Genomic DNA, 55,313 nt, shown 5'->3' with positions numbered 1-55,313 from the left:
GACGAGATCGGCAAGGACGAGCCGGGTCAGGACGCGGTCCTGGACCGGTTGCTGGACCTGCTGCTGATCGCGGTGCTGCGTACGTGGTTCGCCCGTGCCGAGGCGCCGGCCTGGTATCGCGCGCATGGCGACCCGGTGGTCGGGCGCGCGTTGCGTACGCTCCATCACGACCCGGCCGAGCCCTGGACGGTCGAGCGGCTCGCCGCCTCCGTCGGTGTCTCCCGCGCGGCGCTCGCCCGCCGCTTCACCGACCTGGTCGGTGAGCCCCCGATGGCGTATCTGACCGCCTGGCGGCTGGCGCTGGCCGCCGACCTGCTCCGCGAACCCGACGCCACCGTCGGCGCGGTCGCCCGCCAGGTGGGTTATGGCAGTTCGTTCGCGCTGAGCGCCGCTTTCAAGCGGGTCCGCGGGGTCAGCCCGCAGGAGTTCCGTACCGGCTCGCTCGCGCCGGCCTGACCTACCTCCGAAGTAATCGACAACTCCGCGGCCCGCTTGCTTGGCTGCGGTTTATGACAAATCAACAAGGTTGGTCGGTGCGGGGCTTCGAGGCATTCTGGTCGCGCCCGGACGCGACGCTGGTGGCGCCCATCCTGACGGACGACGTGGTGGGTCACTGGGCCGGAACAGCCGAGCCGGTACGCGGCAAAGTGGACTATGTCGGTTGCATCGCGGCATTGCTGGAGGCGCTGCCGGACGTACGGCTGACGGTCGCCGAGTCCGCGTCGAGCGGCGATTTTTCCTTCGTACGCTGGATTATGCAGGCCACCGGCCGCCGCGGACCCTTCGAAATCAGCGGCATTGACCGGATCCACACCGTCGAAGGCCTCGTCGACGAGAACCACGTCATCGTCGACACGGCCGCATTCCACGACCGCGCCGGCCTCCCCATCCCCTGGGCGAAATAACGTCGAGCTCGCGACCCCGACACACCGATGGGGCGCGAAATTGTCGTAGGTGTCTGTTTTTCTTTCCCCCTCCCTTTGAACGGGCGGGGGGTGGGTTGAGAGGTGGACCTTAATTTTTAGTTGGACATTGGTCCTCGAACCCGCCCCCCACCCGTCACTGGGTGGGGGCAAATCTGCCGGAGGGGTACGACAGTTTCGCGCCGCACCTGGTTACCCATGATCAACAACACTGGCCTCCGACGACGGCCGCTGAGGGGTGGTGGTCGTCAAAGGACTTTGCGGTGTACGTCACGCCGTCATATAGGGCATTTCGGTACGGGGTGCTCGCGGACGGGGGGTGACGTGGTGGTGTCGAGTCCGTAGCATCACGTGTTATGCGTTCGCTTCGGCTGGTGAGCCGCCGGCACATCGACATGTGCCGTGTCTTCAGCGCCGCATGTTGTCACTGACTCTGCCGTAGGACGACGACGTCCCGGCGCGCTCTCGTCAGCGCCCCTGAAATCCGCCTTTGTCGCGATAGGTCCGCGTAAATCCCTGGGAGAAATCTGTGTCAGCATCACCTCGCCGCCGCTGGCGGACCATCCTCACGGCAGCAGCCGCGGCAGCGGTCGTTGCCACCGGGCTGACCGCCTGCGGGTCCGGCTCCGGCGGGTCCGCGGATGCCGTACGGCTCGGCTATTTCCCCAACCTGACGCATGCGTCGGCCATCATCGGCGTCCAGGAAGGCCTTTTCCAGAAGGAACTCGGCGCGGCGAAACTCACCACCCAGAGTTTCAACGCGGGGCCCGCCGAGATCGAGGCGCTGTTCTCCGGCGCGATCGATATCGGCTACATCGGGCCGAGTCCGACGGTCAACGCGTACGTGAAATCCAAGGGCCAGGCGCTCAAGGTCATCTCCGGATCAGCGTCCGGTGGGGTTGAGCTGGTGGTCAAGCCGTCCATCACCAAGGCCGCTGACCTGCGCGGCAAGAAGATCGCTACGCCACAGCTGGGCAACACCCAGGACGTGGCGCTGCGCTACTGGCTGAAGCAGCAGGGTTTCACGACCACGAAGGACGGCGGCGGGGACGTACACATCACCCCGCAGGACAACGCGGTGACCGTGGACGCGTTTGGTACGGGCGCCATCGACGGCGCCTGGGTGCCGGAGCCGACCGCGTCCACGTTGGTCAAGGCCGGTGGCAAGGTGCTGGTCGACGAGCGGGACCTGTGGCCGGGCCGCAAGTTCGTGATCACCAACATCATCGTGCGCACCGACTTTTTGCAGAAGCACCCCGATCTGGTGAAGGCGGTGCTGGCCGGTCAGGTGGCCGCGAACCAGCTGATTGCCAGCAACCCGGCCAAAGCGCAGGCGGACGTGGTCACCGCGCTGGGCAAGCTGACCGGCAAGAAGCCGAACGCGGCGCTGATCGCGGAGGCGTGGAAGACCATCGACTTCACCAATGATCCGCTCGCCTCCACCCTGGTGACCGGTGCCAATCACGCTGTTGACGTCGGACTGTTGGAGAAGCCGAATCTGAAGGGTTTGTACGACCTGACGATCCTCAACCAGGTGCTCACCGCGGCGCACCAAACCACCATCCCGGAGCCGAGCACATGACCGTGACGAGTACCCAAGTCAGGCCGCGTGACGAAAAAGTCGCGTCGCCGGCCGTCCACATCGCTGGTGTGGGGAAGGCGTTCGGGAACCGTGCCGGACGGGTGGTGGCCCTGGACGGGATCAGCCTGACCGTCCAGCCCGGCGAGTTCGTCTGTTTGGTGGGCGCTTCGGGGTGTGGCAAAAGTACGCTGTTGTCCCTGGTGGCGGGTCTGGACAAGCCGACCAGCGGGACGATCGACACCGGCGGGGTGGCGGCCGCGCTGATGTTCCAGGAGCCCGGCCTGATGCCATGGCTGACGGTCAGCGCCAATGTCGAGCTGCCGATGCGGCTGCATGGAGTCGGCCGCGACGAGCGGCGAGCGCGCGCCCGTGAGCTGCTGGAGACCGTACATCTACTGGATTTCGCCGGAAAACGGCCGCATGAGCTGTCCGGCGGCATGCGCCAGCGGGTCGCGCTGGCTCGCGTCCTCGCGTCGAATTCACCCGTACTGCTGATGGACGAGCCGTTCGGCGCGTTGGACGCGATGACCCGGGACGTGCTGCACGACGAGATCGAACGCATCTGGTCCGAGCGCAACCTGACCGTTCTTTTCGTTACCCACAACGTCAGGGAGGCGGCTCGCCTCGGCGACCGGATCGTGCTGCTGTCCAGCCGGCCCGGCCGGGTGGTCGAGGAATTCGCGGTGGACTACTCGCGGCCGCGTCGGATCGACTCGCCGGAAGTGTCCCAGCTGGCCGCGAAGGTGACCGACCGGCTCCGCGAGGAGGTTCGCCGCCATGGCCGCTGATCTGGACAAAGCCGCCGTTGGCCGGGCCGAGCTCGCCGGCCTGGACGCGCTGGAGCTGAACATCGGGCGTACGGCCGGATTCTGGTCCCGGCTGTGGGCCGCGACCTGGCCAAAAGTGCTGGCCATTGTGCTGGTTTTGCTGGCGTGGCAGCTGGTTGTCTGGTCCGGCTGGAAACCGTCGTACGTGTTGCCCGCGCCGCCGGAGGTGTTTTCCTGGCTGTGGCAGAACATTTTCACCGCCGGCTTCTGGCAGGCCATCGGCATCACGATGACCCGGGCGGTCACCGGGTTCGCGGTGGCGACGGTGATCGGTGGTGTGGTCGGCATCGCTGTGGTACGGGTCAAGGCTTTGCGGGCGGCCATCGGATCGCTGATCACCGGCCTGCAGACGTTGCCGTCGATCGCCTGGTTCCCGCTGGCGATCCTGCTTTTTCAGCTGTCCGAGCAGGCGATTCTTTTCGTCATCGTGCTGGGCGCGGCCCCCTCGATCGCCAACGGCCTCATCAACGGCGTCGACTATGTCCCGCCGCTTTTAAAGCGGGTAGGCCAAAATTTGGGAGCGAAGGGCTTCAGCCTGTTCCGCTACGTCATTCTGCCGGCCGCGCTGCCGTCCTGCGTGGCCGGGTTGAAACAGGGCTGGGCCTTCGCGTGGCGCAGCCTGATGGCCGGCGAGTTACTGGTGATTGTCGAAGGCCGGCCGTCCATCGGGGCCGAGTTGCAGCATGCCCGCGACCAGATTCAGCCCGAGATCGTCATCGCGTTGCTGATCATCATCCTGATCATCGGCATCGCGGTGGACACCGGGTTTTCCTTTGCCGACCGGACGATCCGGGCCCGGTGGGGGATTTCGGAGGGACGCTAGTCTCGTACGGCCGCGAGGCGGCGGCTGATCTCCTCCAGGAGCGCGCCGTCGCTGATCCGGGAAAGGTCGGCGGCGTCCGGGTGCACATAGCGTTTGTGCGCCCGCAGTGCGTCTTCCCGGTGCTGCCACATCCTTTCGGCCTGAGCCGCCGTTCTGGTGGCTTCCTGCGCCGCGGCGGCCAGCTCGGTGGCCTGCGCGGCCAGCGCCTCATATGCCTGGTCGAATCCGTGCGCGTTCCCGTGCGCCGCCAACAGCTCTTCGTGGCTCTCCAGCGCTGTTCGGGCATCCTTCGCGAGCGCATCCTGCACGACGTACGACGCGTGGGCGGCTTTGGCGGCCTCGTGCAGCTCCCAAACCGCCGTGTCGAGCGAAACGCCGAGGACTTTTTCCAGCACCAGCACCCGGCCGCGCGGGATGTCGGCGCCGTTCTCCCACTTGCTGAGGGTCCGTAGGGACACCCCCACGAGGACGGCTAGCTGCTCTTGCGTCCAGTTATGGCTGACGCGCGCGGTGCGTACGTAGTCGCCGACTTCAGACATGCCGGTCATTGTGCAGGAAACTCCAGGAAACAACAAGACGTAGCTACGTGTCTCTGCTTGTTTCCCCGGTTTGGACTCCCTACACTCTGCAGCCATGGGAACCCGTATGGTGCTCGGACCTGCCGTAAGGGCACTCCGAGAAGCGCTGGGCATCCGTCACGGATCCTTCGCCGAATCCGTCGGAATCTCGCCCGGCTACCTGACCAAAATCGAGTCCGGCAGCCAGCAGCCGCGACCGGACATCGCGGTCGCGCTGGCTCGTCGCCTCAGGGTGCCACTGGACGCGATCACGTACGCGCCTATGGAAAAGGAAAAGGACCACTGAGGAGTCCAACGACGCCCGCGGTGATTTACGTCATCGACAAACTTTGGAGCTCCTGGGCGCTTCTCACAGTGACCGGTGGGCCCGCGTGAACTGATCGACACCCGAGATTTACCCCGCTGTGACGATCGGAACGATTCGGACGTCCAGCATTCCTCCCCAGCAGAGCAGCGTGAAAGCGCTCAGTTTGCAGTCACGGACGCCCGCCACTCATGCGTCGTTTCGATCCGGAGACGAGCCGCGCCGGCGGGTCTGGGGAGGACTACAGGGATGACGATTTTCGGCTTTCAGCTGGCCGACCGCCGGGATGAGGCGGTCGCCGCCGTGCTGGCCGGCGCGGTGGTGGTCATCCTCGGATTCGCTTCTGGGGCGGGCATTCGGCCCGGCAGTACGACCGAGCCGCTAGCCGTACCACCGGCCGCCGCGGCCCCCGCCGATCCCGGCAGCCAGGCGCCGCCGCAGGGGGCGTCCAGCGGTGCCGCGGCCGGCGGGGGTGGGGTCAGCGGGGGCGGGGTGAGTGGCGGATCTTCCGGGGTGAGCGGCGGGGTTTCCGGCGGCGGCCCGGTCACCGGTCAGCCCACGCCCAGCACACCGTCGCCGTCGTCGTCGCCGCAACCCACGCCGCAACCCACGTGCCCGCCTGGCCTGGTCGGCTCGTTGCCGGTAGTGGGGCCGTTGGTGGCTGGGGAGCCAGATGCGTCCGGCTCGCCCCGGCCGGCGCCGGTGCCGGCGTTGCTGGGGCCGGTGCCAGTGCTTGGGCCGCTGGTGGCGCCGGCCACGCCCGACCATCCTGCCGGTTTGCTCAGCTGTCCGGTGGGCTTCCTGGTTGGTCAGAGTTGTTGCGCGACCGCGACAACCGCCGGAAAAAGCCTGACCGCGGCCGGAGTCGGCCGATGAGTCGGGAGGATTTGCTGCATGCGGGTTCGGTGCTGATCCACGTCACCGACTACCTCGCGTTGGCGGTGCTGCTGGGCGGCCTGCTGTTCGTGTCGGCGCTCTGGCCGGCCGGCGCGCAGGACCGCCGGACCCGGATGATCCTCGTCGTTTCGGTGCTGGCGGGCGTTGTTGGCGCCATCGCGACCGTCCTGTTGTCCGCTCAGTACGCGGTCGCCGGCTCCGCTGTCGTCGACGTACTGGAGGCGCCTTTTGGTCGTACGGCCGCGGCCATGGCCTTGCTCTGGTTGCTTGCGGCGGTGGTTGTGGTCGCGGTGCTGCAGCGCGGCGAGCAGGCCGTACGGTCGATTCCGTGGCGGGTCGGTACGGCCGCGATCGCCGTCGGCCTGCTGCGGACCACCGGTCTGAACGGCCACTCCGCCGAAACCGCGGACGCCCCGCTGGGTATGGTCGCGGATTTCCTGCACCTGGGCGGAGTCAGCGCCTGGGTGGGTGGGCTCACAGTGCTGTCGATCGGTCTGCTGCCGCGCCGCAAGGCCGCTGAGTTGGCCGACGTGGTACCGAAATTCTCCAAGTTCGCGATGATTTCGGTGCTGGCCATCGTGTCCTCAGGGGTCATTCTCGGGTGGCAGATCATCGGCTCTGTCGGCGCGGTTTTCGAGACGTCGTACGGTCGCGTGCTGCTCATCAAGCTGTCGGTCTTCGCGCTGGTCTTGCTGGCCGCCATGAAAAGCAAGAACTGGGTGGAAAAACGCCTGCAGGTGGCGGTCCTGGAAAGCCGCCGCCCAGCGGTCCGGTCGTTCGCGCTGTCGGTTGGCGCCGAGACCGTTCTGGTTGTCGCCGTGCTCGTCGCGGCGAGTGTGCTCGTCACGGCCAATCCCGGCCACTGACGTTTGTGGGGAAGGAAAGATGCACATGGAATTCACCGAAACCGCCGGCCGGCGGCGCGGGCTGCTGTTGGTCGCGGCCGCGGCGGCCGCGGCCGCAGCTGTGTCGATGATCGCGTTGTCGCAGGACGCGTCGGCCACCGCGATGCCGCAAAATGCCGCCGCCGTCAACAATGTCGCGCCCGCGGTCGTACCAGCGGTGCCGGCCCTCCCAGCGGCGCCAGCCGCTCAGGTCCCCGGGTTGTCCAGCGTCGGGAAGATTGTCACCGGCGCCGCTCCGGCCGCGGTGGCACCGGCCGCACCAGCGGCCGGTGCGCACAGTGTGGACATGCCGCCGGCGGCCGTGACGCCCTGTACCGGCCTGGACGCCGCCGTTGCCGCCTTTATGCAGCACTTTTACGCGGCCCACTTGGAGGAAGGACTCGGCCAGCAACTTGGTGACCTGACCAATCTCGATCAGTATGTCAAAACGCACACCGTGCTGATCGAGAACATGATCAAGCCGTCGGTGGGCGGATCGGACGCGGCGCTCGGGGTTTTCCTGCAGCACGTTTACGCCGCACACCTGGAAACGTCTCCCGGGCAACAGGTCACCGACCTCAGCAATCTCGACCAGTATGTGAAAACCCACACGGTGTTGATCGAGAACATGCTCAAGCCGCTGTCCGGATCGAACGTCACTTCTTGTTGATCTCACTGGGAAAGACTGGTGATCCGGCCGAGTCGCAGCCGGCCGGCACGCCAGGTTTCCCACCAGGGAAAGGAAAGGCTCGGATGGGTCAGCACGTACGCAGGAAATGGCCGGCGCTGGTCGCCGGGGTTGGGGTGCTGGTGGCGATGCTGTCGCTGGCCAGCATGCAGGCGCAGGCCGACATTGCGCCGATGCCGACCGGGCTGGCCGCCCAGAACGCCGGTCTCGCACCGGTGCCGGCGGTGGCACCGGCCGCCAACACGGTGGCCGGCGATCAGGCGCAGCCGTACGCGGCCGCCAGCCACTCGGTGATGATCATGAACTACGCGTTCTCGCCGGCCAGCCTGACGGTCGCCGTCGGCGACACGGTGACCTGGACGAACGAGGACACCGCGCCGCACACGGTGACGGTGAGCAGCGGACCGGTGATGTTCGCTTCCAGCAACCTGCAGAAGGGACAGTCGTTCACGTACACGTTCAGCAAACCAGGGACGTACGCGTACTACTGCGCCGTACACCCGGACATGAAGGCCAGCGTGACCGTGACCGGCAGCACGCCCGTGCCGCCGTCGTCCCCGCCCCCATCCTCAGCTCCGCCGTCGTCGTCCCCGCCGGCTTCCGCGCCGCCGACCGGTGGCGGCGGAAGTCCGTGCACGGGACTGGACGCGGCCGTCACCGTCTTCCTGCAGCATTTCTACGCGGCGCACCTGGAGGAAGGCCCTGGCCAGCAGGTGGGCGACATTCTCCAGCTCGACCAGTACGTCAAGACGCACACCGTGCTGGTCGAGCACCTGATCCAGCCGCTCGTCGGCGGCTCGAACCAGGCGCTGACGGTGTTCCTGGAGCACGTCTACGCGGCGCATCTTGAGGCGTCGCCCGGACAACAGGTGGCCGACATCGCGAACCTCGACCAGTACGTCAAAACGCACACCGTGCTGATCGAGCACATGATCCAGCCGCTGGCCGGCGGCAACGTCAGCTCCTGCTGACCGCACCAAACCGGTGGTCCGGCCGAGTCGCAGTCGGCCGGACCACCGGCACTCCCAGTATGTCGCCCCCAGGAGCGCAACACATGCGAAAGTGGCCAGTACTCGCCGTCCTCGCCGCCGCCCTTTGGCTGGTCCTGCCGGCCGCGCCGGTGGCCGCCGCCGGGCATACCGTCCAGATGAAGCAGTACGCCTTCAGCCCGAGCGCCCTGACCGTCGTCGCCGGCGACTCGGTGACCTGGACCAATGACGACGTCGCCCAGCATGACGTGATGATCACCAGCGGACCGCTGTCGTTCCACGGCCCGCTGATAGGCAAGGGCCAGTCGTGGACCTACACCTTCGGTACCCCCGGCACGTACTCGTACGTCTGCAGCGTGCACCCGGACATGACGGCCCAGCTGGTCGTGAGACCCAAGCAAACCCCATCTTCTGGCCGAGTCTCGCCCGCGGCTACGGCTCATTCGTCCGCGAACACCGCGGCTCGCCCGTCCGCGAGCGCTTCGCCGCCGGCGGCCGTCGTACCAGCCGCCACCGCGACGCCCCAGATGTCCATGCCCGCCGCCACCGCCGACACGTCGTCCGCCGGCCTGAACCCGCTCCTGGTCGTCGCCGGCATCTCTGTCGCCGTCGTCGTCTTCTGTCTCCTGCTTATGTCCTCCCGTCCCGTACCCGTACCTGTTTCCGCCCCCGCCCCTCTCACGGACTCGCTCTCTCCCGCCCACTCCGACCTGGCGGACACCGCCGTTCTCCCGGAGGCTGGTGGCGACGCCTCTGCACCTGCGCCAGTGGCACGCAATGCGGCGTCGCGGACAAGAAAACGCGGCGGTTGAGGGTGGGAAGGAGAGCCGAGGGATGTTCGCGGAGGTGGTACGGGAGCGGGTCGTCGTGCTGGATGGTGGGCTGGCGACCGAGTTGGAGCGGCGCGGGAATGACCTGAGCACCGAGCTGTGGTCGGCCTGGTTGCTGGCCGATGAGCCGGCCGAGATCGTCGCGGCGCACCGGGCGTTCTTCGAGGTCGGGGCCGAGGTGGCGACGACCGCCAGCTATCAGGCGTCCTTTCAGAAGTTGGGGCAGGACGCGGAGAAACTGATGCGACGCAGTGTCGAGCTGGCTCGAGAGGCTGGCGACGGCTGGGTGGCGGCGTCCGTCGGGCCGTACGGGGCGATGCTCGCGGACGGGTCGGAATACCGCGGCGACTACGGGCTGACCGTGGCCGAGCTGCGCAGCTTCCACCACCGCCGGATGGCCGTGCTGGCGGACGCCGGTCCGGACGTGCTGGCCATTGAGACCATCCCGTGCCTGGCCGAAGTTGAGGCGGTGCTGGCCGAGCTCGACCAGTTGGGGTTTCCGGCCTGGCTGTCGCTGACCTGCGCCGGCACTCGTACGCGCGCCGGAGAGCCAGTCGAAGAAGCCTTCGCGATGGCCCGCGACTGCCCGTCCGTGGTCGCGGTGGGCGTCAACTGTACGGCCCCTGCCGATGTCGCCGACCTGGTGGTTTTGGCCGCGCGGAGTGGAAAACCGGTCGTCGCGTATCCGAACAGCGGCGAGAACTGGGACTCGGCGAACCATCGCTGGACCGGTCCGGCGGTCTTCGAGCCCGCCGAGGTGAAACGCTGGATCGCGGCCGGCGCCCGGCTGGTCGGCGGCTGCTGCCGGGTCGGCCCGGCCGAGATCGCCCAACTGGCCGGCCACCCGGCCTGTCTGTGATGTGGCACGGCGGCTCCGGCGCCCAGGAGCCGGCTGGCCGCACCGGTGAACCGCCCCCATACGACCAGGTATGAGGGCGATCCTCCGGCACACCGCAGAAACGCCAAATACGGTTCTCTCCGAGGTTGTTGAGGGTTACCCTCATGATACGGAGGGATTATCATGTTTCGTCGGGTTTGGGCTCTTGATTCCATCGCTGGGCGCAAGTTCCTGCCCGGCATTCACGGGCCAGCAGCACGCTGAAAACCCAGTGAGGCACAGTGATAGGCGGCAATGCCTCCGGGCAGTGATCGGCGTCGTCAAGATGCCGCGAACAAAATGGCACAGGCACGCGCGTTCCTCAACCAGGCGCGGGCCGACTTCGCTATGGGGCACCTGACTGGCGAACCGATGGCGTTGCCTGGACGGTATGGGCCTCCAAGGCGATATAGAACGCGCTCCCGCCGCATATGAAAAGAAGATGCATGGCGGCAGGTATCGTCATCGGCAAGGACGGCAAGCCGGTTCCGGTCATCGCAATAAGCGGCTTCCATTGGGCCATACCGGAAGAAGTAGCTGACATCTGCCCCGACGCTATACCTGCCAACGAGATAGTGGGCGAGACATCCATTCATGCGGAGATGCGTCTCATCATGCTGGCACGCAAAATGGGCGGCAGTCCTAACAGACGCCTCACCCGTACGGAACCTGAGCTAGCGGCGCGAATCAGTGCAGCCGATCCCGATGTCCAACGGCGGATAGCACTCGCCGTGGTCGAATACGCATTTACCGTGTCACCGCACCAGCACGGCGCTCGGGAAGCTCTCAATGCCTTACGCGGCCAAACGTACGGCGAAACGCCACTCCGGACATGGCTACGCGAACAATGGCGGCAAGCCGAGGCGCTCAGCGACGATGCGGCCGAGGCCGGTGATAATAAAGCAGGCTTCGGACATTCGCTCCACGCCCGAGCGCTAGCAGGCAGCTATCACGCGGTCGTAGCCGACCCCGAAGCCGCCGCCCTTGACAGCGTGTATGAAACCCAGGGTATGGCAGGCACGCGCGACCTGCTCGACTCAATCTTGGCTGGCAACCAAGGCGCCGGTCGTTCGTAGCTCGCCACGCAGCTCACAGACAGACCACGAGCCGCCTGATCGGGCCGTACGGTCAGCCCCTCCGGACAGTCTTGCTGGCCCTTGTCCGCTCTGCGCCGTACAAGTTGATCACGGTCGTCCGGGCGAGAGGGAGCAGATGAGCGAGCGTCACGTACGTGCGATCGGCGCGGTTTCGGCGGGCCTGGAGCCCGGTCGTGGACGGCTCGCCGGTCGCCGGATCCTGGTCGTCGGCGGTGGCCAGCGGACGTACGACGCGGCCACCGACCCGATCGGCAACGGTCGCGCGATCGCGGTGCTTTTCGCCCGTGAGGGCGCGCATGTCGCGGTCGCGAACCGGGGCATCGAGAGCGCGCGCGAGACCGTCGCGATGATCGACGCCCAGGGCGGCAAGGCGTTCCCGATCCAGGCGGACATCAGCGGTGCGGCCGATGTCACCCGGATGATCGAGGAGGCATGCGAAGGCCTCGACGGTCTGGACGGGCTCGTCCTCAACGCCGCCGCCGGTGTCGGCGCCCTTGGGCTCGACGGTGTCGACCTCGACGAGTGGGACAAGACCTTCGACGTGAACGTACGCGGCACCATGCTCTGCTGCCGGGCCGCGCTGCCGCGGCTGGACGACGACTCTTCGATCGTGTTCATTTCCTCGGTCGCTGGCTATAAATCCGGTTCGCGGCTGGCCGCTTACGAAGCCTCGAAAGCCGCGTTGGGCGGCCTGATGCGGCATGTCGCGCTGGAGGCCAGCCGGCGCGGGATCCGCGCGAACATCGTCAGCCCCGGCGCGGTGGACACGCCGATCGGTCGGGCCGCCGCCGCTGGCCGCCCGTCGCGGATGGAAACCCGGCTGCCCTTTGGTCGCCAGGCCACTGGCTGGGAAGTCGCGTACGCCACCTTGTTCCTGACCTCAGAGGAAAGCGCGTACATCACCGCCCAAACCCTCCAAGTCGACAGCGGCATGACCGGCCTCTAGTGGTTGATAAACCGAGCGCGCGGTCTAATAATGATGCCCATGGATGTCCCAAGAGCGGAGGAACGTACGAGCACGGTCGTCAGCGATCCGGGATGGCTGCGGATCGCGGTCTGGCTGGGATGTCCGCTGGCGGGGGCGCTGGCCGGGTGGGGCGTGCACGCGATCGCCGGCTGGGTGGCGAGCCTCGCGTGGGTGCCGCTGCAGGGGCCGTTCAAGCTGATCGCCTCCATTCCGCAGCCGTACGGCCTGCTCGCGGTGATCGGGCTGGGAGTGGCCGCCGGGTTGGTGCTGGCGTATCTGTGGGTCAAGGACCTGCTGACCATCACGGTGTCGACCGCGCGGGTGACCTTCCAGCGCGGAGAGTCCGAGCGGTCCGTCGACCGGGCCGCGATATCGGCAGTTTTCCTGGACGGCAAGCAGATCGTCATTCTCGGGTCGCGCGGAGCCGAACTCGCACGCGAGAAGAATGACCTCAGCAACGTCCAGGAGGCATTCGTGGCCTACGACTTTCCCTGGCGAGACGGCGGAGATCCGTACGCCGGCGACTACCGGCGCTGGGTGCCGGACGAGCCGACGCTCCCACTCGGCGCCAACGCTTTGTTGGCAGCGCGAGAGAAAGCGCTTTCTGGCGACCACGGTGACGACGCGGCGGAGTTGCGTGCGGACCTCGGCAAGATAGGTGTGGTGGTACGGGACGAGAAAAAGCGCCAATACTGGCGGCTGGTCCAGGGCTGATGGTGCGCACGGTCGACCCGGTCAAACACGAGGCGAAGCGGCTGCGGATCCTGGAAGCCGCGGCTGGGTGTTTCGCCCGCAAAGGCTTCGAGAGCACCACCACTGCCCAGCTGTGCGCGGCCGCCGGGATCAGCTCCGGCAGCCTGTTCCACTACTTTCCCAGCAAGCGGTCGATCTTCCTGGGGATCTTCCAACAGGACGGCCGGGAAACCGCTGAGCGGCTGACGATCGCGCTCGGCTCGGACGATTCATGGGGTGCCGTGTTGGCGCTGGTGGACGGGATCGTCAGCCCGCTCGCCGAGCCGGAGCTGGGTGGCTTGGCGCTGGAGGTGGCCGCGCAGGCGAGCCGTGACCCGGAGCTCGCCGAGCTGCTCGTACGCAACGACCGCCAACTCCACGAAGGCCTCGCGGTCCTGCTGGAGCGGGCCGCCGCGAAGGGCCAGATCGACGGCGAGATCCCGGCGCGTACGGCCGCGGTGTGGATCGCCACGCTGGCCGACTCGATGTTCTCCCGGGCCGGTCAGGAACCCGGGTTCGACCTGGTTGCGGAAAACCGGATTCTGCGGCTGCTGCTGACCAGGTTCCTGCGGGCCGAACCGCGTTAGAACCGTGGGGTTGACTTTCCTCAAGGGGAGGAATATGCATGCCTTAGAAGGAAAAAGTCGGTTCCAAGAGGTGAGCGGCATGTCCCGGAATACCTACTACATCGCCGGCGATCTTCCCTATTTCGCTGTCGCATGTGACCGGTGCGCGGCGCCTTTCACGTGCTATGACGATTCCTGTTACGAATGGCACGCACTGTGCCGGACAGCCGCGTATGCCGGCTGGGAAATGACGGAGAACGTCCTCGGCCCGCATCGATGCCCCTCCTGTGCGGACCGGTCAGCCGGTCTCGGGCGGTCGATGGCGTCGGCCTGAGCGAGCACCGTTCGCAATCAAGTGCCCTAAAGGTGGCTTTTGGGGCTTCCGTGGTCAAAGACGAGATCGGCGTAGGCCTTGACGGCTGCTCTCATTCTGTTCAAAGATGTCCCCGCTGACGCTGTTTCCTGCATTTTCGATCATCCTGACGAGCGCCGGAACAGGGGTTGTTGGACAAGATGGCCAAACCTGCCCGTACCCGTACCCGTACCCGTACCCGTACCCGTACCCGTACCCGTACCCGTACCCGTACCCGTACCCGTACCCGTACCCGTACCCGTACCCGTACCCGTACCCGTACCCTCCTCGCCGTGGTCGCGGTGCTCGCCGCCGCCACCCTCGGCCTGACCTCGGCGGTGTCGCCGGCTGCAGCGCAGAACAAGCCGGCCGCGCTGCCGCAGCTCGTACCGGCTCCGGTGTCGCTCAGGCAACTGCCCGGACCGGCGTTCCAGTTGACCCGGCAGTCGTCGATCGTCGCCCTCGGCCAGGCCGCTTCGGTCGGCCAGTTCCTCGCCGGCGTGCTGCGCCGGTCGACCGGCTATCCGGTGCCGGTGAACCGGCCGGGCACCTCGGCGATCGTGCTCGCGCTCGGCGGCGCGTCGTCGTTGGGCGAGGAGGGCTATGACCTCACCTCGACCGCCGGGGCGGTGATCGTACGAGCGCACACCACCGAAGGACTGTTCCGCGGCATCACCACGCTCCGCCAGCTTTTCCCCGGGAAGGTGGAAAGCGCCACCCATCAGCCGGGTCCGTGGACCGCGGCGGCGGTGCACATCACCGACTACCCGCGGTTTTCCTGGCGGGGCACGATGCTGGACGTGTCGCGGCACTTCTTCCCGGTCGACACCGTGAAGAAATACCTCGACCTCGCCTCGCTTTACAAGATCAACGTGCTGCACCTGCACTTGGCTGACGACCAAGGCTGGCGGATCGTCATCAACAGCTGGCCGAACCTCGCCCTGCACGGCGGCAGCACCGAGGTTGGCGGCGGTGCCGGTGGTTACTACACGCAGCAGGAATACAAGGACATCGTGGCGTACGCGGCGGCCCGCTACATCACCGTGGTGCCGGAGATCGACTCGCCCGGACACGTGAACGCGGCCCTTTCCTCGTACGCGGAGCTGAACTGCGACGGCGTCGCGCCGCCGCTCTACACCGGCACCGACGTGGGTTTCAGCTCGCTGTGTGTCGGGAAGGCGCTGACGTACAAGTTCCTCGACGACGTGGTGCGGGAAATCGCGGCGATCACCCCGGGCGCGTTCTATCACCTGGGTGGCGATGAGGCGCACAGCACCTCGCACGCCGATTACGTCACGTTCGTGAACAAGATGCAGCCGATCCTGAAGGCACATGGCAAGCGCGTCATCGGCTGGGACGAGATCAACGCGGCCACCCTGCTGCCCGGCAGTTATGCGCAGCATTGGGACACCGGCGTCGGCAGCGAGCCAGGCACCGAGAAGGCGCGGAACGCGGTCGCGCAGGGCGCCAAACTGGTCATGTCGCCGGCGAACGTGGCTTACCTGGACATGAAATACACCGAGAGCACCCCGCTCGGGCTGGACTGGGCCGGCCTGGTCGAGGTCAAGGACTCGTACAACTGGGATCCGGTGACCCGGATCGACGGCATCAAGGAAAGTGACGTGGCGGGCGTCGAGGCGCCGCTGTGGTCGGAGACCCTGGTGACGCTGTCCGACATCGAATACATGGCGTTCCCGCGGCTGCCCGGTATCGCCGAACTCGGCTGGTCGACGGCCGCCTCGCACAACTGGGACGCGTACAAGGTGCGGCTCGGTGCGCAGGCACCGCGGTGGGCCGCGGCCGGCGTGAACTACTACCGCTCCCCGCAGGTCCCCTGGTCGGTCTAGTACTACAGGGCACTGGCAATCGGGCACCCGTACGCCGAGGGTGTCCGATTGTCGCGCCAGCCGGAAGAACCGCTGGTCAGCGGGTTGCTGTTGTGACAATCGGAATCCGATTGTGACGCCAGCGGGCTACTTGGGAGAGCGGTCTTCCGGCCCCATCCGCACCAGCACCCCGCCGGGTTTGTGCAGGCTGGGACCGTCGCCGCGGAATCCGACCGGGTCGTTGTCGCCGGACAGGTGCAGCCCGGTCGGCCGCGCGGTTTTCGGGATGTCGTACCAAAGCTCGACCTCGATGGCGTCGTGGCCGCCGATCTGGACCGTGTCCAGCTGCCGCCGGATGGCCATCGCGAAGAAGTCCGGCTTGCTGCCGGACGGCACCCCGGCCAGCAGCTGGATCTTCGACTCGTACGTGTGGAAATCCGGGTCGTGGTTGTCCACTCGCAACCGGACCTCGCAGAACTGCCCGTCCGGCTGCCCCTCCGCGTGAGTGCCGGAGGCCGCGGTGAGGCCGCATCCGAAGGACAGCACCAGGAAGGTGAGGTGGCCGTCCTGCGCGCTTTGGGCGGGCGAGGGACTCGGCATCGGCGCCGGATCGGCGCCGCCGGCCAGGATCAGGCCGTTCAGCGCCCACCCGATCCCGGCCCCGAGCAGCAGCGCGGCCGCTACCAGCAGCGCACCCCGCCAGCCGAACAGGCTTCCGCCCGAGCGCGTCCGCATGGATGCCACCTCGCCACCCCTCTCGGTCCTTTACCCGATGGTAAAGGTCGAAGAGGCTAACCTCGGTCCGGCAACCCCTGGATGCCCCACTTGTTCCCGTCCGGGTCGCTGAAGAAGACGAAGGAGCCCCACGGGAACTCCTGCACGTCACTGACCTCGATGCCGCGCTCGATCAGCTCCTTGCGGGCCGCGTGCGCGTCGGACACCACCAGCTGTACGCCTCGGGCCGTACCAGGTTCCATGTCGGTGACCCCGACACCGAGCGCGATCGAGCACGCCGACCCGGGCGGGGTCAGCTGGACGAACCGCAGGTCGTCGCTGATCTTGTGGTCATGGTCGGCGTGGAAGCCCACCTGCTCGTAGAACGCCTTCGCGCGGTCCACGTCGGTCACCGGGATCGCCACCAGCTCAAGCTTGTAGTCCATCGTCCGCTCTTTCCCTTTGGGTTCGTCTTGCCTGTGAGACCAACCCTAAAGACCAATTAGGAAGGTTTCGTTCCTAACTAAAAACTGGTCGCTCAGGTGCTAAGTTGGAATTAAGGACGTACTAGGGAGTGTGCATGGCCGGCCGGGAGTGCTCGATCGCGAACGCGCTGGCGGTGGTCGGGGAGCGGTGGAGCCTGCTCGCGCTGCGCGAGGTGATGTTCGGCGAGCGCAGGTTCGACCAGATCGCTCGCAACACCGGCGCCAGCCGGGACATCCTGGCGGCCCGGCTGCGCAAGCTGGTCGAGGCCGGGGTGCTCGAGAAGCGTCAGTACGAGCAACATCCACCTCGGTACGAATACGTCCCGACTGAGGCCGGTAAAGCCCTGCAGCCGATCCTTATGAACCTGATGGAGTGGGGCGATCGGTATGTCACCGAAGGTCCTCCGCCGACCGTCTGGGAACACACCTGCGGCGCCGAGTTGCACCCCAAGACGGTGTGCGCGAGCTGCGGCCAGCCGGTCGGCAGCGTCCGGCTCGTACGAATGGGCAGGGTTCAGTAGGACGGTCGGCGACCCTTAACAACCCGAACGCAACTTTTGTCCCTTGCTGATACCGAAAAATCTCCGTTTTTCGTTGCTATTCCCGCACAACCCCGCTATCGGATGCGAAGCTGCACAGCGTTCCCCCCGCTCACGCCCGGATTTCCGGGCGTCGTCGCCATGGAGGCATGCATGTCCGCCGCACCCTCGCGATCCGTGACCCGCAGAGTGTTTTCCGCCGCAGCATTGGGAATTGGCGTCTTCCTGACGCTCGCCGCCGGCGCCACCCCGGCCGCTGCCGCCGCCCATCCACATCCCGCCGACACCCAGGTCCGCAACCACGCGGACTCCGCCTGGGGCGGCTACGCGATCGAGCGAGGCGGCACCACCGTCACCACCACCTGGGTCAATCCGACGGTGAAATGCGCCGGAAACGTCAACTCGGTGTGGGCCGGTTTTGACGGCTACGGCACGAACACCGTCGAGCAGATCGGCATCGACCTCGACTGCAGTTCGGGACAGGCCCAATACCTGCCGTGGTACGAAATGTATCCGCGCGACTCGATCTACTTCACCGAGACCACCCGGGCCGGCGACACCATGACCGCGACCGTCGTTCACAACAGTGGCACCTCGTACACACTGACGCTGGCGGACCGTACGCAGAACTGGAGCCGGACGTTCCACGACTCGCTCTCCGGTGCGCAAGATGCCACCGCTGAGGTCATCATGGAGCGGTTGGACACGCACGTGGACAACTTCGGCTCGGTGACCTTCACGAACTGTCAGCTGGACGGGAAGTCGTTCGCCAGCTATGCGGCCCAGTCCGTGGTGATTACGCACGGAAGTACGCAGCAGGCCAAGCCCGGAGCACTTTCCGGCGGCACCTTCAAAATGACCTGGCTGCACATCTGATTTCGTTGATCCCGTACTTATCTCGGGATGAGTGCGGGATCTCTAGCGCCCGATGATGCGCTCCGCGGCCAGTCGACCAGAGACCAGCACCATCGGCACTCCCACCCCCGGTTGGGTTCCGGAGCCGACAAAGACGACGTTCTCCATCAGCAGGTTCGACGGCCGCATCGGCCCGGTCTGGGCAAACGTGTGCGCTAACGCGAACGGTGTTCCCATCGCCATCCCGGCCGCCGCCCAGTCGTCCGGCGTGACGAGGTGGCGGACCTCGGTGGCATCGGTCAGTCCTGGGTAGCCGCGCTTTTCCAGCTCCACCAAAATCTCGTCCGCATAACGCTTTCCGGTACGCGCCCAGTCGATGGGCGCGGTCAGGTTGGGCACTGGGGCCAGCACGTAGTACGTCTGTTTTCCGGTTGGCGCCACCGAAGGATCGGTGCGGCTGGGGTTGCTAACCAGTAGCGACGGGTCGCTCATCACACGTCCCTGGCGGGTGATCTCGTCGAAGGTCCGCCGCCAGGCCCGGCCGAAGTGGATGTTGTGGTGTGCGGCGCCCTGATAGTGCTTGCTGGCGCCGATGTGGAGCAGGACGCACGACGGTGAATAGCGCAGCGGGCGTCGAAGCGGTCGGTTCAGAAGGTCGCGGCGGGCGACCGGGAGGTCGGGGTTGAGGACGACGACGTCGGCGGGGATGCGGTCGCCGTCCGCGGTGCGTACCGCACGGGCGCGTCCGTTGACGACTTCGACGCTGGTGACTTCCCGGTCGTAATGGATGTCGACGCCGTGTTTCGCGGCCACCGCTGCCATCGCGACCGGTACGGCGTGCATGCCGCCACGCGGGAAGTAGACCCCGGCGACGGTGTCCAAATAGGAGATGACCGCGTAGAGGGCGAGCGCCCGGTGCGGTGGCACGCCGGCGTACAAGGCCTGGAAGGAAAAGATCCGCCGCGTCCGGGGATTCTCGAAGAACTGGTTGATTTTCGGTGACAGCCGACCAAAACCACCGGCCAGCGCCAGTCGCGCGAGCGGACGGCCGAGCAGGTCGAGCGGGGTGTCGAGGTTGCGATCGATGAACGTGTTCCACTCGATGTCGAAGAGCGACCGCGAATAGTCGATAAATCGTCGATAGCCGTCCGCCTCCCGTGGGCCGCAGACCCGGGCGATTTCCTCGGCGGTGTCCCGAACCTGCGCTCGTACGTCCAAAGTGGACCCATCCGGGAAGTGCGCGCGATAGGCCGGGTCGAGCCGGACCAGGTCCAGCCAGTCGGACATCTTTTCTTCCACCGCGGCGAAAGTGTCATCGATCAGCTGCGGCATGGTGAGCACGGTCGGCCCGGTGTCGAAGCGATAGCCGCCATCCACCAGTTGACCGGCCCGGCCGCCCGGCTGGTCGGCCCGCTCCAACACGGTGACTTGTCGCCCGGCGCCGGCCAGCCGAATCGCGCAGGCCAGTCCGCCCAGGCCCGCGCCGACGACGACGATCTGGTTCGTACGCCCCACCACCGTGCGCATCCGCCGAGGTCCTTTCGCCAGCGAGAAAGTCTGCCGGCACCGAGCGTATCGTTCCGTGGGCCGAACGAAGAGGAGAGCCGATGCGGACCGCGGTGCTGCTGTTCACCCGTGACCTGCGGCTGCACGACAATCCCGGGCTCGACCTCGCCCGCCGGTCGGCCGAGCGAGTGGTGCCACTTTTCGTGCTGCACGAGGGTTTGCGGTTCGCGGTGCCGAACCGGACGAGGTTCCTGTCCGATTGCTTGGCGGATCTGCGTGACGGGCTGCGCCGACGCGGCGGTGACCTGGTGATCCGGCGCGGCGATCCGGTCGAGGAAACGATCCGGTTGGCTCGGGACCAGCACGCGCAGACCGTCGTCGTCGCCAGGGATGTTAGCCGGTACGCCAAAAGACGTGAAGAACGGTTGGCGGCGGCGTGCGCTGAGCATCGGATTTCGCTGCGTACGGTCGATTCGGTCGGTGTCGTCCCGCCCGGCGCGGTGCACCCGGCGAACGGCGACCATTATAAGGTTTTCACTCCGTACTGGCGGGCGTGGTCGGATACCCAGTGGCGAGATTGTCACACCGTACCAAGGAAGATCACGTTGCCGGACGGAATCGACGCTGGGTCGCTGCCAGCGGGCGACGGCGCTGGCGGCGGCGAGACCATGGCTCGTCGACGGATGAGCCGGTGGTTGGCCGGTGGCATCGCCGACTATCCGAACCGGCACGACGACCTGCCCGGCGACGCCACGTCACGGCTGTCCGCCGACCTGCATTTTGGTTGCCTGTCACCGGTCGAGCTGGCGACGAAGGCTGGCGCGCACGAGGCGTACGTGCGGCAGCTCTGCTGGCGGGATTTCCATCTGCAGGTCACCGCCGCCTTCCCGGACCTGCCGACCCGCGACTACCGGCCGCGCCGGCAGGACTGGGTGGACGACCCGGACGCGTTGGCGGCCTGGCGCGCCGGCCAGACCGGCTATCCGATCATCGACGCCGGCCTGCGCCAACTGCTCGCCGAAGGCTTCATGCACAATCGAGCGCGGATGCTTGTGGCCTCTTTCCTGACAAAACAGCTCAACGTGCACTGGACGGCCGGCGCCAACCATTTCTTTGATTTGCTCGTCGATGGCGACATCGCCAACAACGCCGGCAACTGGCAGTGGATCGCCGGCACCGGAAACGACACCCGGCCGAACCGCCAGTTCAACCCGTTGCGGCAGGCGTACCGCTTCGATCCGGACGGGGACTACGTCCGTCGATATGTGCCGGAGTTGGCCTCGGTGCCTGGTGCGGCCGTCCATGAGCCGTGGAAATTCGGCGGTTCGCCGGGATATCCGTCGCCGCTGGTGGCGCCGCGGGCTTGACCTTGTCATTGGTGTCAGCCTTTAGCCTGCGGAGGACTCAGCCGCGCAAGCAAGGAGACACGAAATGCCAGGAGCAGTGGTGATCGGCGCCGGACCGGGGATTGGTCGGTCCGTCGCCCTCCGGTTCGCCCGGGAAGGCCTGCCGGTCGCGGTGATCTCGCGATCGAAACCGCAGGCCCTGGCCGATGAGATCACCGGTGTACGAGCGGTCGCCCTGGCCGCCGACAGCGCGGACGACACCGCCCTGCGTGCCGCTCTGGACGCGGCGGCCGCCGAGTTGGGCCCGCCGGACGTCGTCGTCTACAACGCGGCGATCATTCAGGCGGACGCCCCGGGAGAGTTGTCCGTACGTGCTCATAAGGACGCTTGGGCCGTCAACGTCGTCGGCGCGATCACCGCCGCCGCGCACGTCGCTCCGGCAATGGTCGAGCGCGGCGCCGGCACCTTCCTGGTCACCGGCGGGATGCCCGACCCCAGTCCGGACTACGTGAGCCTGTCGCTCGGAAAGGCCGGCATCCGGGCGCTCGTCGACCTGCTCGCCCAGCGCTACGACCCGGCCGGCGTCCATTTCGCGTCGGTGACCGTCGGCGGCGCGGTCGCTCCAGGCGGCCCGTACGACCCAGACGACATCGCCGAGCACTACTGGCGGCTGCACACCCAACCCCGCGACCAGTGGGAACGCGAGATCCGCGTTTAGCAGCAGCTTTGAGTTCGTACGGGACAGTGACGATCGGCGATATCTGTTGACAACTGGCCCATTGTTCGGCCTGTGACCAGGGCCGATGCGGTACGAACCGGAGCCTTTGGGTAAGTCCTGGAACCTTCACTAAAACCTGCGCCGCAGCCGCCGGTCCGACCTACCGTGCCGTCTGTCCAGCCGGGCCCCGCGGGTCCGGTCGTCGCAACGGTTTGTTGGAGGACACGATGGCGCATGCCCTGTTCCGGCGGACGGCCGCGGTCGCGGCTGGTCTGGCCGCGATCGCCGCGCTCGCCCCGCTGACGGCGGCGAGTCCGGCGGCCGCCGCCGCTCGAACGCCGCTGGCCGACCACGGTCCGTCGGTGCCGGCCGGGTCGCACCGCGACGGCCCGTTGAGCACCAGCCAACGGCTCGGCCTGGCGATTTCGCTGCGGCCACACGACGAGGCAGGACTCACCAACTTCGTTGCCGCTGTTAGCAATCCCGCGTCACCTGCCTATCGACACTACTTGACCTCAGACCAGTACGGCCGGTATTTCGGGCCGCGACAGTCCGATGTGGACAAGGTGCGGGCGTATCTGAAAGACAGCGGGCTGACGGTGACCGCGGTGTCCGGCAACCGCCAGGTGGTCGACGCCACCGGCACCGCGGACCAGGTCAAGGCAGCCTTCGGCACGGGGATCAGTGACTACGCGGGGAAGAACGGCCAGCACTTCTATGCCAACGACTCCGCGCCATCGGTGCCATCGTCACTGGCCAGTACGATCCGTGGCGTCGCTGGTTTGACGAATCAGCAGGCCGTTTTTCCGGTGAGTACGCCGGCGGGGCCGGGCGGCCCGGGCGGCGGATACACCCCCGCGCAGCTGCGCACGGCATATTCGATGAAGTCGCTTTCGGCTTCGTACAACGGATCCGGGCAGACCGTCGGACTGATCGAATTTGACGCCTTCAAACAGTCCGACCTCACCGCGTGGACGAATTATTACAGCCAGCCCGCGGTGACGCCGACCGTCGTGCCGATCGACGGCGGAGTGTCGGGCCCTGGCAGCAACCAGCTGGAGGTCACGCTCGATGTCGAAGCGGTCGCGGCCACCGCGCCGGGCGCGAAACAGGTCGTTTACGAGGCCGGAAACACCGACAGCGCCTGGGTGGACGAAATGGCCAAGATCGCCAGCGACAACGCCATCACGGTGTTGTCCGGTTCCTGGTTGAACGGCGAGAAATGCGCGTCCGCGCCGATCCAGGCGTCACACGACTCGTACACCCAAATGGCCGCGCAGGGCATCACGATGCTGTCCGCATCCGGGGACTGGGGAGCGACCGGCTGCGGCTACAACGGCGACAATTCCACTGTTGAGACCGATTTCCCGGCCAGCGATCCACTGTTCACCGGGGTGGGTGGCACCCAGCTGCGGACCAGCGACAGCGCCGGCACCTACCAGTCCGAGTCGTGCTGGAACCAGGGCTCGTCCGGCAACACCCGGTCCGGCGGCGGCTATTCGTCGATTTTCGCCAAACCTGACTGGCAGCCCGGCAGCAACGCGTACCGGTCGGTGCCCGATGTGGCGCTGCTTGCCGACTATGGAGCCGGCGCGCTTTCGGTCTACATGAACGGAAACTGGGAGGACGTGGGTGGCACCAGTTTGTCGTCGCCACTGTGGGCCGGCTATATCGCGATGGTCAACGAAAAAGCCACGGCCGGCGGGAAGAGCAATGTTGGTGCGATCAACCCCACCGTTTACTCGGTCGCTCAGTCTTCTCAGTATTCCTCGACTTTCCGGGACGTGACGGCCGGGAACAACGGCACGTACAACGCTGGCACCGGCTATGACCTGTGTACGGGCTGGGGTTCGATGCAGGGCGACAACCTGGCGGACCCGCTCGCGAACGGTGCCGGACCGGCCCCGACCAACGACTTTTCGATGTCCGCAAGCCCTTCCTCGGTCACCGTCGATCCCGGTAAGTCGGTCACCACGACGGTGGGTACGACCGTGACGAAGGGCAGCGCCGAGAGCGTCGCGCTGTCCGCGACGGGCCTGCCCACCGGCGTGACCGCGACCTTCGACCCGACTTCGGTGACGGCCGGCCAGTCCTCGACACTGACTTTGACGGCCGCTGCCTCAGCAACCGGTGGCACCAGCAATATCAGTGTCAGTGGGAAAAGTACCGACGTGACGCACTCAGCCGCGGTCGCGTTGACGGTCACCGGGGGCTCACCCGGCGGCCAGCTCACCGTCGCTGACCCGGGCTTGCAGTTCACCCAGCACGGCCAGTCCGTGACGCTCCCGATGCGGGCGACCGGCGGCACCGGCTCGTACGCGTGGTCAGCCAGCGGCCTGCCGGCCGGGTTGTCTGTTGATTCGCGCAGCGGGGTGATCAGCGGGCGGCCATCGGCCACCGGCGCCTTCCAGCCGACGGTCACCGCGACCGACGCCGGCGGGGCCACCGGCAAGGTCCAGTTCACCTGGTTCGTCTACTAAAACCGCGCGCAATGCGAGGGTTCCCGCTTCAGTCAAAGGCGGGAACCCGCCAGCACGGCCCACTATTTCCGCGGCGACAACTCACCCAGCCGGCGTGCTGCCGCCCTGATGCGGGCGAGCACGAAGGAGACCACCCAGATGAAAAGGAACCCGAACAGCGCGGCCGTGCCAGCCGCGCAAAACGCTGCGGGACCACTGGGCGAACGGGGAGGCCAGTGCAGCTCAACGAACAGCGGAAGCCACCAGAAGTAGCTGCCGATCAGGACGGCCACCGTCGCGATCAGGCCAATCACTGCCCCCAAGCAGCCGATCTCGCCGTCGGTTTGTTTTTGGCGTTCCTGGGCCAAGACCCGATCCAGCGGAACTGTCCTACCGGTGGCTCGCTGCTCCTCGCTGTCGTACGCCTGGAAATAGCCTTCGGGTCGGTCCAGGCCGGCGGGCGACTGACCGAAACCGCCAGGGCGGGTGTCCTCGTGGGCGTCCGGCGATCCGAATGCCGGGTAGTTCGGATCGCTTGGTGGGCGTCCGTCGTGGCCCGGTGCGGGCGGGATCGGGTCAGGCACTCGGCATCCAGGTGTCTGCGGTGGGTCTGCCGATCGTTTCCGGCATGGTGCCGTCACGGTAGGCAGTCGGCGTGAAAGGCGGCAATATCGATCATGCATCCGTGGCCCTCGGGCCCGGAAAGCTGCCCACCCGTGCACCAAACGATCCGGAGGGTCTGTCGAGTCAGTCCCATGCCCAGGTCAGGCCGACAATGCCGGGTCCAGCGTTGGTGACCACGAGATGGGCCGTGTTCGAGGCGCCAATCCACAGCGGCGGCTCCAGCCGGCGCGGCCCTTCGAGGGTGTTTTGCCGATACGGGGTGCAGGTTGCCGGTGCTGGGCAAGCAAAACTGACCTGCAGTAAATACTGCTGAACCGGCCGGGTGAAGCGGCGGTGGAACCAGGTCAGCTCCTGCCCGGACGGATAGGCCGACACGTATTCGACGACCGAGCGGTCACCGGCCGACAGCCGTTGGTCAAGCAGCAGCTCACTCACGGTCGCTCCGGCCGCGCCATTTCCGCGTACCCGGCCGAGCCGGCAATACCGTACGTCGGTGACCGCCGGCTGGTGTGGCTCCTCATTCCACTGGTAGACCACACAACGGTCGACTCGATCGACCAGAGCTTCCAGCACCAGCCGGGTACGAACCGTGCTGATCACCCGGTTTTCGTCCACCTGCACGTGTTCGTGGACGTCGAGATAACGCAGTTGGCCGTCCGGTGGCGCGTTCAGCGCGGCCAGCAACGGGCTGTGCGACGGCCACAGCCGGCGCCGGTCGAGCGTGCCGGGCTCCTGCGGTTGGCGGCCTCGCGGTCGGGGTGGCCCGAGCATCGACACCAGGGATGCCGCCGGTAGTCCCAAAACTTTCTCCAGCAGCTGGACGGCCCGAAGCGACTCGGCGCGTTCGGGCCGGCTGCGGCCGTGTCGCCAGTAGCTGAGCGCGGTCCGGCTGACCTGCACCCCACCTTCGCCGAGATGGTGTTGCACCCGTTCCAGGCTTAGCCCGCGAACAGTGATCGCATGATCGAGTACCTGCGCGAAAGTGCCGTGACGCAACAAATGCCGGAGGTGCCGATCGGGAACGACCCGCAGGGTCTGGTCAACGGGCACGGTGTCCTCCTCGGCGGGGCCGGACAAAAGCCCTGCCCACTATCACCCCGGCCGACAAGATCTGTCTAGATCAGATATCTCTTCATATAGAATCTGCGGTGAGTTTACGCCGATTTATCAAGATTTTGCCGCTATCAAGGCTTGCGGCCGACGCCGCCCAGGACGAGGTCGAAGATCGGCCGTACCGCCTTGGTCGCCGGTCCGGCCGGCCACCAGCGGTGCAACGGAACCAGGCCGGGCTCCACCAGGTCGACGCCGTCGAACAGCGTTTCGATTTCCTCGCGCGGGCGCCAGTGAGTGGTGGCGTTGGTGGAGCGGTACGCGGCTTCCATCCGCTCGGCGAGCTGGCTGACCTCGCCGCCGTCGCCGGGATTGTGTACGTGCGTGAGCACCACGTACGAACCGCTGGCCAGCCGGTCGATATAGCGCGCCATGATCGACTGCTGTTGTTCGAGCTTGTCGATGTGGTGGATGGTCGCGCACTGGATGAGGGCGATGGGCCGGTCCAGCTCCAGGAAGCCGGCGACCGGTTTGCTGTCCAGCAGGTCGTCGGGGTGCCGCAGGTCCGCGTTCACGAAGCGGGTGTTCGCGTTGTCCTCCAGCAGCGCCCGGCCGTGCGCGATCACCACCGGATCGTTGTCGACGTAGACGACCTTCGCGTCCCCGTTGGCGAGTTGCGCGGACTGGTGGGTGTTCTCCATGGTCGGCAAACCCGAGCCGCAGTCCAGAAACTGGTCGATGCCCACCTCACCGGCGAGCCAGCGGACCACCTTGCGGGACCAGACGCGATGTTCCTTGGCCAGGGTGGGCATCTGCGGGTCGATCGCGAGCATGTTCGTCAGGACCTGGCGATCGACCTCGAAATTGTCCTTGCCACCAAGGGCATAGTCGTACACGCGCGCGATGCTCGGCCGGCTGGTGTCGATCACCGGGTCGCTGTCCGTCATCGTGAGGTCCCTGTTGGTCGTCTTCTGGCCGGGTCAGAACCGTTGGCAGGTCAGGAATCCATGGCCCGTTCCGGAAATAATGGCGCCGGCAGCCGTGGATGTCCTCCCTTCCTATCCTGCACGATCGGAATTGTCTACCAGTACGCGGTGTGTGGACGTCCGAAATGGACGGTCGGCCGGGTGTTTCTTAACAACAGCCAGCCAACCGGCCATCGTACGCATGTTCTAATCGACCGGATTCGCGGACAGGAATACCGGTACGACGGTGAGCGGGAAATGGATGCGATCGTGGTCCACCTGAGGCGACAGTGGCTTGCCGTGCGCGTCGATTCCGTACGCCGACTCCGCCGGCCAGGGCCACTGGAAATCAACCGGTGGGGAGTCTTCGCCGGTGACCGCCGGGCGCCGAACCCACGCCACCAGAAGCGGCTGACGGTCCGGCCGTTCGACCTCGAAAACGAAGAGATCGGGCTGGTCAGGCACCTCGCGCCGGCGGACAGCGGTGGCGTCCCGGAGCATCCACGCGGTCAGCTCCAGGGTGTCGGCGGCCGGATAGCGGTGCGTGAGCTCGCCGTCCTGGTAGTCCATCAACCGGAGCCTGTCGAACAGGAAGCCCATCACCTCGTACGTGACCGGAAGGTCCGGCGTCTCCGGGCCAAGGTTCCAGCACAGCGTCCGGCGTACGCCCGCGGCCAGCGCGAACAGGTTGCGGATGACCACATCGCGGCTGTGTAGCCGGTCCAGCAGGGCGGCCGCAGCGGGCGGGCAGTCGGGCACGAACATCTGCACCTCCGGCGAGAGGTCGTCGACCCGCGCGTACAGCGCGACCAGCGCGTCGTGCTCGGGCCGCCGGCGGTCCAGGTCCGTGGTCTGGTTGGTCCAGTCGGCTGGCAGGCCGCCGCCGACCATCCCGCCGCTGGCCTCAATGACCGGCGCGAGGTGGCCGAAAGCGGCCGGGAACTCGAACGGCACCGGCCCGCCGTACTCGCCGGCCACGATCGGTTTCTGGTAGCCGGCGGCCGCCATCAGGTCGCGGCAGCTCTGGACGGCGTCCGGGATCTCGTACGCGCTGCCGTAGAAGTGGACGTCGAACACGTCGAAGTCATCCTCAGCGTTCTCCAGGATGTACTGGAAAACCGCCTTGTCATCTCCGTTGGCGGCGCCGGGCGGCGCACCGCCCAGGACGACCAGCGCGGCTGGGTCACTTTCTCGTACGGCGGCGGTAAAAGCCTTCAGCTGCGTGACGTATTCCGCGGGCGTACCAGCGAAAAGGATCGGCACCGACGGTTCGTTGTCGCATTGCCAGTACGTCACGCGGCCGGCGCAGCGGGTCACGACTTTACGTACGAAATCCCCAAAGACGGCCGGGTCCTTGGCCGGTGACGGGGGCAGGAAGTCAGTGCTGCGGATGGTCGCCCAATGGGAGCTCGAGCAGAGCGTCACCCAAGCCTCGACATCGGCGCCCAACTGCGCCAGGAAATGGTCGACCGCGGTCCAGTCGTAGCGACCGGGTTCCGGCTCGATCTGCGACCAGAACAGGAAGATCCGGACCGTGCCAGCGCCCAGTGCGCGTACCTGCGGCAGGAACACCTCCGGCTCGCCCAGCAGGCCATAGCTGATCCCTCGGACGACACCCAGCCGGATGCCGGGCGGGATGCGGTCTTCGTGGGTACGCATAGGAAACCCTCCAACTCAACAGTGTTCAATGAACGGTGTTCAGGAGACTAGCTGAACAGTGTTGAGGAGGCAAGGGATTGCCCGTAGGATGACCCCCCGATGGCACTCGACCGAGATCAGATCGTCCAAACCGCGCTGCGCCTGCTCGACGACGTCGGGTTTTCCACGTTGTCGCTGCGTCGGCTGGCAAAAGAGCTGGATGTGCACGCGTCCGCGCTCTACTGGCACTTCGAGAACAAACAGGAACTGCTCGACGAGATGGCTCGGGCGATCATGCTGGAGGTGGTCTCCGGCGACGATCCGCAGGTCACCGCCGACAGCTGGGACGAGTGGCTCATGCACCTCGGGCGGGCACAGCGCCAGGCTGTCCGAACACATCGGGATGGGCCGCTGCTGATGCTGGCCGCCCGGCCGCTCGCCGACTACCAGCTGGGTTATCTCGACTGGATTCTGAATCTGCTGGTCAGCTCGGGTTTTAGCGGTCAGGAGGCTGGCCAGGCTTTCGCGGTGATCAGCAACTACGCGCTCGGCACGGCGATTGTCGAGCAGCAGCAGGACGGGGTCCGGCTCGCCGACGTCGATGGTGCGCTGGACGCTCATCCGGGGCTCGCCAGCATCGCCCAGGCGGCCGCCGACCCCGACATGATCTTCGAGTCCGGCCTGCGCTGGTTGGTCGCCGGCATGCGCTCGTCGAGGGCCAGCGACTGACCGGTTGCCTTATCGCGTATTCGACGGGGAAAGCGGGGCAACCTTGGCCCCAGCTGGACCGTCTCAACGATGGGGGCGGCGCGACCGTGGGATCATGATATAAGTGCGGATCTGGTGGATCGGAAGGATGAAGAGAGTGCAGCAGGAGAGCGGCGTGGCTCGACGGTGGCACGGGTGGACGGCTGGGGTGGCCGCGATGGCGGTGGTCGGCCTGTTGGCCACCGGCTGTGCGGACAAAGAGGTGCCGGCAGCGGCGACCAAACCCCTTGTGCCAGCGGCCCAGTTGTCTATAAGTCCGGCGACCGGCAGTCAGAACGTGGTGCCCGGCAGTGGGATCACGGTGACCGCGAGCGGTGGCAAAGTGAAGGACGTGGTCGTCCAGAACTCTGGTGACACGGTGGTGGGCACCCTCAGTCCGGACGGCACCAGCTGGAAGAGCAACTGGGCGCTGAACACCGCGAAGAGCTACACGGTGACCGCTACCGCGGTGAACTCGGCCGGCAAGACGGTGACGCAGACCAGCACCTTCACCACGCTGAAGCCGGCGCACACCTTCGACACCCAGATCGCCGAGAGCAGCCACGGGACGTACGGCGTGGGCATGCCGATCCAGCTGAGCTTCGACCGGGCCATCACCAACCGGGCCGCGGTCGAGAAGGCCATGCAGCTCACCACCTCGCAGCCGGTCGTCGGTGCCTGGTACTGGATCGACAGCCAGCACCTAGACTTCCGGCCGCGGGACTACTGGCCGGCGAACACCCAGGTCAGCCTGAACGCGCACCTCAATGGCGTGGCCGGCGCCAACGGCGTGTACGCGGCTGGGAACCTCAGCCAGACGTTCACCATCGGTCGCTCGCTGATCGTGGTGGCCAGCACTCGTACGCACCGGATGAAGGTCTATAAGGACGGCAAGCTCGCGTACAACTGGGCGATCAGCACGGGTAAGAGCGGGCACGACACGCCCAACGGCACTTACCTGACGATCGACAAGGGCAATCCGGTGGAGATGCGCCCGGCCGACATCAAGAAGGGTCAGCCCGGCTACTACGACCTCAAGGTGCCGTGGTCGGTGCGCTTCACCTGGGCCGGCGACTACCTGCACGACGCGTACTGGTCGGTGGACCAGCAGGGCTCCGAGAACGTCAGCCACGGCTGCGTCAACATGGCGCCGGCCAACGCCGAGTCGTACTACAAGATGGAGATCCCCGGTGACCCGGTAACGATCACCGACAGCCCGCTCGGCGGCGAGCCGGGCGACGGGTGGACCGACTGGTTCCTCGGCTGGAGTGACGTGCTCGGCAAGAGCGCCACCCACCAGGCCGTCCAGGCCGGCTCGACCGGCAGCCAGTTCGTCGACCCGGCCACGCTGGCGGCCACCTCGGCCAGCTCGCCGACCACGACCACCTTCGTCCACAACGCGAAGGCTTCGTAGGGTCTGCTCCTAGCGCTACGAAACCCGCGGCTTAAGTCGCTCCCGTCGTGACAATCGGAATCCGATTGTCACGACGGGGGCCGCCGGAGCCGCGGGTTTGGTTTTGGTGGTGACAATCGGACGAAACCGCCGCCGCAGCGGATGGGCTGGGCGGCGGTTCGTACGAGCCAGGGTCAGCTGTTGACGGTCCCGTTGGCCAGCACGGTGGTGGGCTTGGCTGGGCGGGCCTGGCCGGGTTCGATGCTCACCGCGTACGCCGCCGCGGCCGAGGTGCTGGCAGCGGTCGCGCCGAGCTGGTGGACGGCGATGCCGGTGCCGGTCACGTCGAAGCGGGCCACCGGCTGAGGGGCCGAGTTCGGGCCGCCGGGAACCGCCCAGAGCCAGTACGACGTGCGGCCGGCCGCGTTGGCCGCCATTCCGTCCGTGACGATCTCCAGCTGGCCGTTCGAGGACAGCACATACGCGATCGGCTTGCCGGCGGGCGTGGACAGTGCGGCGAGCCGGTTGCCGGGGCGTACCAGCTGACGGATCAGGTCCTGCTGCTGCGCGGCGACCTGGTCACGAGCGCGTTGTTGCTGCTGGAGCACCACATTCCAGCCGCCCAACACGAGCGCGATCACCACTGCCGCAGCGGTCAGCACCCACGGCAGCGTCCGCCGCCGAGACCGGCTGGCGGGTCGGCCAGCGCGGTCAGGCCGGCCAGCGGGTCGGCCGTCTGCCGGGCGGACAGCCTCTGGGCGCACGGCAGCCGGTCGCTTATTAGTCGATCGATCAGCAGGCTGGCGCCCACCACTCATCGATCGATCAGTAGAAGTGCCGGGGCCGGCCGTCGGCTGACGGTGGGTGACCTGCGTGGACGTGCCAAGGTCCGCGAGCGCGGCCTGCCGGATCCGATCCCGCAGCTGCGGCGGCGGCTCGGAATCCGGTGACGCCTGCGCCACCTCGCTCAGCGTTTCGCCGAGGTCGGCGACCATCCGCTGGCAGTGTGCGCACTGCGGCAGATGGGCGGCGAAGCGGGCCTCGTCGGTCGGCTCGAGCGCGTGCAGCGCCCAGCCGGCGGCCAGTTCCTCGTACTCCCGGTGGACGGAGTTCTCCCACTCACTCATAGCGCACCCCCGTCGGTGACCGAGCCGCCGCCGAGCAGGTCGCGCAGCCGGCGCATACCGGTCAGCATCCGGGTCTTCACGGTCCCCAGCGGGGTGTCGGTCAGCGCCGCCACCTCGCGTTGGGTGTATCCGCCGAAGTACGCCAGCACGAGCGCCTCGCGTTGCGGGTCGGGCAGTTTGTGCAGTGCTTCGCGGACTCTTTCGCCGCGCAGCGTCGACCAGACCTTGTCGTAGACAGCATGGGCGACCTCGTGGGCGCCGCGGTCGATGGCGAACTGTTCGGTGGCCTGGGCCCGGCGGCGGCGCAGCGACTCCTCGCGGCGCACCGCGTCGACCGCCTTGTGGTGGGTGATCGACAGCAGCCAGGACGCGAAGCCGCTGCGGGACGCGGTGTAGCGGCTGGGATCCTTCCAGAGCGCGAGGAAAACCTCCTGGACCACGTCCTGGGCGAAGCCGTCATCGCCGATCACTCGCCTGGCCAGGCTGTACGCCGGTCGGCCATACCGCTCGTAAAGCAGGTCCAGCGCGTCCGCGTCTCGCTCCAACAGCCGAGCGACCAGCTCCGTGTCGCTCACCTTGGTGTCACTGACCTCGGTGTCATTGCCTTCGTGCACGCTCGCCGACGCGCGACGGCGTGCGTCGGCGGGCACCCCATGGGTGCCTGCCCACCGCTCCGGTTCGACCATCAGGCTCCTCGTCACGCCCACCATTCGTGCGCGCCGTCGATTTGGATTGCCCGCTCACTGAAATCTACCCTGTAGCGTCCGGCCACGATATCGGAGGCAATCCGGAACCGGTGCCGGCGCGAATGACTGGCATGACCACAGATGAGGCCGTGACCCCGCCCACATCAAAGGTCAGCCACCGGTTTTCGTTGGTCGACACCGTTTTGGCGGCGGCAGCGGGCCTGCTGTCCGCCGCTGTCGCGCTCGGTGTCGGGCAACTGGTTGCCGTGCTGACCGGACCGGCGACGGCCCCGGTCAGTGCGGTGGACCAAGGTGTGGTGGTGCTGACGCCGGAATGGGCGAAGGAATTCGCCATCCGTACGTTCGGCGAAAACGACAAGCTCGCCCTGATGATCGGGACGTTGCTCCTGGTCGCGCTGGTGGCGATGGCGATTGGCATGGCGTCGGGATTTCGCCGAGAGCTGGGCATCATAGGTATCGGGCTGTTCGGTCTGATAGGTGCTTTCGCTGCCCTGCGTACGATTCCGAACGCCACTTTCGTAGTAGTGGCGCCATCGATCGCCGGTGGCATCGCCGGAGCCTTCGCCCTGTGGTGGATGATTCGCCGCAAGAAGCCCGAACCCGTCGAGATGCCGACCGAGCGTACCGGCCTGGACAGGCGTGGTTTCCTTTTGGCGGCGGGCATCTCGCTCGCGGTTGGCGTGGTAGGCAATGGTGTCGGGAAGTTCCTGGTCGACCAGCGCTACAACGTGGCCACCGTTCGGGCAAAACTGCGGTTCGCCAGGCCAGCGAGTCCGGCGCCGGCGCTGCCGGCCGGGGTGGACCTGAAACTGCCGGGCCTGACTCCTTTCAGTACGACCAACAGTTCTTTCTATCGAGTGGACACCGCGGTGGTGCCGCCGCAGATCAATCCAGCTGACTGGCAGTTGCGCATTCACGGCATGGTCGACCGCGAGATGGAGATCAGTTTCGCCGAGCTGGTGAACCGGGATCTGATCGAGCGGGATATCACTTTTACCTGCGTCTCGAACGAAATCGGCGGCAAGTTGACCGGCCAGGCGCGCTGGTTGGGGGTGCCACTGGCGGACCTGCTGCGGGAGGCCGGCGTACGACCCGGGGCCGACCAGATCTTCACCACGTCAGCCGATGGCTGGACTTGTGGCACTCCGACCGACGCGGTGATGAACACCCCGAACGCGATGCTGGCGGTCGGGATGAACGGCGAGCCGTTGCCGGTCATTCACGGATTTCCGGTGCGAATGATTGTGCCCGGCCTCTACGGCTATGTGTCCGGTACGAAATGGATCGTCGACATGGAACTGACGACATTCGCGACCGGCCCGAAACCGTACTGGGTGCAGCGAAAGTGGAAAACCACCGCGCCCATCAAAACGATGGCCCGCATCGACACTCCGGGGGCGCTGGTGGACGTACCCGCCGGCCAGCCGGTGGCGGTCGCCGGAATGGCCTGGGCGCAGACCCGCGGAATCGAGAAAGTGGAAGTTCGGGTCAATAACGGCGACTGGCAGCAAACCGAACTGGCCGCTGCCGCGAACAACCAGACGTGGCGACAGTGGTGGTGGAAATGGGTGCCGGCCGGGACCGGAATTCAGTCCTTGGCGGTACGGGCCACCGACGGCACCGGCGCGGTGCAGACCGACCAGCGCGCCGATCCGTTCCCGAATGGCGCCAGTGGCTGGCACACCGTCGCGGTCAACGTGCTGTGACTCGTACGAAATCCCACAACCGGAAAGGAAGTTCCGCCGTGAATCCGTGGAACACCAACAAAATCGCCCGACTCGGCATGGTCGCGGCGGCCGCCACCCTGGCGCTGGCGATGAGCGCCTGCAGTGGTGGCACGACCAGCACGAGCAACACGTCGGCGCCGGCGGCGCCGCCCACGTCGGCGGCCGCGGCCGCTCCGGTAGGGGAGAACTTCGGTTCGGGCTGCGCGTCGGTGCCCAAGACCGGCGCCGGCAGCTTCCAGGGCATGTCGGGCGCGTCGGTGGCCAACGCGGCGTCGGCCAACCCGGTCCTTTCCACCCTGGTCGCCGCGGTCAAGGCAGCCGGCCTGGTCGACACCCTCAACAGCCTGCCGGCCGCGACTGTTTTCGCGCCGGACAACGCGGCTTTCGCGAAGATCCCGGCTGACCAGCTCAAAAAGGTGTTGGCCGACAAGGCATTGCTGACCAAGATCCTGACCTATCACGTGGTGGCCGGCAAGAAACTCACTCCTGAGCAGTTGATCGGCACCCAGACCACCGTCGAGAAGGGCACCGTCAACGTGACCGGCAGCGGTGAGGACCTGACGGTCAACGGCAACGCCAAGGTCGTCTGCGGCAACGTGCAGACCGCCAACGCCACTGTCTACATCGTCGACACCGTCCTGATGCCTTCATAGCAACTAGCAAACGCTGAGCCCGGGCCGGTCGGTCCGGGCTCAGTCGCGTACGAGAGGTGACCGGCATCACCAAGACATAGAGTGACATTCGGCCGGCCGCGGTGTCTGTTCATCGACAGGCGCGGGAGGGGGGAGCGGTGTGACCACCGTCGAGCTCGACGACGTCACGCTGGTGGCGCGGGCGAAGGACGGCGACGTGCCGGCGTACGAGCAGCTGGTCCTGCGTTATCAGGGACCGATGTTCCGGCTGGCGGCCCGGATGCTGGCGAGCCGCGGAGACGCTGAGGACGTGGTGCAGGACGTGTTCCTGACCGCGTGGCGGCGACTGCCGCAGTTGCAGGAGGACGCGGCATTCGTCGGCTGGCTCTACCGGACCACGACGAACCGCTGCCTGAACGTCATCCGGGCCCGCCGGCCGCGTACCGACCTGGACCTGGACGCCACCGAGTCGGCCCGCCCGGACGCCCATCCGGAGCGGGCCGCCGAGGTGAGTGCGCAGCTCACCGCGCTGAATGGCGCGTTGCAGGAGCTGACCGCCGAGCAGCGGGCCTGCTGGCTGCTGCGTGAGGTGCACGGCCGCTCGTACGAGGAGATCGCCGACGCCGTCGGCAGCACCGCGACCGCGGTCCGCGGCCGGATCGCCCGGGCCCGGGCGCAACTGGCGGAGGTGATGAAACCATGGCGGTAGACCAGACGGGTACCGACTACCGGCTGCCTTGCGGTCGTTTGCTGGACGACGTTTGGGCTGGTCAGCCGGATGAACACGGGCGGACCTGCCGGCATTGCCGGACCGCGTACGAGAGCCTGCGGGCGCTCCGGGCGGCGACCGAAGAGCTGATCGCCGAGACCGACGAGCCGAGTGGACTGACCGACCGGATCATGGCGGCCGTACGAGCGGACATCCGGCGCCGGGACATGCTGCCGTTGTCCGGCGGGGTGGAGGTCAGTGAGCAGGCGGTGGCCGCGGTGCTGCGGTTCGCCGCGGACGGTGTCCAAGGCGTCCGGGCACGTCGCTGCCGGCTGCGCGTCACCGGCCTTGGCCCGGACGGCGAGCCGCTGGTGGAGGCCGAGTTGACGCTGGCGGTGAGCTACCTGAGCCACACGCATGAGGCGGTTGAGCTCGTACGAGAGAGAGCGTCGGCGGCTTGTACGGCCCGGGTCGGCTTCCGGCTGGCGCGGCTCGACCTGCTGGTGGACGACTTGTACGAGGGGGACCGATGAGCACCGAATGGGTGATCGGCCCCGCCGTGGTCGCCAGCGTGGCCGCGCACGCCGCGCTCGGCACCGCCGGGGTAGCCAGGTTGGAGCCGGGCGTCGGCGCCCTGGTCGGCGGCTGGAGCCGGGCCGCCCGCCAGCAGGTGCTCGGGCTGACCCCGGCGCCGGCCGAAGGCGTCACCGTCGCCGAGGACCTGGTCGTACGCGTCTCGGTCAGTGTTCGCGGCCCGGAGTCGGCGGCGCTGGTCGGACAGGCGGTGCAGCGCTCGGTCGTACGAGCCGTCGAGGCGGCCACCGGTGTGGTCGTACCAGCCGTCCTGGTGTCCATTGTGGACATCGCGGTGGTGCCGGTATGACCGCCCGTACGGATCTGACTGACCACCTGCTCGCCGCGCTGGCGTCGCTGCCCGGGTTGCGGCCGGCCACTCCGCCGGTAAATGCGTCTTTTGGCCGCTGGAGCTTGGAAACTCTGGCCATCGACGTGGACGAGAAGTCGGTCCGGATCCGACTGGTGGCCACCGCGCTGCCACTGCCACCGCTGCTGGCACACGCGACCGCGGTCCTGGAACCAGTGCTGGCGGCCAGCTCGTACGCGCAAGCGCAGCTCCGCCTGATCGTCACCGACCTGGACGCGGCCGCGCTGGCTCGGTGAATCGACGGCACGGTTTCACCAGACCGAGCGGTCCTCATCGGCGAGGATTCCCTGGCTTTGGAGGAAAAGCTCGCCCAGTTCGCGGGCCCGCCGACCCGCGTCGGTGTCACCCTCATGGGCGGCCATGATGGAGCCCTTCATCAGGATGTGCCATTTCCGCGCAAAGGCGTCCGGGTCCGCGGCGCCGGCGGCTTCGGCCAGCTCGCTGAGGAAGATCCGGATGTTGGCCAGGTGCCTCACGGTGGCCTGGTGGATCCGGCTGGTCGGGTCGTTGATTTCGACCATGATGGTGAGAAACGCACAGCCCTCGAAGTCGGGTTGGACGAACCAGTCGGAAAAGGTGTCGAAAATGGCGAGCAACTGTCCGCGTGGGGTGGACGCGCGTTCGCGTACTTCGGCCTGTAGCCAGTCCTTGGTCCAGGTCTGTTCGCGCTGTTCCAGGAAGTCCAGGATCAGGTCGTCCTTGGACGCGAAATTGCGATAGAGCGTCATTTTCGCGACCCCGGCCCGGGCGATAATGGCGTCCACCCCGACCGCGCGGGTGCCCTCGCGGCTGAACAGGTCGTAAGCGGCGCGGCGGATGCGCTCCCGCCCACCGCTGGGTCCTGTCGTTGGCTCGCTCACCGGTGCTCTTTTCGCGCTCACTCGTGCCGTCGCCCGACAGTCATCCCAAGTCTAGGCCACAGCATGCCGTTGGCGCTGGTCAACGCCGCGTCAGCCGCCGCTGCTGCCCACAGTGAGCTCGTCGGCGGCGTACTCAAGGGCGCCGCGTGCCGCGGCGAGCAGATGCCGGCGGGCCAGCGGTTCGCTTAGCCTGCCGACCAGTCGGGGGGAGCTGGTGAGCAGGCTGAGGCTGGCGGCGGCCCGGAGCCGGCCGCCGGCCTCCGGGTCGGTGGCCAGCAGTTCGGTCAACCGCTCCAGAGCCTGTCTCGTTCGTACGCCCGGAGGCAGGTTGCGGACCGCGGCGAGGCTGCTCTCCAACACGGCCATCAGCTTCCGGTGCTGCCACACCACGTCGAAGTAGTCGGCCAGGATCCGCTTCCGTCGCCCGGCCAGGTCGGTGATGGGCTCGCCGGCCGCGACCACCGCCTCGACCGCCTCCCGGACCGTGTCCGCGAGCGCGAGCAGGATCTCTTCCTTGTTGCCGAAGTGGTAGTAGAGCGCGGCTGACGTGACGCCCAGCCGCCGGCCGAGTTCGCGAATCGACGCCTTGTCATAGCCGACCTCGCCAAACAGGTCGATCGCCGCGGCCAGGATCCGCTCACGCATCTCGTTCAAGACATCCCCTTGCTTATCGATCGATTAGTAGCCTAGCATTCGACCGTACTTATCGATCGATTAATAAGTGGGCCGAGCGTTCCCCGTGACAGTAAGGAACTGGACGATGCATAAGACCCGGCTGCCGAACGGACTGACGGTCTGGATGGTCACCGGCCATGACGACGTACGAGCGGTGCTGACCGATCCGCGGATCAGCAAGGACCTGCGGAATGGGCGAACGGCGCTGGCCGCGGCCGGTTTCGACCTGCCCGATGACGAAGATGGCGCCGACATGAATCACGCCGATCCGCCAGTGCACACCCGGCTTCGATCGTTGGTGGCTCGGGTGTTCACCGGCCGGCGGGTTCGCGACCTGGAGCCGTGGATCCAGCGGCTCGCGGACGAGCTGGTGGACGGGTTTGGCAACGACGGGTTGGGCAACGACCGTGCTGTCGATCTCATCGCCGCCTACGCCGCGCCGCTTCCGGTGACGGTGATCTGCGAGCTGCTCGGCGTGCCGGCGCACGACCGGGCGTTGGTACGGCAGCTGTCCACTCGGCTTTTCGCTGAGGAGAACACGTCTGGACAGGACCTGCGCGGCTATATCGCCGATCTGGTCAGGGAAAAACGCCAGCGCCCGGACGGCGCGCTGTTGTCCGACCTGGTCGAGGTCAGCGACGGCGGCGATCGGCTCAGCGCCGCCGAGCTGGCGTCAATGACATTTCTTTTGTTGGTCGCGGGCCATGAAACCACCGTGAACCTGATCGGCAACGGCGTCCACGCGCTGCTCACGAACCCCGGGCAGCGGGCGATGTTGGCGGCCCGGCCGGAGCTGCTGGGATCGGCGGTGGAGGAGTTCCTGCGGTACGACCCGCCGGTCCGGCATGGCACTTTTCGCTGCGCTGTCGAGAATGTGGAGATCGGCGACGAGACGATCCCGGCCGGCGCCGTGGTGGTTGTCGATCTCGCCGCCGCCAATCGGGACGCCCGACAGTACATGGATCCCAATGACCTCGCGATCAGCCGGAAGGTCTCCGGTCACCTGGCGTTCGGACACGGCATCCACCACTGCGTCGGCGCGCCGCTGGCCCGTACCCAGGGCCGCATCGCCATCGCCACGCTGCTTCGGCGGCTGCCCGCGATGACCCTGGCCGGCCCGCCTTCACGCCGTACGGCCGGCATCATGTCCGGCTTCGGCACCTTGCCTGTCGCCTGGTAAAACACAGCTAGAGGTGACGCCCGGAGGACGTCACCCCTAGCATCGAGCTACATCTTGGCGGCGCCGGCGCGGACCGCCTCACGGATCCGGAAGTACGTGCCGCAGCGGCAGATGTTCCGCAGCTCGTCGAAGTCCGTGTCACTGATCTCGTGGCCATTCGCCCGGGCCTGCTTGACCTTCGCGATCGCGGCCATGATCTGGCCGGGCTGGCAGTAGCCGCACTCGGCCACGTCGTAATCCAGCCAGGCCTGCTGCATCGGGTGCAGCTCGCCGGTCTCCTTGTTGGCCAGGCCCTCGATCGTGGTGATCTCGTCGGTGGCCTTGATCTTGCTGACCGGCACCGAGCAGGGGTTGAACGCCTTGCCGTTGATGTGGCTCGTACACGACTTGCAGACATCCAGCCCGCAGCCGTATTTCGGTCCCTTCAAGCCGACCAGGTCACGGAGCACCCACAGCAGCCGCTCGTTGTCCTCGGCCTCAATGGTGATCTTCTCGCCGTTCAGAATGAATGAGTGTTTGGGCACCAAAGCTCCTAGAACGCGTAATCGAGGCCGTCGGTCGGCGAGTCGGGAATGGACGGCGTACGGGGCAGTGGCTCGAAACCGAGGGTGCCGTGATTGATCGGGAGGGTGGTCGGCATCGTCTTGGTCGCGCGGGCGTAACCACAGGCGACCGCGGCCAGCGAGGCGGCCACGCCCAGTTCGCCGGCGCCACCGGGATCGGCGCTGTTGGCTGGCATCACGAAAACCTGCACGTCGGTCGGCGCGTTCCACTGCCTGGTGTAGAAGTAGTGGTCCCAGCTGCCTTCCAGCGGCAGGCCGTCCTTGATGTGGATGCTCTGGGTGAGCCCGAGGCCAATGCCGTCGGACAGTGCGCTGATCATCTGCGCTTGCAACCCGAGCGGGTTGATCGGCAGGCCCACGTCGACCGCGATGGTCGCCTTGGTGATCCGCGGGCCGGTCACACCGTCGCGTACTTTCCGGTTCACCGTCGCGGGCCGGCAGTCGATCTCGACCAGGACGGCGACGCAGCTTTTGTACTCGGCGTGGAAACCGATGCCCTGCGCCATTCCGGCCGGCATCGCCTTGCCCCAGTCGCCGGCCTGCGCGACCTTGTCCAACACCGCCCGGAATCGGTCGTTCTTCATGAAAGACCGACGGAACGCCATCGGGTCCTTGCCCATCTTGGCGGCCAGCTGGTCGACCACCAGCTCCCGGGCGCAGGTCACGTTCGGCGAATAGACGTTGCGCATGCTGCCGGTGTGGAAGTCCAGCTGGACCTCGTTCAACAGCTGCGTAGTGACCCCGAAGTTATACGGCACCGACTGGGAAAGCGAGAACACCGTCTCGGAAAAACCGAGCCCGCCGACCGGAAGTTTGGACGCGGTGGCGGTCAGCGCCTCGCCCAGCCCGTGGGTGAAGTCGGTGAACACGCTGGTGTGCCGTTGTTCGTACGTGACGACGTTGCCGGCCGCATAAGTGGCTCGAATTTTGGCGTAGCACATGGGATGCGCGCGGCCATGCCGGATGTCGTCGGTACGGTGCCACATCAGTTTGACCGGCTTGCCGATCTTGTGGGAGACCTCGACCGCCTCGTACGCGGCGTCGCCGAACAGCTTGCGACCGAAGGAACCACCGCCGGTGATGACATGAACTTTCACCGCCGTCACGGGCATGCCGAGGCTGGTGGCGATTTCTTCCTGTACGTCGATGGGCGACTTCAGGCCGGCCCAGACCTCCGCGCTGTCCGCGCGTACGTCCGCGATCGCGCAGTTGGTTTCCAGTGCGGTGTTGCTGGCGAAGGGAAACACGAACTCCGCGTCGATGTATTTGGTCAGCAGTGGCGGCACGATCAGCGGCAGCGAGGCGGCCTTGAGCTTGGCCAACACCGTCGCGTCCGACTCTTTGTCAACGCTGCCACCGTTCCAGGTGACCTGCAGGGCCCGTACGGCGTCGATGCACTGTCCGAAGGTCTGCGCTCGTACGGCCACCCCGGTCGAGATCGTCACCACGTCGGTGACGCCCGGCATCGCCTTGACCTGCGCGAGGTTCTGGACGGACTTGACGGTGCCCTTGATCGTCGGCGGCCGGCACACCATGGTCGGCAGTGCGTTCGGCACGTCCAGGTCCATCGTGAACTGCTTCTTGCCGGTGACCGCGGCGAGCGCGTCGATCCGTTTTTGCGGCGTACCAACGACTTTGAATTCCGACGCGTCCTTGAGGTGGACGGCGACCTGCTCCACCTTCTTGCTCCGGGCGGCCACTGCCAGCGAGCCGTACGACGCGGTCCGGCCGGTCTGGGCGTGGTGGATGACGCCGGCCTTGACGGTCAGTGACGAGGTTGGCACCCCCCATTTGGTGGCGGCGGTCTGCAGCAGCCGGGACTTGGCGATGGCGGCGGCCGTACGCACCGGAGTGTAGAGCGAGCGCACCGAATTCGACCCGCCGGTGAGCTGGTTGAGCAGCAGCTCCGGGCGCGCGTCGGCGAGTGTGACGTGCACCTTGCTCATCGGCATGTTGAGCTCTTCGGCGAGCAGGATGGTCATCGTGGTGGTGATGCCCTGCCCGACTTCGGCCCGCGGCACCGCGAAGGACGCGGTGCCGTCGCTGTTCATCTGGATCGCGATCAGTCCGGAGGTGGGTGCGGCCGCCAGCGTGAGCGCGTCGCCGAGGTCCAGCAGCTCCGCGGGCTCCGGTGGGGACGGGATCGCCGCGTCCGCGTCGCGGCCAGCGAACGACTCGGCACCGATGCCGGCGGCGACCGCGAGGGTGGGCGCGGCGAGCAGGTAGCCGAGCACTCTGCGCCTTCTCAGGCCGGAGGGGGCAGCCGCGTGCTGAGGCTGTGGCTGGGGCGATCGACGGTGATCTGCCATCGGCTGTCCTTTCGGCCGGCTGGCAGCGGGGCGTGCCGGTCGGCTAACGGGTTACCCGGATGCGCCGGCATCCGCGGGCGTACGTCGAAGCATCCAATTCAGGCGCAGAGTGTGACACAGCGCACCACGTCCAACGAAGTCGTGTTTGCCCACTTTGCCCTGGGCGTGTTTGTGCAGGAGGCACATTTGGCGCCGGTGTTGCCGCAGATGCGGAGGAGGGGCGACAGAACAGCCGTTTTTGCGACTTCGGAATATTTTTCGCGATCCCAGCAGGTGGAATGACCTCTGGGACAGGGAGAACAACGCTACCTGTCCGGCGCCCAACCCGTCATACAGATCAGGCGCCGGACCGGTAGGTCCCCCAATGGCATGGCACAGACCGAAATCCGTGCCGCCATGGCTCCAGGGCCGATCAGCCGAAACGATCAACCCGTGACTAACTTACGTCCGTCCGGCTATTGGTAAAAGCGATTCCCGCTGAGGCAGTTGTCACACCCCGTGGTCTACAAAGTTGTTTGGTAGAGGTGGTTGTCCGGGCCGCGAACCGCCAGCCAGGCGGAGCCGTCGGGGCCGGCGGCCGCGCCGACCGAGCCAATGACGGCGTTGCTGGGAAACTCCGGGCGGTTGAACCAGCCGCCCCAGCCGCCGTCGGTGTGGTTGACCTGCCAGAGCGTGTAGTCGCTGGCTCGGGCGAACAGATAGATCTGGCCGAGCGTGGAAACCAGCGTCGGGCTGCCGCTGACGACGCCGCCAAGGCTCGACCAGCCTGCGTTCGTACGCACCCAAACGCTGTCGTCCGCGGCTCGTACGGCCACGTACATGCCGGTCCCATCGGTCACCGCTGAAGGCCGGCCGTAGATCGGTTTGTTATTCGGTGCGCCAAAACTGGTCCAACCGCTGGACTGCGTACGACTCCACACCCGGCCGTCGGTGCCGCGGCCGACCAACGTCCACGACTGGGGGCTGGTGAACGCGGCGGTCGGCGCGTCGGTGAGCTGGCCGCCCAGGCGTACCCAGACGCCCCAGGTGCCGTGCTGCAGGGTCCGCTGGTACGCGGCGTTGTCCAGGCCACGGACGAAAACGTCGATCCGCCCGTCGGTGCCGCGGTACGCGGCGGGCTGCCCGAGGATCGCGCCACCGAGTGGGGTCCACCCCGGCTGGCCCGTCGTTTTCGCTTCCAGGGAGCCATTCGCGGCGCGGGCGAACACCATCGCGTGAGTGTCGTCGAGTCGTACCAGTGCCGGGCTGGCCGAGGCGTCGCCGCCGAGATCGCTGCCAGGCACCAGGTCGGTTCCGTGCAACCGCAGGAAAGCCGTGCCGTGTGCGGGGACGGTGACGGTGTACGAGCCGGTCGCGGAGCCTCGGTCAGAGCGAGCCCGCAGGTCGCGTACGGCGACGGTGCCCCGCAGTCCGGCCTGCGCGAAGGTCACTGTCATCGATGTTGGTGCGGTGTTCCGGTTGAGCAACACGACCGCGCGGTTTCCGTTGCCGGACAACACTTTGCTGTATGTGTCGGTGCCGTTGGCGGAGGCCACTCGGACGCCCTGGATGGCCAGTGGATCCTGGTCGACGCCCACGATTTCCGGGTTTTTCAAGGTGTTGACCATGGACTGCGGCAGCGTCCGTGGATCCGAGCCGATGATCAGCGGGGAGGCCATTTCGGACCACATCACCAGCTGGCTCGTCGATTCTTCCTCGTTCAGCTCGTACGTGCCCTTTTCGGTCTTGCGCATGGGAATCAGGTAATCCGGGTCGTTGTAGTGCCCGGGCCCGTTCGCCTCCGGATGGGCGGCGTTGTCGTCCATGTTCCGCAGCACGTCGACCCAGATGCCTTCGTACGGCGTACCGAAGGCGATGTCGGTGTCGGTCCGCCAGGAGTCGGCGATCAACGGGCCGAAGGAGTACGAGACGCCGGCGACCTGGTCGGGACCGTGCGGCACGCCCCAGTCGTTGGTGACCGGGTTGCAGAGATTGAGCAGCATCGGTCGGCCGGCGGTGCGTACGGCGGCGCTGAACTGCGCGAAAACGTCGGCCGGCTTCAGGTTCTGCGCGATGCCACAAAGGAAGTCGATCTTGATGGCGTCGAATTTCCAGCCGGCGAAGCGTTTCGTGTCGTCCTGGTAGTGTCCGCCACTGCCGGCCGCGCAGTTCTTGCCGTCGGACGCGCCGGCGTCGGTGTAGATGCCGGCCCGCAGCCCACGACTGTGCAGGTAGCCCACCAGCGTCGGCAGGCCGCTGGGAAACTTCGCCGGGTCGGCGAGCAGGTTGCCGCTCGCGTCCCGCGGTTGCGGCGCGGTCCAACCGCCGTCGATCCAGGCGATGTCGTAGCCGGCGGCCCGCAGCCCGCTGGACACGAGATAGTCGGCGACCGCCTTGATCTTGTCCTCAGACGGGGCGCCGAGTCCGTAGTAGGTGTTCCAGCCCATGGAGGGCGTACGCGCCAGGCCACTGTCGTAGTACGTCGGGGCGCCCTGGTCGACGGCGCCGGTGGTCCGCCCGTACCTGGCTGCGGCTGGACCGGTGAAGAGGGCGAAAACGCAGGTCAGAGCAGCGAGAAACGCGGTGGCTAGGCGCCATCGGCGGCTTCTGGAGGGCATGGCAGAGCACCTTTCGTCGGCACGACGGCATGGCGGGGCTACTCGCCCGAAGCAGCATGCAAGGTGACCTGGCTCACTGTCAATAATAATTCATAAATAATGACTTAACGAGGGTCGGATGCCGGCAATGTGCCATTGCTGGTGGTTTGGTTACGGAGCGACCGGGCGGCGGCCGAGGGCGAGGAAGAGCAGGCCCGCGATGCCGAAGCCGACCAGGAAGGTGATGTCGCCGACGGCGGGGAGCACCTTGGGCACTGGCGCCGTGTAGAGCGTCTGGTTCGCGAACAGCACGATCGAAACGGCCGCGCCGAGCACGAACGCGGCGAGGCCGGCCCAGTTGCTGTGCGTACGGTCCTCGAGCAGATGGCCGGCCTGTTGGCCGCGACGCAGGAACTGGTCCACGAAGACCACCGCGAGCCACGGGCTGATCCAGTACGAGATGACCAGCAGGAAGCTCTCGTACGCCGCGCCCGCGTCGGAAAGGCCCAGCCACGCGAGGAAAAACCCGACCGTACCGAAGCCGAGCGCGACGATGGCGCGGCGCCAGGCCAGCGGCAGCGTGATCCCGAGGGCGAGGAAGGCGAGCGCGCCGGAATAGATGTTGAGCGAGTTCGCGGCGACCGCTCCCAACGCGATCGCCAGCAGGGTCAGCGCGGCCAGCCAACCGGGCAGGTGACTGGTGAAGGCAGCGGTCGGTGTGTCGGTGGATTTTCCACCAATCGTGGCCGAAGCGGCGCCGATGAGCATCAAAACACTGCAGGAGAGGAAAAGTCCGAGTCCGGCGAACCAGCCGACGGCTCGCGGGCTGACGGTTTTGGGGAGATAGCGGGTGTAGTCGGCGGCATACGGGTTCCAGCCGGCGGTGTAGCCGAAGGCGGTGCCGACGGTGAGCAGGAAGCCGCCAATGCCACCGGCGGACGCACCGCCGGGTTGCGTCTTGGCAAGAATCACTATCCCACTGATCGCGAAAATCAGTGCCAGCACCACGAAAACGTACTTCTCGTACGCCTGCACCAGATTGTGCCCGAAGAATCCGATCCCGACCTGCGCCACCACGATGATGAGCAGACACAACAACACCGGCAGCCGGGTGAGGGTGTTGAGCGCGAACGCGCCGCTGACGCTGTTCACCGCGAACCAGCCGATCCCGGCGGTGAGGGACATCAGGCCAGCCGGCAGCGTGTTGCCCCAATAGCCGAAACCGAGCCGGCTGAGGACCATTTGCGGCACGCCGTAGCGAGGTCCACGGGCGGACAGCAGCCCATGAGCGAGCGAACCAAGCGCATTGCCGATCACCACGCCGAGCACGGCCTGCCACAGATTCAGCCCGAAAACCGACACCGCGAGCACTCCGACGAAGATCGTCGCGAACTCCAGGTTCGGCGAGGCCCAGGTCCAGAACAGCTGGTGCGGTTTGCCGTGCCGGTCGGCGTCGGCCACTGATTCGATTCCGCCAGGCTCGACCGCCACGACCTTGTCCCGGTATTCACCGACGGCGGTGGTCGCCGCTTTCGGTCGTACGGTGGCCATAGTGTCCGCCTCTCTTGCACGCCCCACTGGAAAATAAGCGGAGGATGTTTCGTCGGCGTTGCGCAGCCTATCCAACCGCGCCGAGGTCCAGCTTTTCTTCGCGATAATCGGCGGCAATAGCGGCCGGATAGGTGGAATGTCCGAGCAATACGGGAAGAGGCTGGTTTCGCAAGAAAAGGCCAGTGAGTTCTAGGTCTTTTCGACGCCGATGTCCTCGAACCACAGATCGGGATGCTTCTCGATGAATTCCGTCATCAGCGACACACAGGCCGGATCGTCCAGCAAGGTGATCCCGACGCCGTTTTCGGCCAACCAGTCGTGGCCGCCGTGGAAAGTGGTGGCCTCGCCGATGATCACGTGCGAGATGCCGAACTGGCGGACCAGGCCGCTGCAGTACCAGCATGGCGACAACGTGGTCACCATGATCGTGTCGCGGTAGTGCGGGCGGCGGCCAGCGGCCCGGAACGCGCAGGTCTCGGCGTGCATCGACGGATCGCCGTCCTGCACTCGCCGGTTGTGGCCGCGGCCGAGCAGCTCGCCGGTCACCGTGAAAAGCGCCGCGCCAATCGGTACGCCGCCGGCTTCTCGGCCCAGCAGCGCCTCTTCGCGCGCCACCGCCAACAGTTGCTCAGCGTCGTACGTCCGCATGCGTACGAGCGTAGGCGAACTCGACGGGACTGCCACCCCGTCGAGTCCGCCTGGCACGCCCTAATGGGTGCCGAAGTCCTGCGTCCAGTAGGTCGGGTAGGTCGCGTGGGTGGTCTGCACGTAACCGACACCGATGTCCCGCAGGCTGCAGTTCAGGATGTTCGCCCGGTGGCCGGTGCTGGCCATCCAGCCGGACACCACCTTGGCCGGGGTCGGGAAGCCGGCCGCGATGTTCTCCGCCCAGCGGTGCCAGCGGTAGCCGGCGGCGGTGATCCGGGCGCCCGGGTCGCGGCCGCTCTGGGTGTTGTGGGAGAAGTAGTTGTGCGCGGCCATGTCCGCGCTGTGCTGCTGCGCGACCTTGGTCAGCGTGGCGTTGAGCGTCAGGTTGGGGCATCCGTGCGCGCGCCGGTTCTGGTTCGTCAGCGTGACGACCTGGTTCACGTAGTCACCGGTAGTAGCGGCCTGCGCTGGTGTCACGGACACCGCGGTGGTCACCGCGGTCGTACCGAGGGCTAAAAAGAGCGCGACAAAGACACGGCTTGTTCTCATTCTGGGTCCTTCGCGGTCGAGGCGATCGGGGGTTCGCCTGATGACGGTTGTTCCTGGCGCGCGGGGATTCCGAAGAGTTATCGGCCACAGATCGCCGAATGTAACCAATCCCCGAAATTCCGTCCGATATGTCCGATGATTCGTACGAAGATCAACAACCCGTATTCGGGCAGTCACCTGAAAGCGCCGAAAAGTCGGGGACCCGTCCCGAGTGGAGCCGGCATTATGCCCGACGTGCGGGATTTATGGGACCGGACTGGTCGAACAAAGGGGGCGGACGTGCGGCGGATTCGATCCAGCGGCATTTCCAGGGTGGTTATGGTGGCGCTGCCACAGGTGGCGATGGCCGCCGTCCTGGCCGCCGTGGCGGTCGCGGCGCATGGATCCGAAGAGAATGTCGGCAGCGCGTACGGCTCGGGTGACGGTAGTGAGAAGATTGCGGTAGGTAAGCCGAATATCGCGGTGAGTACGACCGATGAACTCGTCGCCGCATTAGCCGCGGCCACCCCCGGCCAAACCATTGACATGGCGCCCGGGCATTACGATGGCAATTTCTTCGCGACCAGAAAAGGCACCGCGGGCCAGCCCATCACGTTGACTGGGCCGCGTACCGCCGTGTTGTCGAATTCAGCCGGGAAATGCGATCCGGGCGACGGCGATATCAAGTTCTGCGGCTATGGCATGCATCTGCACGGCGCCGACTACTGGAACCTGACCGGTTTCGCGGTATCCGACGCGGCGAAGGGGATCGTGCTGGACGGATCCAGTCACGTGGTGATCGACCGGGTCGAGGTGTCCGATGTGGACTCCGAGGCAATCCACCTGCGCGGCTCCAGCTCCGACAACGTGATCAGCGATTCGGTCGTCCATGACACCGGTCGGACTCAGCCGCAATACGGCGAAGCGATCTATCTCGGGTCGGCGAAAAACCACTGGGATGAGTTCGGGGTGGATGGTGGTCCCGATCGCAGCGACCGCAACCAGGTGATCGGCGACCACCTCGGACCGAATGTGGCGGCCGAGGAAGTGGATATCAAGGAGGGCACCACCGGTGGGGTGGTGAAGGGAAACACCTTTGACGGGCACGGTATCTCCGGCCAGAATGCCGCCGATTCCTGGATCGACGTGAAAGGCGACGGCTATCAGCTCTCCGACAACACCGGCACGTACGACGGAGTGGGGTCGCTGGTGGACGGTTATCAGGTGCACCAGGCCGTCGACGGCTGGGGATGTCAGAACGCGTTTGTCAGCAACAGTTCCGACCTCGGTGGCGCCGGCGGGTACGCCATCGATGTGACGGATCAGAAGAAATGCGACCAGCCGAACGTCGTCTACGCCAGCAACACGGTCAAGAACGCTGGCAGCGGCCTCACAAATATCACCGTCACCAACTGATCACCGCATTTACGCTCCGACAGGCCGGCCGAACTCCGCCTTTGCGGCTTCGTTCGCATTCGGCGGATTCCTGCCCTAGCTTTGGTTGCTGACCAGTCAATCTTTCGCAACCGTGAGGCTTCCATGCGCCTGTCCACCCGCAACCAGCTGCCCGGCATCGTCAACTCCGTCGACTTCGGTGAGGCCATGGCGATTGTCAAGGTCACCGTCGACGGCGGTCACCCGATCACCGCTTCGATCACCCGGGAGGCCGCTGAGGACCTCAAGCTCGTCGAGGGCAGCCGGGTCACCGTGCTGGTGAAGTCGACCGAGGTGATGCTCGGCGTCGAGTAATCGCGGTCCCCAGCACCTGCTAGCCAGCGCTCGCGATCACTGCGCTGACCTCGGCGAGAGCACGGCGTGACTCAGGCAGCAGGACGACCGCGATGAAGACATGGAAAGCGCCCGGATATTCGTGTACGACCACGGGCGTGCCGGCCTTTGTCGCGAGTTTGCGGCAGTCGGCGACGAGCATGTCGTTCGTACCAACGAAAACCTCTATCGGTGGCAGTCCGGCGAGGTCCTCGTTGATCGGGCTCACCGACGGCAGGTCGGGGGAGTCGTCACCGGCCCACAGCCGGCCGGCCTCGATCAGCCGGGGCAGCGTCAGCATCGGATCGGTGTTCGCCAGGTCGCCGATGTCCGGGTTCTTCATGGTGACATCGAGCCAGGGGGCGAAAAGCAGCAGTCGGGCCGGCGAGGTCAGCCCGGCCTCCCTGATCTGCGCAGCCAGCGCCAGCGCGAGCCCACCGCCGGCCGAGTCGCCACCGATGATGACGCTCTCGGCGCTGGTGAGCGCTTTCTCGTAATAGCGCAGCAATCTGGGGAAGGCGTCGCGATGGGTGCCCTTGGGTGCCAACTGGTAGAACGGCACCAGCACCCGGATCCCGTTCGCGACCGCGAGCCGGTGCACCAACCACCAGTGGGCCGTCAGAATGGGGCTCACGTAGCCGCCGCCATGCAGGTAGAGCAGCGTTTTGGTGGGCTTCGGCGCGTTCTTCGGCACTATCTCGTACGCCGGCAGGCCCTCGAAGTCCCTTTTGGTGACAACGCACGCCTTCATGAGCGACGCCGGTGGTTCGGCCGGAGCAGCGACCGGGCCGGGCCCGCCGGTACGTGCGAACCGGCGGGCCGCGCGGGCCTTACTGGCCCGCAGCACCAAGGTCATGGACTTCATCATCAGGCTGGACATGGCGCCGATTCTAGGCCCTGTCTGGTTATTGCGGCGGGCGATAGCCGAGCCCAGGAGCCGGCTGGCGGCACCGCGGAAAAGCCCCCATAGCGCTGCTATGAAGGCTTTCCCGCGGCACCACCAGCCAACTCCTGGATCTCGACTCTCATCCCACCGCAATAACCAGACAGGACCTAGCCGCGTGCACCTTCCACAGTTCGCTTTCCGGGTCGCGACGACAGCAGGCACATGCCGGCTGGGAGCAGGATTCCGCGAACAACGGTCGCGTCCAGCAGGATGGCCGCAGCCATCCCGATACCGAGCATCTTGTATTCGATAGCCGACAGGGTCACGAAAACGCCGAACACGGCAGTCATGATGACGGCGGCGCTGGTGACCACACCCGCGCTCGCGCCAATTCCCGCCACCACCGCCTCCTTTGTAGGCAGGTCGGCCTGACGTTCCCGGATCCGGCTCACGATGAAGATCTGGTAGTCCATGCTCAGCGCGAAAAGCAGGACGAACATGAACAGCGGCAGCCAGCCGGTGACTCCACCGTACGGCCGGAATCCGAGCACCGACGACAGGTGCCCATCCTGGAAAATCCACGTCACCAGGCCGTAAGCGGCGCCGACTGAGAGCAGGTTGAGCGCGATCGAGAACAGCGAAACGGCCACCGAGTGCAAGGTCACCGCCAGCAGCACGAAACCCAGCACCAGCACGAAAGCGAAGACCAGTGGCGTACGGCTGCCCAGTTGTTGGTTGAAGTCGTACGAAACGGCTGTCTTTCCGGCCACCGCGTAGGTGACTCCCGGCATCGGCCCCAGTGCCGATGGCAGTGCCTGCTGGCGTAGGAATTCCAGCGCGCGGTCGGACACCGCGTCCGCGCCGGTGCCGGCGAGCGGCACCCGTACGACGAGCACGCCGCCGACTTTCGTGGCGATCACCGGCTCGGCCAGCAACCCGCCGCTGTCCGCAACTTCTGCGTTTAGAGCAGCCAAAATCTGGGCACCTTGCGCCGGTCCGCTCACCACCACCTTGGCCGGGGTCAGGACACCGGGAAAGGCCGTCTGGACCCGCAGGGCCGCGGCGACCGCCGGAGTGCTGTGCGGCAGGCTGTCGGTGGCGGCCGGGTCGTGCAACCGCATCCCGAGTGCGGGAAGTGCCAGCGCGGCCAGCGTGAGAGCACCCACGACGGCCCAGACGACCGGCCGCCGGGTCACTTTTCGGGCTGTCGCGGACCAAAGACGGGACGGGCGCGCGTGCGTACGCCAGCGGCCGAGCCACGGGACGCGGAGCCGGTCCACCCACGGACCGAGGGCGGCCAGCAGTGCGGGCAGCGCGATCACCGCACCAGTCAGGGACAAACCGACGACCAGCACCGCGCCAACCGTCAGGCCGCGGAAGTTGTCCAGGCCAGTGCACAGAAGTCCGGTCAGACACAGCATGACGGTCAGTCCGGAGACCAGCACCACCCGGCCGGACGTGCTGGCGGTGATCCGTGAGGCGTCGTTCGCGGTGCGGCCCGCGGATCGCTCCTCGCGGTAGCGGCGCAAGGAGAACAGCGTGTAGTCGACGCCGACCGCGATCCCGATCAGCAGGATCATCGCCGAGGTGGCGCTGTTGACGGAGATCCATTTTTCGATGAGCGCGAGGAAACCAAAGGTCGCCACCACCGCCGTCCCGGCGAGCAGCAGGGGGATCGACGCGGCGATCAGCGAACCGAAGACGACCAGCAGGATGACTACGGTCAGCGGCAGGGAAGTTCTTTCCGCGCCCTGGAAGTCCGCCTTGATGCCCTGGTCGACGGCGGCCGCCAGGCTGAGGTCGCCGGACTCGGTCAGCACCACGTTCGGGTGTCGCGCGGCCACTTTCCGTACAGTGGCGGCAATCGCGGTGGCCTGTGCGTGGAGTTGGGTTGCCGGTCCAAGGAATGCAAAGGACACCAGCAAATCCCGAGAACGTACGGCGGTGCGTACGTCCGTCACCGGCATCGTGCCCAATGTCGCCACCAGATCGTCGTCAGCGTCGTCGCGATCGTTGCCCTGCAACAAAACGTTGTCGCGGATCGGTTCGACGCCATTCTGTGTGGCCAGAATTCGCTCGGCCCGGCCGGCTTCACCCGGATCCTGGGTACGGGCGTTCGGCCCGTTCGCGAGCGTGCCGGTGAGGATCGCGATCACCACGAGCGCGAGCCAGCCGCCGATCGCGGGGGCTCGGTGCCTTACCGCCCAGGCGGCGATGCGCCCGGTCAACGGCCGGTTTTCGGACAGCATGAACTAAGGTCCCTTCAGGAGGAGCACGCGTTTCTCCGGTTGCCTGGACCGTCGAGTGGCAGCTCGGCGGTCCAGGGTTTACTCGACGTCCTTGAGGATTCGCTCGACCGAGCCCATCCGAGCCTGCACGTCGGCCATCCGCTCCGCGAGGGCGGTCAGTTGTTTCTCGGTGTTTTCCTGCGTACGCGCCACTCTCTCGGCGAGATCTCGGTAGTCGTGCTGGGCCGCCAGCAGTGCCTTGGCCCGCCGGGTGGCGCCGACCTGCCAAATGGTCACGGTCACCACGGAGATAATCAGGACGAACGCGCCGGCGGTGCCAATCACCTCCTGCCATTGCCAGGTCATCAAGGCTGTCCTTTCTCGTCGGTGTGGTCGGGAACGCTGAGGGTTTGCGCCGCGAGCGCGACGGTTTCCGGCGTCAGGTGGAAAACGAACGGGTTCACCCGGTAGAACTTCATCGCCTTGCCGTCCGCGGACAGCTCGAGTCGGGACGTGACCAGCCCGGCGGCTTCGAGCCGACGCAGGTGCGCCTGCAGCAGCGCGCGGCTGATCCCGAGCCGGCGGGCCAGCTCACTCACGTACGTCTCCTGGTCGGCGAGAGCGGCGATGACCCGCAGGCGATGCGGGTTGGCGAGCGTACTGAGCGCACTGACCAGGTCGTCCCCGGAGCCGCCCGTCCACATGCAAACGTACGTTAGCAGGTGCTCACTGCTATTGGCGTACAGACGTCAACAACGCCCCTTCGCGGGCGGCGAAGGGGCGTTGTTGGTGGAGGTCCTTCTAGTGCATGGTGGCGGCGAGGACCGCGCGTTGGGTGGGGCGGGCGGCCTGGTAGCGGGCCCGGCCGGCGTCGGTGATGCAGATGAAAATGGCCCGCCGGTCCAGTTCGCAGATCTCGCGGGTGACCAGGCCCTCGCGTTCCAGCCGGGCGATCAGCCGGGAGGCGGCGCTCTGGCTCAGCGGCAGGCTCTCGAACAGATCCTGGCCACGGCACTGGTCCTTGTCCATCTCCACCAGTCGCTCCAGCGCCTCGAACTCGCTCACTCCGAGGCCGTGACCCTCCTGGAGCGCGCGCTCAATGGCGCAGCTCACAGTCGAATGTCGGGCGAGTAGTTCGTGCCATTCGTGCACGAGATCGCGCTCGGCGGAACTGTCGGTGGCAGCGTTTACGCTGGTAACCGGCCTAGTGATGTCCTTGGCAAGGGTGGCCATGGCGGCTATCGTACCAGATGCATGAGCATAAGATGCGTCACCATTAATTGCGTTGGCATCTTATGCATATGCATGTAGCTTGATCAACGTGACTTCTTTCGACACCACCTCTCCCGGGACCTCCCGGGCCTTACCGGTCGGACAGCGGTGGGACGCACGCCTGTGGGGCGTTCTCCTGGTTGTCTGCATCGTGGTTGCCCTCGACGCTCTCGATGTCTCCATGGTCGGCGTCGCGCTGCCGGCCATCCGCGCCGACCTCGGCCTTTCCACCTCCGCGCTGCAGTGGGTGGTGAGTGGGTACGTGCTGGGCTACGGCGGCCTGCTGCTGCTCGGCGGCCGGGCCGCTGACCTGCTCGGGCGCCGCCGGGTGCTGCTGATCGCGCTCGCTGTCTTCGCGGTCGCCTCGCTGCTGGGCGGGCTCGTGGACAACGGCGCGCTGCTCATCGCGGCCCGCTTCATCAAGGGCATGGCCGCCGCCTTCACCGCGCCGGCCGCGCTTTCGATCGTGACCACCACCTTCCCGGAGGGCCACGCCCGCAACCGCGCGCTCAGCATCTTCGGGGTGTTCGGCGCCAGCGGCTACTCCCTCGGCCTGGTCTTCTCCGGCGTGATGACCCAGGTGGGCTGGCGCTGGACCTTCCTGCTGCCGTTCCCGATCGCGGTGGCGACGCTGTTCGCGGCGTACCGGCTGATCCCGCGCAGCGCGCGGCCGGAGAAGGACGGTCGCGGATACGACATAGCCGGCGCGATCCTTGGCGTCGCGGCCGCGATGTTGCTGGTGTTCACCGTGGTCAGCGCGCCGGAGGCGGGCTGGGCGTCGGTGCGTACGATCGCCGGCCTGGTCATCGCCGCCGCATTGGCCACCGCGTTCGTCCTGGTCGAACGCAACACCAAGCACCCACTGCTGCGGCTGGGCATCCTGCGGGGCGGCGCGTTGCGGCGGGCCAACCTGGGTGTGGTCGCGTTCTTCGGCGGCTACATCAGCTTCCAGTTCGTGGTGATGCTCTACCTGCAGGGCGTACGCCACTGGTCGCCGCTGCAGACCGCGCTCGCGTTCCTGCCGGCCGCGCTGATCGTGGCGATCGGGTCGCCGCAGACCGCGAAGATCGTGGACCGGATCGGCACCGCCCCGACGATCGCCGCCGGCGTGGTCGCGCACGTCGCCGGCTACCTGCTGTTCTTCGACGTGGGCCCGGACAGCAACTACTTCACCACCTTGCTGCCGAGCATGTTGTTGCTGGGGGTGGGTTTCATGCTGGCCTTCCCGGCGTACAACATCCAGGCCACCGCCGGGGTCGGCGACGACGAGCAGGGCTTGGCCGGTGGGCTGCTGAACACGTCCGTACAGATCGGTGGGGCGGTGGTGCTGGCCGTGGTGACCGCGGTCGTCACCGCGAGCGGCGGCACGCAGGCCTCGTCGGCGGCACTGCTGGCCGGTTTCCGTCCGGCGCTGTTCGTGATCTCCGGCGTAGCGACCCTCGGTTTGCTCGTCGCGGTGCTGGGCCTGATCGCCCACGCCCGTCGTACGCCCGAACCGGCCGCTGTGCCCGTACCGGCTTCGGCTTCCGTCCCGGAGCCGACCCCAGCCCTCGTTGACTAACTCTCCGTCACGGCCCTTTTGACCGCATCGACGCGATGCGTGCGCTGGACGCACGTATCGCGTCGATGCGGACGTCTGGGCTG

At 66.7% G+C, this 55,313-nt stretch carries 58 protein-coding genes (1 of these 58 only partly in view); 35 read left to right on the top strand and 23 right to left on the bottom strand.

Translation table 11 applies throughout. The annotated features are described in order from the left end of the window. The 5 genes from ABD301_RS37900 to ABD301_RS37880 form a co-directional block, all read left to right on the top strand. Positions 1-456 carry the final stretch of an AraC family transcriptional regulator gene (locus tag ABD301_RS37900; RefSeq protein WP_344314920.1) on the top strand. Its footprint begins 483 nt before the window's first position, so only the last 456 of its 939 coding nucleotides appear in the window; its start codon lies beyond the left edge, outside the window; the stop codon is at positions 454-456. 77 nt (positions 457-533) lie between these two features. Further along, positions 534-905: a nuclear transport factor 2 family protein gene (locus tag ABD301_RS37895; RefSeq protein ID WP_344314919.1), complete on the top strand. Its 372-nt coding sequence runs from the start codon at positions 534-536 to the stop codon at positions 903-905. Between the two features lie 547 nt (positions 906-1,452). Further along, positions 1,453-2,505, top strand: coding sequence for an ABC transporter substrate-binding protein (locus tag ABD301_RS37890; RefSeq protein WP_344314918.1), 1,053 nt, complete (start codon positions 1,453-1,455; stop codon positions 2,503-2,505). Then, a complete protein-coding gene (locus ABD301_RS37885) occupies positions 2,502-3,293 on the top strand; it encodes an ABC transporter ATP-binding protein (protein WP_344314917.1) in 792 nt (263 codons plus the stop codon). Before ABD301_RS37890 ends, ABD301_RS37885 begins: the two co-directional genes overlap by 4 nt. After that, positions 3,283-4,155: an ABC transporter permease gene (locus ABD301_RS37880; protein ID WP_344314916.1), complete on the top strand. Its 873-nt coding sequence runs from the start codon at positions 3,283-3,285 to the stop codon at positions 4,153-4,155. Before ABD301_RS37885 ends, ABD301_RS37880 begins: the two co-directional genes overlap by 11 nt. Here ABD301_RS37880 and ABD301_RS37875 read toward each other — a convergent pair. After that, a complete protein-coding gene (locus tag ABD301_RS37875; RefSeq protein WP_344314915.1) occupies positions 4,152-4,694 on the bottom strand; it encodes a helix-turn-helix domain-containing protein in 543 nt (180 codons plus the stop codon). The two genes, ABD301_RS37880 and ABD301_RS37875, sit on opposite strands and share 4 nt — an antisense overlap. Positions 4,695-4,788: 94 nt before the next feature. Here ABD301_RS37875 and ABD301_RS37870 point away from each other — a divergent pair, with 94 nt between their 5' ends. The 13 genes from ABD301_RS37870 (at position 4,789) to ABD301_RS37810 (ending at position 15,763) form a co-directional block, all read left to right on the top strand. Continuing rightward, positions 4,789-5,019, top strand: a complete 231-nt coding sequence (locus tag ABD301_RS37870; protein ID WP_344314914.1) for a helix-turn-helix domain-containing protein — start codon at positions 4,789-4,791, stop codon at positions 5,017-5,019. Between the two features lie 267 nt (positions 5,020-5,286). After that, a complete protein-coding gene (locus ABD301_RS37865) occupies positions 5,287-5,913 on the top strand; it encodes a hypothetical protein (protein ID WP_344314913.1) in 627 nt (208 codons plus the stop codon). Further along, positions 5,910-6,800 (top strand): copper resistance D family protein, encoded by an 891-nt coding sequence (locus ABD301_RS37860; protein WP_344314912.1) that lies wholly within the window; start codon positions 5,910-5,912, stop codon positions 6,798-6,800. Before ABD301_RS37865 ends, ABD301_RS37860 begins: the two co-directional genes overlap by 4 nt. A 25-nt stretch (positions 6,801-6,825) precedes the next feature. Beyond that, positions 6,826-7,488 carry a hypothetical protein gene (locus ABD301_RS37855; RefSeq protein ID WP_344314911.1) on the top strand — a complete coding sequence of 221 codons (663 nt, stop codon included), beginning with the start codon at positions 6,826-6,828 and terminating at the stop codon, positions 7,486-7,488. Next, positions 7,482-8,477, top strand: coding sequence for a cupredoxin domain-containing protein (locus ABD301_RS37850; RefSeq protein ID WP_279580309.1), 996 nt, complete (start codon positions 7,482-7,484; stop codon positions 8,475-8,477). The genes ABD301_RS37855 and ABD301_RS37850 overlap by 7 nt, the downstream gene beginning before the upstream one ends. An 83-nt stretch (positions 8,478-8,560) precedes the next feature. After that, positions 8,561-9,307, top strand: a complete 747-nt coding sequence (locus ABD301_RS37845) for a cupredoxin domain-containing protein (RefSeq protein WP_344314910.1) — start codon at positions 8,561-8,563, stop codon at positions 9,305-9,307. Between the two features lie 22 nt (positions 9,308-9,329). Beyond that, on the top strand, positions 9,330-10,184 hold the full coding sequence (mmuM, locus tag ABD301_RS37840; RefSeq protein WP_344314909.1) for a homocysteine S-methyltransferase: 855 nt from the start codon (positions 9,330-9,332) through the stop codon (positions 10,182-10,184). Positions 10,185-10,648: 464 nt separating this feature from the next. After that, positions 10,649-11,278 (top strand): hypothetical protein, encoded by a 630-nt coding sequence (locus tag ABD301_RS37835; protein WP_344314908.1) that lies wholly within the window; start codon positions 10,649-10,651, stop codon positions 11,276-11,278. A gap of 136 nt (positions 11,279-11,414) precedes the next feature. Further along, positions 11,415-12,245 carry an SDR family NAD(P)-dependent oxidoreductase gene (locus ABD301_RS37830; protein ID WP_163568435.1) on the top strand — a complete coding sequence of 277 codons (831 nt, stop codon included), beginning with the start codon at positions 11,415-11,417 and terminating at the stop codon, positions 12,243-12,245. A 39-nt stretch (positions 12,246-12,284) separates the two neighbouring features. Further along, positions 12,285-12,980, top strand: coding sequence for a YqeB family protein (locus ABD301_RS37825; RefSeq protein ID WP_163568436.1), 696 nt, complete (start codon positions 12,285-12,287; stop codon positions 12,978-12,980). Beyond that, positions 12,980-13,585 carry a TetR/AcrR family transcriptional regulator gene (locus tag ABD301_RS37820; protein WP_344314907.1) on the top strand — a complete coding sequence of 202 codons (606 nt, stop codon included), beginning with the start codon at positions 12,980-12,982 and terminating at the stop codon, positions 13,583-13,585. Before ABD301_RS37825 ends, ABD301_RS37820 begins: the two co-directional genes overlap by 1 nt. Before the next feature lie 79 nt (positions 13,586-13,664). Continuing rightward, on the top strand, positions 13,665-13,898 hold the full coding sequence (locus tag ABD301_RS37815; protein ID WP_163568437.1) for a hypothetical protein: 234 nt from the start codon (positions 13,665-13,667) through the stop codon (positions 13,896-13,898). A gap of 179 nt (positions 13,899-14,077) precedes the next feature. Next, positions 14,078-15,763 carry a beta-N-acetylhexosaminidase gene (locus ABD301_RS37810; RefSeq protein ID WP_344314906.1) on the top strand — a complete coding sequence of 562 codons (1,686 nt, stop codon included), beginning with the start codon at positions 14,078-14,080 and terminating at the stop codon, positions 15,761-15,763. Positions 15,764-15,889: 126 nt separating this feature from the next. Here ABD301_RS37810 and ABD301_RS37805 read toward each other — a convergent pair whose 3' ends face one another. Then, positions 15,890-16,477 (bottom strand): hypothetical protein, encoded by a 588-nt coding sequence (locus ABD301_RS37805; RefSeq protein ID WP_344314905.1) that lies wholly within the window; start codon positions 16,475-16,477, stop codon positions 15,890-15,892. Between the two features lie 56 nt (positions 16,478-16,533). Next, complete coding sequence (locus ABD301_RS37800; protein WP_344314904.1) at positions 16,534-16,902, bottom strand: VOC family protein; 369 nt, start codon at positions 16,900-16,902, stop codon at positions 16,534-16,536. Between the two features lie 134 nt (positions 16,903-17,036). Here ABD301_RS37800 and ABD301_RS37795 point away from each other — a divergent pair, with 134 nt between their 5' ends. After that, the gene (locus ABD301_RS37795) at positions 17,037-17,462 is read left to right on the top strand and encodes a winged helix-turn-helix transcriptional regulator (RefSeq protein ID WP_344314903.1); all 426 of its coding nucleotides are present in this window, start codon (positions 17,037-17,039) and stop codon (positions 17,460-17,462) included. Positions 17,463-17,657: 195 nt separating this feature from the next. Then, a complete protein-coding gene (locus tag ABD301_RS37790; protein WP_344314902.1) occupies positions 17,658-18,356 on the top strand; it encodes a G1 family glutamic endopeptidase in 699 nt (232 codons plus the stop codon). Positions 18,357-18,398: 42 nt separating this feature from the next. On the opposite strand, the gene crtI is transcribed toward ABD301_RS37790, so the two are convergent. Next, the gene (gene crtI, locus ABD301_RS37785) at positions 18,399-19,862 is read right to left on the bottom strand and encodes a phytoene desaturase family protein (protein WP_344314901.1); all 1,464 of its coding nucleotides are present in this window, start codon (positions 19,860-19,862) and stop codon (positions 18,399-18,401) included. 80 nt (positions 19,863-19,942) lie between these two features. Here crtI and ABD301_RS37780 point away from each other — a divergent pair, with 80 nt between their 5' ends. The 3 genes from ABD301_RS37780 (at position 19,943) to ABD301_RS37770 (ending at position 24,385) form a co-directional block, all read left to right on the top strand. Then, on the top strand, positions 19,943-21,208 hold the full coding sequence (locus tag ABD301_RS37780) for a cryptochrome/photolyase family protein (RefSeq protein ID WP_163568441.1): 1,266 nt from the start codon (positions 19,943-19,945) through the stop codon (positions 21,206-21,208). Positions 21,209-21,272: 64 nt separating this feature from the next. Further along, positions 21,273-21,905, top strand: a complete 633-nt coding sequence (locus tag ABD301_RS37775; RefSeq protein WP_344314900.1) for an SDR family NAD(P)-dependent oxidoreductase — start codon at positions 21,273-21,275, stop codon at positions 21,903-21,905. 227 nt (positions 21,906-22,132) lie between these two features. After that, the gene (locus tag ABD301_RS37770; protein ID WP_344314899.1) at positions 22,133-24,385 is read left to right on the top strand and encodes a protease pro-enzyme activation domain-containing protein; all 2,253 of its coding nucleotides are present in this window, start codon (positions 22,133-22,135) and stop codon (positions 24,383-24,385) included. 62 nt (positions 24,386-24,447) lie between these two features. On the opposite strand, the gene ABD301_RS37765 is transcribed toward ABD301_RS37770, so the two are convergent. From ABD301_RS37765 to ABD301_RS37750, 4 genes are all read right to left on the bottom strand, one after another. Then, complete coding sequence (locus ABD301_RS37765) at positions 24,448-24,948, bottom strand: hypothetical protein (RefSeq protein ID WP_344314898.1); 501 nt, start codon at positions 24,946-24,948, stop codon at positions 24,448-24,450. A gap of 163 nt (positions 24,949-25,111) precedes the next feature. Beyond that, a complete protein-coding gene (locus ABD301_RS37760; RefSeq protein WP_344314896.1) occupies positions 25,112-26,038 on the bottom strand; it encodes a hypothetical protein in 927 nt (308 codons plus the stop codon). 134 nt (positions 26,039-26,172) lie between these two features. Then, a complete protein-coding gene (locus ABD301_RS37755) occupies positions 26,173-26,985 on the bottom strand; it encodes an SAM-dependent methyltransferase (protein WP_344314895.1) in 813 nt (270 codons plus the stop codon). Positions 26,986-27,210: 225 nt separating this feature from the next. Then, positions 27,211-28,662 (bottom strand): glycoside hydrolase 5 family protein, encoded by a 1,452-nt coding sequence (locus ABD301_RS37750; RefSeq protein WP_344314894.1) that lies wholly within the window; start codon positions 28,660-28,662, stop codon positions 27,211-27,213. Between the two features lie 99 nt (positions 28,663-28,761). On the opposite strand from ABD301_RS37750, the gene ABD301_RS37745 reads away from it, so the two are divergent. Together ABD301_RS37745 and ABD301_RS37740 are read left to right on the top strand one after the other, a co-directional pair. Continuing rightward, entirely contained in the window at positions 28,762-29,370 is a 609-nt protein-coding gene (locus ABD301_RS37745) for a TetR/AcrR family transcriptional regulator C-terminal domain-containing protein (protein ID WP_163568450.1), read from the top strand. A 136-nt stretch (positions 29,371-29,506) separates the two neighbouring features. Then, positions 29,507-30,802, top strand: a complete 1,296-nt coding sequence (locus tag ABD301_RS37740; RefSeq protein WP_344314893.1) for a L,D-transpeptidase — start codon at positions 29,507-29,509, stop codon at positions 30,800-30,802. Between the two features lie 173 nt (positions 30,803-30,975). Here the strand turns inward: ABD301_RS37740 and ABD301_RS37735 are convergent, their stop codons facing one another. Together ABD301_RS37735 and ABD301_RS37730 are read right to left on the bottom strand one after the other, a co-directional pair. Further along, a complete protein-coding gene (locus ABD301_RS37735) occupies positions 30,976-31,908 on the bottom strand; it encodes an anti-sigma factor domain-containing protein (RefSeq protein WP_344314892.1) in 933 nt (310 codons plus the stop codon). After that, the gene (locus ABD301_RS37730; RefSeq protein WP_344314891.1) at positions 31,905-32,594 is read right to left on the bottom strand and encodes a sigma-70 family RNA polymerase sigma factor; all 690 of its coding nucleotides are present in this window, start codon (positions 32,592-32,594) and stop codon (positions 31,905-31,907) included. Before ABD301_RS37730 ends, ABD301_RS37735 begins: the two co-directional genes overlap by 4 nt. Before the next feature lie 131 nt (positions 32,595-32,725). Here ABD301_RS37730 and ABD301_RS37725 point away from each other — a divergent pair, with 131 nt between their 5' ends. The 6 genes from ABD301_RS37725 to ABD301_RS37700 all read left to right on the top strand — a co-directional run bounded on the left by ABD301_RS37725 (position 32,726) and on the right by ABD301_RS37700 (position 36,862). Further along, on the top strand, positions 32,726-34,321 hold the full coding sequence (locus ABD301_RS37725) for a molybdopterin-dependent oxidoreductase (RefSeq protein WP_344314890.1): 1,596 nt from the start codon (positions 32,726-32,728) through the stop codon (positions 34,319-34,321). Positions 34,322-34,359: 38 nt separating this feature from the next. Beyond that, positions 34,360-34,995, top strand: a complete 636-nt coding sequence (locus tag ABD301_RS37720) for a fasciclin domain-containing protein (RefSeq protein ID WP_344314889.1) — start codon at positions 34,360-34,362, stop codon at positions 34,993-34,995. A gap of 139 nt (positions 34,996-35,134) precedes the next feature. After that, entirely contained in the window at positions 35,135-35,683 is a 549-nt protein-coding gene (locus ABD301_RS37715; protein ID WP_344314888.1) for an RNA polymerase sigma factor, read from the top strand. After that, the gene (locus ABD301_RS37710; RefSeq protein ID WP_344314887.1) at positions 35,674-36,216 is read left to right on the top strand and encodes an Asp23/Gls24 family envelope stress response protein; all 543 of its coding nucleotides are present in this window, start codon (positions 35,674-35,676) and stop codon (positions 36,214-36,216) included. The genes ABD301_RS37715 and ABD301_RS37710 overlap by 10 nt, the downstream gene beginning before the upstream one ends. Next, positions 36,213-36,566 (top strand): Asp23/Gls24 family envelope stress response protein, encoded by a 354-nt coding sequence (locus ABD301_RS37705; RefSeq protein ID WP_163568453.1) that lies wholly within the window; start codon positions 36,213-36,215, stop codon positions 36,564-36,566. The genes ABD301_RS37710 and ABD301_RS37705 overlap by 4 nt, the downstream gene beginning before the upstream one ends. Then, the gene (locus ABD301_RS37700) at positions 36,563-36,862 is read left to right on the top strand and encodes a hypothetical protein (RefSeq protein WP_163568454.1); all 300 of its coding nucleotides are present in this window, start codon (positions 36,563-36,565) and stop codon (positions 36,860-36,862) included. Before ABD301_RS37705 ends, ABD301_RS37700 begins: the two co-directional genes overlap by 4 nt. Before the next feature lie 15 nt (positions 36,863-36,877). Here ABD301_RS37700 and ABD301_RS37695 read toward each other — a convergent pair whose 3' ends face one another. Together ABD301_RS37695 and ABD301_RS37690 are read right to left on the bottom strand one after the other, a co-directional pair. After that, on the bottom strand, positions 36,878-37,486 hold the full coding sequence (locus tag ABD301_RS37695; RefSeq protein WP_344314886.1) for a TetR/AcrR family transcriptional regulator: 609 nt from the start codon (positions 37,484-37,486) through the stop codon (positions 36,878-36,880). Positions 37,487-37,576: 90 nt separating this feature from the next. Beyond that, the gene (locus tag ABD301_RS37690) at positions 37,577-38,131 is read right to left on the bottom strand and encodes a TetR/AcrR family transcriptional regulator (RefSeq protein WP_163568456.1); all 555 of its coding nucleotides are present in this window, start codon (positions 38,129-38,131) and stop codon (positions 37,577-37,579) included. Positions 38,132-38,246: 115 nt separating this feature from the next. Here ABD301_RS37690 and ABD301_RS37685 point away from each other — a divergent pair, with 115 nt between their 5' ends. Beyond that, positions 38,247-39,341, top strand: a complete 1,095-nt coding sequence (locus ABD301_RS37685) for a cytochrome P450 family protein (protein WP_344314885.1) — start codon at positions 38,247-38,249, stop codon at positions 39,339-39,341. A 47-nt stretch (positions 39,342-39,388) separates the two neighbouring features. On the opposite strand, the gene ABD301_RS37680 is transcribed toward ABD301_RS37685, so the two are convergent. The 6 genes from ABD301_RS37680 to ABD301_RS37655 all read right to left on the bottom strand — a co-directional run bounded on the left by ABD301_RS37680 (position 39,389) and on the right by ABD301_RS37655 (position 47,537). Continuing rightward, a complete protein-coding gene (locus ABD301_RS37680) occupies positions 39,389-39,865 on the bottom strand; it encodes a (2Fe-2S)-binding protein (RefSeq protein WP_344314884.1) in 477 nt (158 codons plus the stop codon). Positions 39,866-39,873: 8 nt separating this feature from the next. After that, positions 39,874-42,213 (bottom strand): molybdopterin cofactor-binding domain-containing protein, encoded by a 2,340-nt coding sequence (locus ABD301_RS37675; RefSeq protein WP_344314883.1) that lies wholly within the window; start codon positions 42,211-42,213, stop codon positions 39,874-39,876. A gap of 503 nt (positions 42,214-42,716) precedes the next feature. Then, a complete protein-coding gene (locus ABD301_RS37670; protein ID WP_344314882.1) occupies positions 42,717-44,810 on the bottom strand; it encodes a DUF8189 domain-containing protein in 2,094 nt (697 codons plus the stop codon). Between the two features lie 150 nt (positions 44,811-44,960). Continuing rightward, positions 44,961-46,340, bottom strand: a complete 1,380-nt coding sequence (locus ABD301_RS37665; RefSeq protein WP_344314881.1) for a purine-cytosine permease family protein — start codon at positions 46,338-46,340, stop codon at positions 44,961-44,963. Positions 46,341-46,529: 189 nt separating this feature from the next. Continuing rightward, positions 46,530-46,988 (bottom strand): nucleoside deaminase, encoded by a 459-nt coding sequence (locus ABD301_RS37660; protein ID WP_344314880.1) that lies wholly within the window; start codon positions 46,986-46,988, stop codon positions 46,530-46,532. A gap of 60 nt (positions 46,989-47,048) precedes the next feature. Next, positions 47,049-47,537, bottom strand: a complete 489-nt coding sequence (locus ABD301_RS37655) for a CAP domain-containing protein (protein ID WP_344314879.1) — start codon at positions 47,535-47,537, stop codon at positions 47,049-47,051. A gap of 279 nt (positions 47,538-47,816) precedes the next feature. On the opposite strand from ABD301_RS37655, the gene ABD301_RS37650 reads away from it, so the two are divergent. Together ABD301_RS37650 and ABD301_RS37645 are read left to right on the top strand one after the other, a co-directional pair. After that, the gene (locus ABD301_RS37650; RefSeq protein ID WP_344314878.1) at positions 47,817-48,932 is read left to right on the top strand and encodes a right-handed parallel beta-helix repeat-containing protein; all 1,116 of its coding nucleotides are present in this window, start codon (positions 47,817-47,819) and stop codon (positions 48,930-48,932) included. Positions 48,933-49,055: 123 nt separating this feature from the next. Then, the gene (locus tag ABD301_RS37645) at positions 49,056-49,265 is read left to right on the top strand and encodes a TOBE domain-containing protein (protein ID WP_163568459.1); all 210 of its coding nucleotides are present in this window, start codon (positions 49,056-49,058) and stop codon (positions 49,263-49,265) included. A gap of 19 nt (positions 49,266-49,284) precedes the next feature. On the opposite strand, the gene ABD301_RS37640 is transcribed toward ABD301_RS37645, so the two are convergent. From ABD301_RS37640 to ABD301_RS37620, 5 genes are all read right to left on the bottom strand, one after another. Then, positions 49,285-50,163 (bottom strand): alpha/beta hydrolase, encoded by an 879-nt coding sequence (locus ABD301_RS37640; RefSeq protein WP_344314877.1) that lies wholly within the window; start codon positions 50,161-50,163, stop codon positions 49,285-49,287. Positions 50,164-50,336: 173 nt separating this feature from the next. After that, positions 50,337-52,418 carry an MMPL family transporter gene (locus tag ABD301_RS37635; protein WP_344314876.1) on the bottom strand — a complete coding sequence of 694 codons (2,082 nt, stop codon included), beginning with the start codon at positions 52,416-52,418 and terminating at the stop codon, positions 50,337-50,339. Between the two features lie 78 nt (positions 52,419-52,496). Next, a complete protein-coding gene (locus ABD301_RS37630; protein ID WP_163568462.1) occupies positions 52,497-52,763 on the bottom strand; it encodes a hypothetical protein in 267 nt (88 codons plus the stop codon). Continuing rightward, positions 52,763-53,101 (bottom strand): ArsR/SmtB family transcription factor, encoded by a 339-nt coding sequence (locus ABD301_RS37625; RefSeq protein WP_163568463.1) that lies wholly within the window; start codon positions 53,099-53,101, stop codon positions 52,763-52,765. Before ABD301_RS37625 ends, ABD301_RS37630 begins: the two co-directional genes overlap by 1 nt. A gap of 97 nt (positions 53,102-53,198) precedes the next feature. Then, on the bottom strand, positions 53,199-53,630 hold the full coding sequence (locus ABD301_RS37620) for a MarR family winged helix-turn-helix transcriptional regulator (RefSeq protein ID WP_344314875.1): 432 nt from the start codon (positions 53,628-53,630) through the stop codon (positions 53,199-53,201). Positions 53,631-53,718: 88 nt separating this feature from the next. Between ABD301_RS37620 and ABD301_RS37615 the strand changes: the two genes are divergently transcribed. Next, positions 53,719-55,230 carry an MFS transporter gene (locus ABD301_RS37615; RefSeq protein WP_344314874.1) on the top strand — a complete coding sequence of 504 codons (1,512 nt, stop codon included), beginning with the start codon at positions 53,719-53,721 and terminating at the stop codon, positions 55,228-55,230. Positions 55,231-55,313 lie beyond the last annotated feature (83 nt).

It is taken from the genome of Fodinicola feengrottensis (genome assembly GCF_039530045.1).
GTDB classification, from domain to species: domain Bacteria; phylum Actinomycetota; class Actinomycetes; order Mycobacteriales; family HKI-0501; genus Fodinicola; species Fodinicola feengrottensis.
This window is presented reverse-complemented; position numbering and strand designations above follow the sequence as displayed.

Bases quoted from the DNA above. Each gene is read 5' to 3' on its own strand.
- ABD301_RS37885 (WP_344314917.1), top strand. From the start codon at position 2,502: ATGACCGTGACGAGTACCCAAGTCAGGCCGCGTGACGAAAAAGTCGCG.
- ABD301_RS37880 (WP_344314916.1), top strand. From the start codon at position 3,283: ATGGCCGCTGATCTGGACAAAGCCGCCGTTGGCCGGGCCGAGCTCGCC.
- ABD301_RS37875 (WP_344314915.1), bottom strand. From the start codon at position 4,694: ATGTCTGAAGTCGGCGACTACGTACGCACCGCGCGCGTCAGCCATAAC.
- ABD301_RS37870 (WP_344314914.1), top strand. From the start codon at position 4,789: ATGGGAACCCGTATGGTGCTCGGACCTGCCGTAAGGGCACTCCGAGAA.
- ABD301_RS37865 (WP_344314913.1), top strand. From the start codon at position 5,287: ATGACGATTTTCGGCTTTCAGCTGGCCGACCGCCGGGATGAGGCGGTC.
- ABD301_RS37860 (WP_344314912.1), top strand. From the start codon at position 5,910: ATGAGTCGGGAGGATTTGCTGCATGCGGGTTCGGTGCTGATCCACGTC.
- ABD301_RS37855 (WP_344314911.1), top strand. From the start codon at position 6,826: ATGGAATTCACCGAAACCGCCGGCCGGCGGCGCGGGCTGCTGTTGGTC.
- ABD301_RS37845 (WP_344314910.1), top strand. From the start codon at position 8,561: ATGCGAAAGTGGCCAGTACTCGCCGTCCTCGCCGCCGCCCTTTGGCTG.
- mmuM (WP_344314909.1), top strand. From the start codon at position 9,330: ATGTTCGCGGAGGTGGTACGGGAGCGGGTCGTCGTGCTGGATGGTGGG.
- ABD301_RS37835 (WP_344314908.1), top strand. From the start codon at position 10,649: ATGGCGGCAGGTATCGTCATCGGCAAGGACGGCAAGCCGGTTCCGGTC.
- ABD301_RS37830 (WP_163568435.1), top strand. From the start codon at position 11,415: ATGAGCGAGCGTCACGTACGTGCGATCGGCGCGGTTTCGGCGGGCCTG.
- ABD301_RS37825 (WP_163568436.1), top strand. From the start codon at position 12,285: ATGGATGTCCCAAGAGCGGAGGAACGTACGAGCACGGTCGTCAGCGAT.
- ABD301_RS37820 (WP_344314907.1), top strand. From the start codon at position 12,980: ATGGTGCGCACGGTCGACCCGGTCAAACACGAGGCGAAGCGGCTGCGG.
- ABD301_RS37815 (WP_163568437.1), top strand. From the start codon at position 13,665: ATGTCCCGGAATACCTACTACATCGCCGGCGATCTTCCCTATTTCGCT.
- ABD301_RS37810 (WP_344314906.1), top strand. From the start codon at position 14,078: ATGGCCAAACCTGCCCGTACCCGTACCCGTACCCGTACCCGTACCCGT.
- ABD301_RS37805 (WP_344314905.1), bottom strand. From the start codon at position 16,477: ATGCGGACGCGCTCGGGCGGAAGCCTGTTCGGCTGGCGGGGTGCGCTG.
- ABD301_RS37800 (WP_344314904.1), bottom strand. From the start codon at position 16,902: ATGGACTACAAGCTTGAGCTGGTGGCGATCCCGGTGACCGACGTGGAC.
- ABD301_RS37795 (WP_344314903.1), top strand. From the start codon at position 17,037: ATGGCCGGCCGGGAGTGCTCGATCGCGAACGCGCTGGCGGTGGTCGGG.
- crtI (WP_344314901.1), bottom strand. From the start codon at position 19,862: ATGCGCACGGTGGTGGGGCGTACGAACCAGATCGTCGTCGTCGGCGCG.
- ABD301_RS37780 (WP_163568441.1), top strand. From the start codon at position 19,943: ATGCGGACCGCGGTGCTGCTGTTCACCCGTGACCTGCGGCTGCACGAC.
- ABD301_RS37775 (WP_344314900.1), top strand. From the start codon at position 21,273: ATGCCAGGAGCAGTGGTGATCGGCGCCGGACCGGGGATTGGTCGGTCC.
- ABD301_RS37770 (WP_344314899.1), top strand. From the start codon at position 22,133: ATGGCGCATGCCCTGTTCCGGCGGACGGCCGCGGTCGCGGCTGGTCTG.
- ABD301_RS37755 (WP_344314895.1), bottom strand. From the start codon at position 26,985: ATGACGGACAGCGACCCGGTGATCGACACCAGCCGGCCGAGCATCGCG.
- ABD301_RS37750 (WP_344314894.1), bottom strand. From the start codon at position 28,662: ATGCGTACCCACGAAGACCGCATCCCGCCCGGCATCCGGCTGGGTGTC.
- ABD301_RS37745 (WP_163568450.1), top strand. From the start codon at position 28,762: ATGGCACTCGACCGAGATCAGATCGTCCAAACCGCGCTGCGCCTGCTC.
- ABD301_RS37735 (WP_344314892.1), bottom strand. From the start codon at position 31,908: ATGAGTGAGTGGGAGAACTCCGTCCACCGGGAGTACGAGGAACTGGCC.
- ABD301_RS37730 (WP_344314891.1), bottom strand. From the start codon at position 32,594: ATGGTCGAACCGGAGCGGTGGGCAGGCACCCATGGGGTGCCCGCCGAC.
- ABD301_RS37725 (WP_344314890.1), top strand. From the start codon at position 32,726: ATGACCACAGATGAGGCCGTGACCCCGCCCACATCAAAGGTCAGCCAC.
- ABD301_RS37710 (WP_344314887.1), top strand. From the start codon at position 35,674: ATGGCGGTAGACCAGACGGGTACCGACTACCGGCTGCCTTGCGGTCGT.
- ABD301_RS37705 (WP_163568453.1), top strand. From the start codon at position 36,213: ATGAGCACCGAATGGGTGATCGGCCCCGCCGTGGTCGCCAGCGTGGCC.
- ABD301_RS37700 (WP_163568454.1), top strand. From the start codon at position 36,563: ATGACCGCCCGTACGGATCTGACTGACCACCTGCTCGCCGCGCTGGCG.
- ABD301_RS37690 (WP_163568456.1), bottom strand. From the start codon at position 38,131: ATGCGTGAGCGGATCCTGGCCGCGGCGATCGACCTGTTTGGCGAGGTC.
- ABD301_RS37685 (WP_344314885.1), top strand. From the start codon at position 38,247: ATGCATAAGACCCGGCTGCCGAACGGACTGACGGTCTGGATGGTCACC.
- ABD301_RS37675 (WP_344314883.1), bottom strand. From the start codon at position 42,213: ATGGCAGATCACCGTCGATCGCCCCAGCCACAGCCTCAGCACGCGGCT.
- ABD301_RS37670 (WP_344314882.1), bottom strand. From the start codon at position 44,810: ATGCCCTCCAGAAGCCGCCGATGGCGCCTAGCCACCGCGTTTCTCGCT.
- ABD301_RS37665 (WP_344314881.1), bottom strand. From the start codon at position 46,340: ATGGCCACCGTACGACCGAAAGCGGCGACCACCGCCGTCGGTGAATAC.
- ABD301_RS37660 (WP_344314880.1), bottom strand. From the start codon at position 46,988: ATGCGGACGTACGACGCTGAGCAACTGTTGGCGGTGGCGCGCGAAGAG.
- ABD301_RS37655 (WP_344314879.1), bottom strand. From the start codon at position 47,537: ATGAGAACAAGCCGTGTCTTTGTCGCGCTCTTTTTAGCCCTCGGTACG.
- ABD301_RS37645 (WP_163568459.1), top strand. From the start codon at position 49,056: ATGCGCCTGTCCACCCGCAACCAGCTGCCCGGCATCGTCAACTCCGTC.
- ABD301_RS37640 (WP_344314877.1), bottom strand. From the start codon at position 50,163: ATGTCCAGCCTGATGATGAAGTCCATGACCTTGGTGCTGCGGGCCAGT.
- ABD301_RS37635 (WP_344314876.1), bottom strand. From the start codon at position 52,418: ATGCTGTCCGAAAACCGGCCGTTGACCGGGCGCATCGCCGCCTGGGCG.
- ABD301_RS37630 (WP_163568462.1), bottom strand. From the start codon at position 52,763: ATGACCTGGCAATGGCAGGAGGTGATTGGCACCGCCGGCGCGTTCGTC.
- ABD301_RS37625 (WP_163568463.1), bottom strand. From the start codon at position 53,101: ATGTGGACGGGCGGCTCCGGGGACGACCTGGTCAGTGCGCTCAGTACG.
- ABD301_RS37620 (WP_344314875.1), bottom strand. From the start codon at position 53,630: ATGGCCACCCTTGCCAAGGACATCACTAGGCCGGTTACCAGCGTAAAC.